The sequence below is a fragment of the Virgisporangium aliadipatigenens genome (genome assembly GCF_016863615.1).
Classification (GTDB): domain Bacteria; phylum Actinomycetota; class Actinomycetes; order Mycobacteriales; family Micromonosporaceae; genus Virgisporangium; species Virgisporangium aliadipatigenens.
The window spans coordinates 1-57,671 of record NZ_BOPF01000035.1; the positions used below are offsets into that span (position 1 = coordinate 1).

Annotated in this window: 28 protein-coding genes and 1 CRISPR repeat array (1 of these 29 running past the window's edge); of the genes, 17 read left to right on the forward strand and 11 right to left on the reverse strand. The window is 72.8% G+C overall.

The genetic code is table 11. The annotated features are described in order from the left end of the window. Nucleotides 1-60: 60 nt before the first annotated feature. Nucleotides 61-2,099: direct repeats of the CRISPR family, unit length 28 nt; unit sequence GGACCACCCCCGCATGCGCGGGGAGCGC. Nucleotides 2,100-2,827: 728 nt separating this feature from the next. From Val02_RS35945 to Val02_RS35970, 6 genes are all read right to left on the reverse strand, one after another. Next, nucleotides 2,828-3,922, reverse strand: coding sequence for a hypothetical protein (locus tag Val02_RS35945; protein ID WP_203903770.1), 1,095 nt, complete (start codon nt 3,920-3,922; stop codon nt 2,828-2,830). Then, nucleotides 3,909-4,448 (reverse strand): SigE family RNA polymerase sigma factor, encoded by a 540-nt coding sequence (locus Val02_RS35950; RefSeq protein ID WP_203903771.1) that lies wholly within the window; start codon nt 4,446-4,448, stop codon nt 3,909-3,911. The genes Val02_RS35945 and Val02_RS35950 overlap by 14 nt, the downstream gene beginning before the upstream one ends. Nucleotides 4,449-4,621: 173 nt before the next feature. Then, a complete protein-coding gene (locus tag Val02_RS35955) occupies nt 4,622-5,641 on the reverse strand; it encodes a hypothetical protein (protein ID WP_203903772.1) in 1,020 nt (339 codons plus the stop codon). A gap of 30 nt (nt 5,642-5,671) precedes the next feature. After that, on the reverse strand, nt 5,672-24,829 hold the full coding sequence (locus tag Val02_RS35960; protein ID WP_203903773.1) for a type VII secretion system-associated protein: 19,158 nt from the start codon (nt 24,827-24,829) through the stop codon (nt 5,672-5,674). A gap of 15 nt (nt 24,830-24,844) precedes the next feature. Beyond that, nucleotides 24,845-25,621, reverse strand: coding sequence for a hypothetical protein (locus Val02_RS35965; protein ID WP_203903774.1), 777 nt, complete (start codon nt 25,619-25,621; stop codon nt 24,845-24,847). Nucleotides 25,622-25,625: 4 nt separating this feature from the next. Then, complete coding sequence (locus tag Val02_RS35970) at nt 25,626-26,030, reverse strand: YbaB/EbfC family nucleoid-associated protein (RefSeq protein ID WP_203903775.1); 405 nt, start codon at nt 26,028-26,030, stop codon at nt 25,626-25,628. A 246-nt stretch (nt 26,031-26,276) separates the two neighbouring features. On the opposite strand from Val02_RS35970, the gene Val02_RS35975 reads away from it, so the two are divergent. The 12 genes from Val02_RS35975 to Val02_RS36030 all read left to right on the forward strand — a co-directional run bounded on the left by Val02_RS35975 (nt 26,277) and on the right by Val02_RS36030 (nt 44,095). Then, entirely contained in the window at nt 26,277-26,597 is a 321-nt protein-coding gene (locus Val02_RS35975; protein ID WP_239153598.1) for a WXG100 family type VII secretion target, read from the forward strand. 24 nt (nt 26,598-26,621) lie between these two features. Then, the gene (locus tag Val02_RS35980; protein WP_203903776.1) at nt 26,622-26,924 is read left to right on the forward strand and encodes a WXG100 family type VII secretion target; all 303 of its coding nucleotides are present in this window, start codon (nt 26,622-26,624) and stop codon (nt 26,922-26,924) included. Between the two features lie 78 nt (nt 26,925-27,002). Continuing rightward, nucleotides 27,003-27,839, forward strand: a complete 837-nt coding sequence (locus tag Val02_RS35985) for a hypothetical protein (RefSeq protein ID WP_203903777.1) — start codon at nt 27,003-27,005, stop codon at nt 27,837-27,839. Between the two features lie 54 nt (nt 27,840-27,893). Beyond that, nucleotides 27,894-29,975: a hypothetical protein gene (locus Val02_RS35990; protein WP_203903778.1), complete on the forward strand. Its 2,082-nt coding sequence runs from the start codon at nt 27,894-27,896 to the stop codon at nt 29,973-29,975. Continuing rightward, nucleotides 29,972-30,304 (forward strand): hypothetical protein, encoded by a 333-nt coding sequence (locus Val02_RS35995; protein ID WP_203903779.1) that lies wholly within the window; start codon nt 29,972-29,974, stop codon nt 30,302-30,304. Before Val02_RS35990 ends, Val02_RS35995 begins: the two co-directional genes overlap by 4 nt. Continuing rightward, nucleotides 30,301-34,269 carry a type VII secretion protein EccCa gene (eccCa, locus tag Val02_RS36000; RefSeq protein ID WP_203903780.1) on the forward strand — a complete coding sequence of 1,323 codons (3,969 nt, stop codon included), beginning with the start codon at nt 30,301-30,303 and terminating at the stop codon, nt 34,267-34,269. The genes Val02_RS35995 and eccCa overlap by 4 nt, the downstream gene beginning before the upstream one ends. Beyond that, the gene (gene eccD / locus Val02_RS36005) at nt 34,266-35,678 is read left to right on the forward strand and encodes a type VII secretion integral membrane protein EccD (RefSeq protein WP_203903781.1); all 1,413 of its coding nucleotides are present in this window, start codon (nt 34,266-34,268) and stop codon (nt 35,676-35,678) included. Before eccCa ends, eccD begins: the two co-directional genes overlap by 4 nt. Before the next feature lie 7 nt (nt 35,679-35,685). After that, on the forward strand, nt 35,686-37,029 hold the full coding sequence (gene eccB, locus Val02_RS36010; protein WP_203903782.1) for a type VII secretion protein EccB: 1,344 nt from the start codon (nt 35,686-35,688) through the stop codon (nt 37,027-37,029). Nucleotides 37,030-37,035: 6 nt separating this feature from the next. After that, entirely contained in the window at nt 37,036-39,774 is a 2,739-nt protein-coding gene (locus Val02_RS36015) for a hypothetical protein (protein WP_203903783.1), read from the forward strand. A 37-nt stretch (nt 39,775-39,811) separates the two neighbouring features. Beyond that, nucleotides 39,812-43,066 carry a right-handed parallel beta-helix repeat-containing protein gene (locus Val02_RS36020; protein WP_203903784.1) on the forward strand — a complete coding sequence of 1,085 codons (3,255 nt, stop codon included), beginning with the start codon at nt 39,812-39,814 and terminating at the stop codon, nt 43,064-43,066. A 13-nt stretch (nt 43,067-43,079) separates the two neighbouring features. Then, entirely contained in the window at nt 43,080-43,385 is a 306-nt protein-coding gene (locus Val02_RS36025) for a YbaB/EbfC family nucleoid-associated protein (protein WP_239153599.1), read from the forward strand. An 86-nt stretch (nt 43,386-43,471) separates the two neighbouring features. Then, a complete protein-coding gene (locus Val02_RS36030) occupies nt 43,472-44,095 on the forward strand; it encodes a helix-turn-helix transcriptional regulator (RefSeq protein ID WP_203903785.1) in 624 nt (207 codons plus the stop codon). Between the two features lie 13 nt (nt 44,096-44,108). On the opposite strand, the gene Val02_RS36035 is transcribed toward Val02_RS36030, so the two are convergent. Together Val02_RS36035 and Val02_RS36040 are read right to left on the reverse strand one after the other, a co-directional pair. Continuing rightward, a complete protein-coding gene (locus tag Val02_RS36035; RefSeq protein ID WP_203903786.1) occupies nt 44,109-45,860 on the reverse strand; it encodes an ATP-binding protein in 1,752 nt (583 codons plus the stop codon). After that, nucleotides 45,857-47,899 carry an ATP-binding protein gene (locus tag Val02_RS36040; protein ID WP_203903787.1) on the reverse strand — a complete coding sequence of 681 codons (2,043 nt, stop codon included), beginning with the start codon at nt 47,897-47,899 and terminating at the stop codon, nt 45,857-45,859. The genes Val02_RS36035 and Val02_RS36040 overlap by 4 nt, the downstream gene beginning before the upstream one ends. 166 nt (nt 47,900-48,065) lie before the next feature. Between Val02_RS36040 and Val02_RS36045 the strand changes: the two genes are divergently transcribed. From Val02_RS36045 to Val02_RS36055, 3 genes are all read left to right on the forward strand, one after another. Continuing rightward, complete coding sequence (locus Val02_RS36045) at nt 48,066-48,404, forward strand: hypothetical protein (protein WP_203903788.1); 339 nt, start codon at nt 48,066-48,068, stop codon at nt 48,402-48,404. Nucleotides 48,405-48,515: 111 nt separating this feature from the next. After that, a complete protein-coding gene (locus tag Val02_RS36050; RefSeq protein ID WP_203903789.1) occupies nt 48,516-50,012 on the forward strand; it encodes a discoidin domain-containing protein in 1,497 nt (498 codons plus the stop codon). A 41-nt stretch (nt 50,013-50,053) separates the two neighbouring features. Then, a complete protein-coding gene (locus Val02_RS36055) occupies nt 50,054-50,602 on the forward strand; it encodes a sigma-70 family RNA polymerase sigma factor (protein WP_239153600.1) in 549 nt (182 codons plus the stop codon). A 107-nt stretch (nt 50,603-50,709) separates the two neighbouring features. On the opposite strand, the gene Val02_RS36060 is transcribed toward Val02_RS36055, so the two are convergent. After that, nucleotides 50,710-51,579, reverse strand: a complete 870-nt coding sequence (locus Val02_RS36060) for a hypothetical protein (RefSeq protein ID WP_203903790.1) — start codon at nt 51,577-51,579, stop codon at nt 50,710-50,712. A gap of 81 nt (nt 51,580-51,660) precedes the next feature. Between Val02_RS36060 and Val02_RS36065 the strand changes: the two genes are divergently transcribed. Further along, a complete protein-coding gene (locus Val02_RS36065; RefSeq protein ID WP_203903791.1) occupies nt 51,661-53,628 on the forward strand; it encodes a DUF4272 domain-containing protein in 1,968 nt (655 codons plus the stop codon). A 212-nt stretch (nt 53,629-53,840) separates the two neighbouring features. Here Val02_RS36065 and Val02_RS36070 read toward each other — a convergent pair whose 3' ends face one another. Together Val02_RS36070 and Val02_RS36075 are read right to left on the reverse strand one after the other, a co-directional pair. Further along, the gene (locus Val02_RS36070; RefSeq protein WP_203903792.1) at nt 53,841-55,538 is read right to left on the reverse strand and encodes an ankyrin repeat domain-containing protein; all 1,698 of its coding nucleotides are present in this window, start codon (nt 55,536-55,538) and stop codon (nt 53,841-53,843) included. A gap of 899 nt (nt 55,539-56,437) precedes the next feature. Further along, nucleotides 56,438-57,298, reverse strand: coding sequence for an alpha/beta fold hydrolase (locus Val02_RS36075; protein ID WP_239153607.1), 861 nt, complete (start codon nt 57,296-57,298; stop codon nt 56,438-56,440). A gap of 284 nt (nt 57,299-57,582) precedes the next feature. Here Val02_RS36075 and Val02_RS36080 point away from each other — a divergent pair, with 284 nt between their 5' ends. Beyond that, nucleotides 57,583-57,671 carry the start of a hypothetical protein gene (locus Val02_RS36080; protein WP_203903794.1) on the forward strand. 553 nt of this gene lie beyond the right edge of the window, so 89 of the gene's 642 nt are visible here — the first part of the coding sequence; the start codon lies at nt 57,583-57,585; its stop codon lies beyond the right edge, outside the window.

Here is a 57,671-nt window from a genome sequence, read left to right on the forward strand (position 1 = left end):
GACCACCCCCGCATGCGCGGGGAGCGCGGCCTCGCGCCGGACGAGCGCTTCCTGGAACGCGGACCATCCCCGCATGCGCGGGGAGCGCCCGGTGGCGACGATCTCGTAGGCCGCCGACTTCGGACCACCCCCGCATGCGCGGGGAGCGCGTCTTCACCTTGAACGGGGTGCTGGAGGACTTGGGACCACCCCCGCATGCGCGGGGAGCGCCGCCAGCACCGGCCACGCCTCGCTGCCGACGACGGACCACCCCCGCATGCGCGGGGAGCGCCACGGCGTCCTCCTAGATGACCCGGATCGTGAGGGACCACCCCCGCATGCGCGGGGAGCACCCGTTCGCGAGCGCGCCCAGCGCCGTCTCGTTCGGACCACCCCCGCATGCGCGGGGAGCACGCGTACGTCCACAGCGACGAGCGGGCGTCGTGCGGACCACCCCCGCATGCGCGGGGAGCACATCCACCGGCAACACCGAACAACGAATTGATGAGGACCACCCCCGCATGCGCGGGGAGCACGCTGACGACTATCGGACCGCTGTGCCGACTGGGGGACCACCCCCGCATGCGCGGGGAGCACAACGCGAACTGGCCGCCGGACTACGCAAGGCGGGGAGCACCCCCGCATGCGCGGGGAGCACGTGCCCGGCACCCTCGACGGCGTCGCGGTCGCCGGACCACCCCCGCATGCGCGGGGAGCACATCCGCATGACGCTCCTGGACAACAGCGCCACGGGACCACCCCCGCATGCGCGGGGAGCACGTGGGGGGGGGTGCTGTCACTGACGGCCTGGGGACCACCCCCGCATGCGCCGGGAGCGCCTGCTCCGTCACTGCGTCGACGGCTTCGGCGACGGACCACCCCCGCATGCGCGGGGAGCGCCTTTGGTGGCGCTACTGGACCCCGGCCCCCGCGGACCACCCCCGCATGCGCGGGGAGCGCACGGCGTTTCAGGCGGACGGCCCGTGGTCGGTGGGACCACCCCCGCATGCGCGGGGAGCGCTCCCCCGTCGGTCGCCTGCTCGCCACCGCCAGCGGGACCACCCCCGCATGCGCGGGGAGCGCCCGGTCGCTGATCAGGGCATTTGTTACAACTACGGACCACCCCCGCATGCGCGGGGAGCGCGGGCCGGACGAGGATCCGAGCCTCGGTGTCGAGGGACCACCCCCGCATGCGCGGGGAGCGCCGTGTGCGGCCTGGCTGGGTTGGGCGTAGTGGAGGACCACCCCCGCATGCGCGGGGAGCGCCTGGGGCAGTGGGCGGCCGCCGAGGGCGCGATCGGACCACCCCCGCATGCGCGGGGAGCGCTCGGTCAGGCGCTGCTCCGCCTCATTGGTCCACGGACCACCCCCGCATGCGCGCGGAGCGCACGATCCCGAACGGAGCCGTCGTCGTCGGCGGCGGACCACCCCCGCATGCGCGGGGAGCGCCACAAGATGCAGGCCAAGGCGCAGGCGCAGGTGGGACCACCCCCGCATGCGCGGGGAGCGCAGGGTCGCCGCCTGGCCGAGAGCCGCGAGCGCCGGACCACCCCCGCATGCGCGGGGAGCGCATTGCCTCGCCGGTGATGGCCATGGTGGATCCCGGATCACCCCCGCATGCGCGGGGAGCGCACGGGGTGCTTGCCCATCATGCGGGGATCACAGGGACCACCCCCGCATGCGCGGGGAGCGCGGCCGCGCCAGGCGGTACTTGCGGCCCCGCCCTGGACCACCCCCGCATGCGCGGGGAGCGCGATGCGACGGGCCTTGTCCATAGTGGACTGTCCGGACCACCCCCGCATGCGCGGGGAGCGCGCCCACACCGAGGCCCTGGAGGCTCACCGGGCCGGACCACCCCCGCATGCGCGGGGAGCGCGACAGGGTCAGCGCCGGGTGCCCGGACGGCAGGGGACCACCCCCGCATGCGCGGGGAGCGCAGGGGCAGCGTTGCCTGCCCGAGGTCGAGCGGAGGACCACCCCCGCATGCGCGGGGAGCGCCCGCTGAGCCAGGACGCGCGGGCGAGGGTCTCGGGACCACCCCCGCATGCGCGGGGAGCGCGTGGGGCGCTCGATCCGGGTACCCACCGCGCAGGGACCACCCCCGCATGCGCGGGGAGCGCACTTCTTGACCTGCAGTGTCGTAGATCAACATCCGCATTTCTGATCGGATGCTGTCTTCGGTCCCGGAGCTTACCCGTCGACGGTCGCCTCGCGGCCCCAGCATTTCCGCGCTAATGCTGCATTCGATGCCCGACGCCTCCAGGGTGAGGGCCCGACTTGGTTGGGCACAAGCGAGTGTTGGGCCCCCGTTTACCCCCCGAAAACCCCTGGCGATAGCTAACAATCAGTGACAATCGATGGCTATCGACGGACCGCGTTCGTGCAGCTCACTGCTAACTTGTGACGACCGTTGGCGAGGTCGAAACGGCCACTTTTGGTAACAAGGGGTCGTCGGTTCAAATCCGGCCGTCCCGACAAGCGGAGGGTTTTCGCAGGTCACAAGCCTGTGGAGGCCCTCTTTTCGGGTCTGCGCAGTTTGTCGAGGTCGAGCACGCCGCTCGCGTCGACGAGTTGGCGCTCACGGTGCGCTGGGAGCCGTCCGGCGCGGATGCCGCCGACGTCTACACCCAGGTCGGCGCTCTTGGCGCGCCCGCCGCGGGCACATACGGCATCACCTGCACGACCGGCGACGCGCCGGGCACGGCGTTCGCGGTGACGCGTGCCCCGGGTGCCGGCGTGTCGCTCGCCGCCCTGGTCGGGAAAGTGTCGCGGTGGTGCTCGGGGCGGCGATCCTGGTCGTCGCGTTGCTGCGCCGGCCCGCCTGTCAGGCGGGCCGGCGGTCGTTGAGTTAGTTCGGGATCGCCGCGTCGGCGTTGAACCAGGTGTAGGTATCGGTCACGGTGCCCAATCGGAGGCCCTCGAGGATCTTCGTCAGGGCGGATCGGTATGCCGTCAGGTCGGTGCTCACCTCGATGGTCGCCTTTCCGTCCGGGGTCAGGATGCTGCACGTGAGCCCGTCCTCGGAGCAGGTGGGCGACGTCCCGTTGGTATGCGTGGGAGGATTCGGCGCGGGAAGGACCGCCAGCCCGATCGCCTGGTGGCTGAGTGGATTGCCGCCACTCTGTCCCCACGGTTCGATGAGTCGGCCGGTCGGCATCGACCGGCCGAAAGTGATGCCACCGTATTCTCCCTGGTACTCGATGGTGGTGCTGGACACCCCTGGCGTGGCCGCGAGGGGCTGCGAAAAGACCATGAGCGGTGTGAAGCCGTCGGGGAGATAGCTCATCGTGAACGGCACCCGCGCCGGGCTGGCCGCGCCGAGCCGGAAGCCTTCGGCGACCGCCGTCAGGTCCTCTGTCGTCGGCGTTTCCGGTGACCCTTTTCGTACCTCGATCACGGCCCAGGCGTTCGCCACGTACTCCCACGCCAACGTCCGCTCCGTCCGCTTGGCACGGCTTCCGGAGACGGTCATTTCGGCCCCGTCGACAGCGTCGATGTCGTAGACACCCGGTCGATACGCGGTCAGGTATGCGTTGACGACAGGTCCTCCGTAACCGAATGTTTTGATCACCTTCGCGGTCTGGTAGAGCGGCGTGACGACGGTCGGGTTCCGCACCGTCAGCCGACCGGCCGGGTAGCCCTCGAACGTGAAGACGAAGTCGTGGTGCTTCTCGCGCTCCGACGATGCCGAGGGCACCGGCTCGGCCACCTCGGCCTGCCGGGAGGCGATCACGTTCGGTCCGGTGGCCGGCCAGAGCTTCCAGCCGGGCGAGCCGGCGACGCCGATCAGCCCGAGCAGCGTCACGACGCTCATCACGCCCGCGGACCAGCGGATCCGCCGGTTTCGTTGGTGCCGCTGGGCGGCGGCGACGATGTCCTCGACGCTGCGGCGCAGCGGCGGCGCTTCGGACGTGGCCGCCTCGACGACGTCAGACACCCGCATCGGTCCACGCTCCTCTGCCGCTCAGTTCCCCGGATTCCAGGCGTTCGTCGCCCAGTAGCCGTCGTAGGGCCTTCAGTCCGTGATACGTCTGGCTCTTGATGTTGCCTTCCGAGCAACCGAGCACCTCGGCCGTCTCCTGGACGTTCAGCCCCTGGTAGTACCGCAGGACGAGGACCGCCCGTTGCCGCGTCGGTACGGCGAGTAGGGCCGCGCGCATGCGTAACCGTTCGTCCGTCACGTCGGCCTGGTCCAGCTGGATCGGGTCGGGCAGCGTGTCCGAGGCCGACCGTTCGCGACGCCACCAGGGGCGGCGGGTCTCGTCGATGGCGGCGCGGAACACCATGGTCTGCACGTACAGGTCGGGCCTTTCCAGCCGGTTGAAGCGGGGGTACAGCTTCACCAGAGCGTTGGAGACCGCGTCTTCGGCCGTGTGCCAATCGCCGCAGGCGAGGAACGCGAGCACCCGCAGCGAGGACATCCGCGCCGCAACGAAGGCGCGGAAATTGTCCTGATTATCGGATTTCACGACCGGCGGCTCCCTTCGACGCGGGTACAACGGGTCCCGGCGCGCTGCGGGTTGTACGGGCCTACTGACTTTTTTCCGACTCGGGCGGCGTGCTCGCTCGCGACCGTGGGCGGCCGCGACGCGTGGGCGGCTTCGGGGCGGCTGGCGCGGCTCCGGGCCGGTGCGCCGGCCGACTATACGGCGACGGGTCGGAACAGTTCGACCAACGCCCGGTGGCGGGACACTGCGTCGACGGCGATCGGCAGGCGGTCGCGGCCCTCGATGTGTCGCAGGAGGCCGGGTTCGGGACTCAGGCCGTGATGTTCCAGGTAGTAGGTCACGGTGTCGGTCCAGATCCACGCGCCGTCGGTGCGGAAGTTCTGCGGAACGACCCGACCCCGCCCGCGCTCGAGCACGTCGGTCTCGTGCGCCGTGGTGGCCAGGAGCAGGTCTCCCGCCCGTAGCCGGTCGAGGATCCCGACCTTCCGTGGACCGGCCGGCAGCACCGGGTGATCGGCGGCGAACCCGGGGCCCCGCTCCGGATCCACGACATCGAAGTCGCGCGCGATGGTGACCGGCGACGGCGGCGTGGCGGCCCACAGCAGAGCCGACCGGCTGCGCGCGGACGACCGGTAGGGGGACGGGTGGGTGTCGGGCCGGAAGACCTCCACCTGCGGGTGGTTGATCCCGGCACACCGTAGGGCTTCCTGCACCGTGCCGGTGATCGCGGGCAGCGCGTCACCCGGGGCGTCGGTCGAGACCAGGAAGACCGGGACGACGAACGGGTTCAGGTCGTCCGGTGCACGCCAGGCCCGCCACAGCGCCACGGCACCCGCGATGCGCGACGTCGCCGCCACGGCCGCCGCGTCTCCTCCGTCGAGGTGTCCGGTGCTGCTGAGGTCGAGGACCACCGGCGTGCGGATGCCGGGCTGCGGGACCGCCGGCGCGAACGTCCAGCCCCGCTCGGTCGTCGTGGTGCGTCCGGTCGGGTTGGCCGGGTGCGCGCCGGAGCCGGCGATCAGCCGTCGTTCCGCGTCGGTGGGGGTGAACCACCCCTGCCGTACCGCCGCCGCCGCGATCTGCGCCGCGGGCCGCGGTCTCCCGAGGGCGAGCAGGTCGCGCGCCTCGGTGAGCAGTTCGTCCGGGATCCGGCCGCCGAGGCGCAGCAGCAGGTGGTGCAGTTGCGCCGGGCGAGCGGTCGCGGCGTCGGTCATGACTCCTCCAGTCCGGTCGGCGTGAGCCGTTCAACCGGCTATCTCCATCGCCAGGAACGCGTTTCGCACGAGATCTCCACCGAGCCGCGCGACCGCGGGACTCCCTGGGTTGACCAGGAGATCGACGCCGTCCGGCAGCGCGGTCACCAGGTCGGTGAGGTCCGCCCGCCGCCAGCGGGCCGCACCGGAGTCCAGCCGTCGATGGCCGCTCGTCGCGAGCACGATGCAGGACCGGCCGTCCGGCGCCGGCCGCAGGAGCGGGCGCCCCCGGGCGTCCGTCGCGAGGTCGAACGGGCCCTCCCGGAGGGCAAGGAGCAGGCATTCGGGGCCGACGCGGCCGTCCGCCGCCATGCGGATCACGGCGTCCAGCGGATCGGTCGGGGCAAATGCGTTCGTGGCCAGGTAATCGGGATTGGCGACAAAGCGTCCGATGCTTCCGCCGGAATCCACGGGCCATCGGCCGACGACGGCGCGGAGTGGGACGGCACCGTCCCGATCGGCCGACACCGCCGGATCGACGACCAGGACGGCGCCCTGCCGCGGCGCGGCCACGGCGCGGGTGCGCGCGGGCGGGACATCGCCGCCGGTTCCCGTCGGCGATGTCCAGATGGAGTACTCGGGTGACTCGTGAGCCGTGGCGGGCCGGCGGAGGTATGCCGTCCGGAGTTCGACGATCGTGCGGTAGGCATCCTCGCTGTCCGAGACGAGCGAACGCCGCACCGATCCGATCTCGGCTGCCACGCCGGCCAGTCGCCGGAGGTCCCGTTCGGCCTCCTCGGCCTTGTCCGTCGCCGCGGCCAGGAGCCGCTTGGCGTCCGACAGCCGCCGTCGCGCCTGTTCTTCGAGTCGGGTTGCCGCGCGGACCAGGTCGGTGTCGCCGAGGAACAACTCGATCGACCGCGTCTCGCCGGCCAGCGCGGCCGTGTGCGACTCCGGATTCCACGGTGTGCCCTGGCGTCGGGCGGTGCGCTGCCGCGCGAGTTGCGCGGCTTGGTCCAGCTCGGCGGCGTGCCGTCGCAGCGTGGTGGTGTATCCGTTCATCGTCGCCGCGTCCGCGAGGTACTCGTCGCCGTGCGGCGGGGCGCCCGCGGCGATCTCCGTGATGACCTCGGCGATCTCGTCGACGAGCGTCACCACCTCGCCGACCGGTGCGTCGACGTCGTCCCGAAGGCGGGTCAGCAGCGCAGGAAATTTGTGGTGGGACAGGTGGCGGAGGCTGGTCACCGGAGCTTCCAGCCGGGCCAGGGCCTGCCGTCCCGGCGCCGCGTCGGGCAGCCGCCCCAGGTGCGAGCCGAGTGCCAGACCTGCCCCGAGGAACTCCTCTGCGGTGCGCTCCGCGGCCTTCAGCGACGCGGCGAGGCCCGCCGCCCTGCGGCCGAGTGCCCGGGCGGCTTCCCGCAGGGCTGCGGCGTCGGCGGCGGGCGTTTCGGTCCGCGGCACGTCCGATGTGTCGTGGAGCCGCGCGGCGAGGTCGGCCAGACGTTCCCGGAGCGCGGCGTGGGCCATGGCCAGCGACTGGATCTCCCGCTCGGCCTCGGTGAGCCGCTGGTGCAGGACGGCCAGTGCGACACCTGTGGGCAGTTCCTCGTCCGAGCGGACGAGCGCGTAGTCGCCGCTGCCGTGCTGCTCCAGGCCACGCGAGCGCACCCGGAACGACGCGCCCGCGAGCAGGGTCGTCTCGAACTCGTCGTACTCCGCCAGGCCGGACACGTCGCGTCCGGAGTAGCCCTTGCTGTGCAGCTCGTCCAGCCTCCGGTGGGTCGTCAGGGTGTTGGCGTGATTGTTCACGAACTCCAGGCCGATCGAGCGTTCGCGGCTCGTCGAGGTGAGCGTCGGGAAGGTGATGCGCTCTCCGCCGACGGCCCGCAACGGGAGGCCGGCGCTCCCGACCGGTCCGAAGCCCCACGTTCCGCGGTAGACGGTCACCGCCGCCGTCGGCGGAAGGATCTGCAGAGTGTCGGTCACCATGTCGAGATGCATTTTCATCTCGACGGCCAGCCGGGGTAACAGCGCTTCCGCGCGGGCGCGCAGTCTCGCGTGGAGGGCCCTGAGTGCCGTCGGATCCTTTTTTCCGACGTCCCGCATCGCGTCGAGCAGTTGCCTGCACTCTCCGTCCGCCTCGATGGGTGGCAGCGGATGCAGCTTCGGTTGCCGGGATGTGCCGAGCCACTTCTGGAGCTGGGCGTCGACGTACTTCAGGACGTGGTGGCGCAGGGCCGCCGGGCCGGTCAACGTCGAGGCGAGGTTCGTCGGCCACATCGCGTTGACAAGGACGTACGAATTGCTCAGGAAGACCTGCATGGCCAGAAGATGTGCGTCGGTGAGTTGTGATCCGATCACCCGCGCGTTCAGGTTGTTCTCCCGTAGCCACCGGCGCATGTTGGCCAGCGCCGCGGGCCCGTCACTCAGCCATCGGGGATCCTGGATCAGTTCCTCGGCAGCGCTGTCGGACTCCGCGAACGCCTTGAGCAGTTCACGCTGCAGGCGGGCCATCGTCCGAGCTGCCGGGGTGACGGCCAGGAGACCGGCCGACGAGGTCGACGTGGCCTTCTCCGCGTAAGCGGCCTCATGGGGCAGCATCCGCGAGGCGCTGCTGGCGTCGCGGAGCAGTTGCAGCGGGAGGCCGAGCGTGGTGAGTGCCCGGTACATGTCCTCGGCGGCGGTGAACGTGGAAACCGCGATGGGCGAGCCGACGATTTCCGCGCCACGGAGAATCTCGAAGAGGGAGTGTTCGTCGGTGTGCAGGTTCCACGCGATGAGCGCGAGCAGAAAGTCCTCACGGGAGACGTCCGGGACCCGCAGCCAGTCGAACGCCATGAGCAGGCGGGCGGTCGTGCCGGAGATCCCGGAATTGGTGGGCATCCCGGCGGATTCCTGCGCCCGGCGCCAGAGCCCGTTGCGCATGGTGAACCGCGCGTGGCCGCTGCGCCAGGTCAGCTCGGTGCCGTCGGCGAGGTCGCCGGCGATTCCGGGATTGCTGGCCCGTTGGAACGCCTCCTCCCGGGCACTCAGCGGTACGCCGACCCGTCGCATGCCGCCCGGGGTCGACCGGTTTCCCGGCAGTTCGGCGCCCGGCGTCGACCTGGTCCGGTTCTGTCGACTGGCCATGACGGCAGCGAGGTCGGTCCACGGCCGCGCGGAGCCGGCGACCAGATTGCCGATGCTGAAGACGTCGGTGTAGTCGTCCCGCCCGACGAGGGTTGTCGATGCGTTGGCGACGGTTCTCGCCCGGCTGTGAAACTGTGCGGCCCGGGCCTTGAGCGCGTCGACATCGAGGCCCAGTGCGGCCGCCCGATCCCAGTCGCCCGTGCGGAAGATGTCGTGGACGACGGATTTGAGCGTCGGCCCGTCCGCCCGGCGGTTGTAGAACGCCGCGTTGTAGATCGCGGTCAGGATCTCCCGCGGGTTGCCCTGCCGCAGGAGGTCGCGGATCTGCGCGTCGTCGACGGCGGTGCCGACCTGGCCGGCACTGGTCGGATCGTCCATGACGAACGAGCGCAGGGCCCGTTCGTCGCCGCCGGCCTCGAGCACCTCGAGCAGCCGCTGCGCGGTGGCGCGGAGGGCGCGCGAGACCCCCGGCCGGGCGAAGATCAGCCGGGGAAGGTCCGTCGATTCGAACCGTTCGGCGTGGACGGTGTACTCGGCGGTGTCCACGATCGGCCGGCGGCCGTACGGGCGTTCCGGGCTCCAGAAGGGCAGGGCGTTCTCGCGCAGCCGCTGCGGAGCCGTGGTACCGGGTAGGTGCGACTGGCGGACCGGCCGCGGGCGGGGCCTCGTGCGTGCCGCGAGCTGACGCGGGGTCGACCTGGTGATCTGCGCGGCGCGGTCGGTGGTGAGGCCGGATGCGGCGTCGAACCGACTGCGGGTGGCCCGCGCGGTGTCCCACTGTTCGGCCCCGGATTCCGGTGCCGGGCGGGGAACGCCTGTGCTCCGGTCGATTCCGGCGATGTAGACGTCGCCGTCGGGTGTGGCCCAGACCGTTCCCTCGTGGGCGCCGGTGACGGTGAGGCCGGGGAAGTGTGTGGCGAGTTCGGCGATGAACTGCGGGCCGAGGTCGCAGTTGACGAGGTCGATGTCGCGCGGATTCGCCGCCCAGTGCGGGTCGCTCTTGATGAGGCCCGCGATCTCCGCGGGGGAACGGCCGGCGAGCACCCCTCGGCCGCCGTGGCCGTAGACGCGGAAGGTGGGTCCGGGGCCGTTGCGGGTGTGCGCCGCCACGAGTTCGCGATGGGCCGCGTCATCGGTGGCGAGCAGCGACAGCCCGGCACCGTCGGGCAGGTGGACAGCGGGTGGTGGCGCAGTGGTGCCGATGGGGACGGTGAGACTGTCCACAGTGGAACGCCACAACTGCCCGATCCGATGCCGGACGGAGGAGCGGTACGTGGTGAGTGCTTCGGTGGCGTTGCGCAGCGCGGTGGCGAACCGTTCGGGATCCGCGGCCACGTCGGGTGTGACGCGCAGCGTGGTACCGCCGCGATGCCGGCCGACGGCCGCGTGGACCGCATCGTCGGCGGGCAGCGTGAGAGTGCTCCGCTCGGCGGCGTTCTGCGTCACGGTCAGCGTGAACGCTCCCCGCGGCGTGGCGACGTGCAGCGTGGCGCCGTTGTCGCGGACGTCGTACCACGTGGTGTCGCCCGGACGGGCCGCGTGCAGATGATCGACGGCGGCCCAGAGACGTTCCCGGGAAGGATGCCCGGCACGCGAAACCCGGACGGCCGCGGCGACGGCGAGGACCTCGGCGTCGGCGTCGTCCGGTGGTCGGAGCGGAACCTGCCGCAGCTGCTCCACCTCCGCGATCGCGGTGTCGCCGAGGTGGTGGGTGCGGCGCAGCTCGCGGCGGACGGCCGCCCAACGGCCCGCACTGTCCGGCTGCTCGGCGCGCAGCCCGAGATCGTCCAGCACGATCGCCAGTTCGTGGCGCAGCGCGACGACGTCGAGGTCGGTGCGGGCCGTGGCCCGCGGGTCGCGCGCGGTCGCCAGGTCGTCGAGGATCTCCCGTAGGTGGGCCACCTCGCCGCGGTCCAGGTGAGTCAGCCGAAGGCCGGTCGACGGCCGGCCGGGCGTCCGGGAGAGCACGGGCCCGTGGTGATGGAGGAGGTCACCGGCCCGGTGCCGGAGCCTTCGTTCCAGATGGTGGGCACGATATGCCTTGCGGGTCAACGTGTCGACGGTCCAGGAGTAGACGCGCCGGTGTGCCCCGCGCCAGGGGCGGGTCTGTACCGGCACGATCGCGCGGTGCGCGGTGTCGGCGAGGGTCGTGAACGCGTCCACGGCCGCCACGAAGCCGCCGTTGTCCAGCGGCAACCCGGCGACCTCGGCGCGGGCGGCCCGGTCGCGGGCGACCTGCGCGTAGACCGGTTCGTTGGTCCGCAGGAGGGTCTCGCCCACGGCGGTACCGACCTGAACGGCGACGCCGGCACCCAGCACGATCGGGATGAGCGGGCCCGTGGCGAGCCAGCCGACCCCGGCGGCGATCCCGTAGCCGATGCTCTGCCCGACGAGTCCGGGCACGTGCTTGAAGAGAAGCTGATGGATCCACGGCACCACGGCCGGCCGGTACGCCGTCGTGCCGTCGTCGAGAGTCGTCCGGGCCCGCCTGTTGACGGCGTTCTGGTCCACGGCGAGTGCCGCGCGTTCGGACAGCTTGCGCAGCCACGGATGCCTGACGGTGCTCGCCGCCCGGTCGCGCTCGGCCGGCGCCCGCGTGGGATCGATGAGCGCGTCCATCAGTTCGATCGCCTGGTCGACCTGGCGCAGGGCGTCGAACGCGGCGACGGCCACCGAGTCGGCGAGCGCGACCGCTCGCTCCGGGTTCCCTCCGGCGCCGTACCCCAATCCGCGCGGGACGGACGCCACGAGCATCGCTTTCGCCAGATCCCAGCCGTTGCCCGTCCATGCGGCCACGGTGAACATGGGCAGTTGCATCCCGAAGTGTTGGAACGCCTCCCGCGCCGCGTTGTGCCAGATCCGTGCGCGACCCTGCGGGACACCCCGATCGACCGGGTCGTACGTGATGCGCGGACGGTCTTTCGGCGCGACGACGGCCTCGCGGACGCGCCGGAGGTAGTCGCGCCGCCGGTTCAGCTCCCGCAGCCGGTTGCCCACCTCGGCGCGCATGCCCCGGCGCATCGCCTCCAGGCGGTCCTTCGCCAGCCGCAGCTTCGCCACGTCGGCTTCGGGAAGGCCGGCGCCGGTGGCGCGCAGGCGGTCCTGCAGTTCGAAGCCGAAGTAGTGCAGCGCCTCGACGTAGGCGTTGCGCCGGTGGTCCGGCGAAGCCGCGTAGTAATGCCCGAACCGTCCCTTGGCAACGTCCTCCGCCCGGTCGGCCAGGTAGTCGGTCGCGGCGAACAGCGCGACGCTCTGGGCGGCGCCCGAGGCGAGCACGGTCGATCCGAGCGCCCAGTTGCCGGTTGCCGGGCCGGCGATCAACAGGCCGTAGATCGCGCTGAGGGCGCCGGCCGGCATCTGCTTGACCAGCGCCGTCGACGGACCGCCGCGGGCCGGCTTCCGGTAGCGGGCGACCGGTTCCGCGGCCTCGCGGTCGGCCAGCACGGGTCCCGACGCCCCGGCGCTGTTCAGAGCGGCGGCGGCCGTGTCCGCCACCCCTTGGGTCACGGCGAAGACGGTGGTGTTGGCGGCACTGTTGCCGATGATCGTGGGTGACCGCCCGACGACGGTACCGCTCGCCGCCGCCAACGCGGCGGACGGAAGGGCACCGCCGAGCCGCCGGATGACGTGTATTAGCGGCGGTGCCTTGCCGCTGAGTTCCGGTGCCACGTAGGCGCCGTCGACCCGGCCACGCAGTCCCTGAAGGTCGGTGCGGCGCTCCGGACTCAGGTTCCGCTGCTGCGCCGCGAGGTGGTCGCGGGCGCGGCGTTCGATGCGATCGAGCGGGGCGCGGATGATCCGTTCGGCGTAGCGGCCGGTGGTGTGCGCGCGGACGGCCCGTGCGACGGCGGACCCGGACCGTTTGTCGGGGCTCGGACGCAACCCGAGTTCGGCCCGTGCCCGCCGACGCACCGCGAAGTGCTGGCGGCGGACCGCCTCGTGCTCGGCGACGAGCCCGACGGCGATCAGGTCCACCTCGGACGCGTCGGGATGTGATTGCCGCCAGGCCCGCCGGGCGAGGTGTCCCGCGAGTTCGGTGGCGATCGCCGCATCGCTGGCGTCGGAACGCACCCACAGCCGGCCGTCCCGCGACACGACCGCGTCGTCGCGGGAGTGGACCAGGCCGCGCCACTCGTCGACCGAAAGAACCCGCACCGGCAGGGCACGGATCGCCGCGGGGGTCACCGGGCCGTCGGTTCCGGCGGCCACCCGCAGGGTGACCGACCCGCCGTCGCGGGTGATCCCGAAGGCGCCGACCAGGTGCGGGGAGTGTGCGAGGAGGGAACGCCCGGCCCGGTCGAGCGCCTCCACCACCTGTTCGGTGCCGGCCTCCGTGCGGGTGTCCCACAGGCGGCGCAACACCTGCTCGGCCGTGCCCCCGCGGAGCACCCCGGCGGCGGCCATCCGTCGCAGCACCGTTTCCGCCCGGCGGGCGCCGCCGGTGCGGTCGCGAAACGCGCCGAGGCCCCGCAGCTCGTCGAGAACCCGGTCCTCCGCCGGCCCGCGCTCGTCCTCCGGCGCGGCGGCCAGCTCGGTCAACCGGTCGGCGAGGGAGCGGATCCGGCCGCGGTCGGCCGGGCTCAGACCGCGCAACCACCGTGGCCGGGAGCCCGGGGTCAGCCGGTCGGTCCGGGCACCCCGCACCAGCGCGCGGATCCGGGTGGCCGTCGCCGCCTCATGGGCGAGCTGGGTGCCGAAGCGCACGAGCTGCCGCGTGGTCTCCTCGACGGTGAGCCCGGGCGGGAGGGTGAGAACCGCGGGGCGTCTCCGGCCGGTCACGACGTCGTGCGCGGAGTCGGGTGCGAGCGCCAGGTGCGGGGCGTCGGCGTGCGGATCGATCACGACCCGTAGGCGTGAGTCGTGCCGGCCGTGGGTCACCGTGACCGTGTCGGTCGAACTGTCCACCATGGACAATCGTGTCCTGCCGCCGGATCGGGCGGCGGCAGTCACGGCGTCGTGGAGCGACGCGGCGGCGGCCGGCCCCGGCTCGGCCGTCTCGGGCTCGGCGGTCTCCGGTCCGTGGGTTTCCGGTCCGGGTTGTTCCGGCTCGGGCGTTTCGGGTGCGGGCGCTTCCGGCGCTGTCGGCCCGGCGCCGCCGTTGTCCGATGTGGACGGTCCGGGATCGCCGCTCGCCGCCCGGGAAGCGGTGCCGGTGAGCAGGAACCGGATCCGCTGCGGATGACGCGGTGCGCGGGCGTGTGCCGCGCCGCCGGCGCCGGAGTCCGTCGCGTCGCGTCCGGCGGCCTGGCCGTCGAGGAAGTACACGCCGTCGGCGCGGCGCACGACGTTGAAGACGTGCGAGTGGGACTCCGCGGTGGCGTCGACGACGAGGATGCCCCGGGCTCCGACCGGTTGCGCCGCCATCCGTGCCGTCACGACGTCGTAGCCCGACACGTCCTCGATCGGATGGTCGGCGTACCGCGACAGGTCGGAGACGTTCAGGGTGGTGGCGTCGGAGGCGCGGTGCCCGGTGCCCTCCGCGAGCGACAGGTCCGTGGCGATCGACGCGATGACGCAGTTCGTGTCGAAACCGAGCGGGTTCACCTCGGCAAGCCACGGGTAGTCGCGCCGGAGCACCTCGTCGGGCAGGCGCGGGCCGAGCGCCGGCCAACTCGGATCCGCCAGGCCGGCGACGTCGGGATTCAGCACGCGGTCGGCCACCCCGAACGACCGCAGCGCAGCGTTGCGGTCCGTGAGAGGCTCGGTCAGCGCCTTCTTCTTTTTCTTCCGCCCGGTGCGTGCCGGCACCGCCGTCGCCGCGAACGCCCGGTGGTAGTCGCGCAGCGCCACGCCCAGCGGGTTGTCCACCGGCGTCGGCGGCGGCACGTCGGGCACGGGGGTGCCGCCCCGTTCGGGCACGCGCCGGACGGACGAGGTCAGGGCGGCATCCCCGTGAACGTTGTTCAGCGGCGCGGGGCCGCTGGTGTAGCGGCCGCCGTTGCCACGCCAGCGGTACTGGTTGCGGTCGTTGCGGCCCTCGCTGCGTGAGTAGACGAGCAGGTCGACCGTCCACTCCTCGTTCACGACGAACGCGAACGTGACGCCCTGGTCGCCGCCGCGCAGGTGTGCGTGGCGGGCCGCGTTGAGGGCGAGCGTCTTTTCGCGTACGCCGACGCCGCCCTCGGCGAGCCGGCGCAGGACGTCGAGTTCCGCGGCGTCGAAGCCCTGTTGCGACTCCTGGCCGGCGTAGCGGACCACGCCGCTGTAGTGCCATGTGGACGGGTCGGCCGGGTCGAGCGCGACGCGACGGTTGGCGGTCTCGGCCCGGCCGCGGGCCTCGGCGGCCCGGCGTTCGGCAACGACGGCGTCCCAGACGGCGCGCGCCTGCCGCGTCAGGTCGTCGTCGGCAACGATGTCGAGAGCCGCCGCCCAGCGGGCGATGTCGCGTTCCGGGTCGCGGTCAATCCCCGGGTTTTCCGCCAGGAAAGCGCGGAGGGTGTACTCGCCCGCGTGATGCGGGTGTTCGGCGATCGACGCGGCGATGTCGTCGTGGGTGCGCATGAGTTGGAGCAGTTCGGGGGAGTCCGCCAGCACGCCGGCGAGCGTCGTACCGGATGCGTCCCGCAGGTGTTCGAAGAGGCGGGGGACGCGGTTGAGCCAGGCGCCCTCGCCGTCGCCGACCGGGTCCCGCGGCGCCGGCATGTCCACTGTGGACGCGGTCGCGGGTTCCGGGTCGGCGGTTTCGGGCTGCGGGCCCTGATCGGCCGGCTCGGGTCGCTCGGGTGGCGGCGACGGGGCGTCCGGGGCGGGCGCTGCGGGCCGGGGATGGACCGGTAGGGAGACGCCCACCGGCGCGCGGTGTGCCTGCGCCAGCGGTTCGCCCCCGACACTGTCGCGCGCGAGGGCGTCGAGCCGGTCGAGCGCCGGTTCGTCGTCGAGCACCTGCTGCCACTCGGTCCCGGTGAACCCCGTCGGCCCGGCGGCGAGCGCGGCGACCAGAGCGGGTCGCTGTTCCAACCGGCGCAGGCTCCGCGCGGTGAGCGTCTCGGCGAGGTTCTGGTCGTGGATGAGTGCCTGCCACGGGGACCTGTGGTCGAGTCCGTCCTTCCCCGGCCGGTATTCCCGCGCCGTGTCGATCAGCGTCCGGTCGCGCCGCAACGCCTGCACGAGCCACGGCCGGTCCGGCAGCGACTTCACGAGGTGCTCGTTGGACGCGAGCGCCTCGGCCGTCCCCGGCAACGTGACGAGGCGCCGCAGGTCGGCGCTGCGCTGGAGTTCCCACACGATGGCGACGTGCTTCTTGAGCAGCGCTCGTACCGGCTTGCGGGTGAGCAGCGGCGCCATGTCGGGCTGCTCCGCGACGGCGTGCACGATCTCGGGGCGGAGCAGCAGGAACGCGAGCACGCCGTCGTTGGCGAAGAGGGCTTCGTGCACCGTGGGATCGCGCCGTTCGATCAGGTCGAGCAGCGAGTCGGCCCGCAGGAGTTCGTGCACGTGCCGCGCATCGGGGAGCAGGCCGCGCCGGGAGCAGAGACCCTCCAGCAGCACGGGACGCGACGCCAGTTCGTGGAGCGTCTCCTGGGGGCTCGCCGTGAGCGCGTCCAACACCGGCCGGCTCGACACGACGACCCGACGCACGTGCGGTGGCGCGTACATGAGATGGAAGGTCAGGTCCGCGTGTACCCGGAGTGTCCTGCGCAGGTGCTCGTCGTCCACGATGGCCGTGGCGAGCACCGCGTCGCGCACCATGAGCTGGCCGACCAGCCGCCTCTGCTGCACGTCCAGGTACAGCACATCGATCGCGAACGCGCGCGCGAGCCCGTCGTTCTCCAGGAGCGCCGCACGCAGGTCATGGTCGTCGGCAAGCAGTTGCCGGGTCGCGGACCGGTCGGCCACCATCGCGTGCAGCCGCGGGTCGGTGGCGAGCGCCGCGACGAATCGCGCGTCCTCCAACAGGATCCGCATGGCCCGCTCGGCGACGGCGAGTTCCCGCAGGAGCGGACTGTCGCGCAGGAGAGTCGCCACGGCCGGGTTGCGCACGACGGTGACCGCGAGCGACAGGCTCCCCGCGACCGCCGCTCGCACGTCGGTTTCGTCGGCGAGCAGCGCGTGCGGCTCACCCGACGTTTCGCTGCCGTCGGCGATGGCCCGGGCGGCGGCGAGATCGGCAGCGGTGACGGACTGCCCGTCGGGCGTCATGCGCACCGGGAAGGTGTCCGACAGGTGACCGTCGCTGGCGAGCACCGCGTCCAGGCGGGGATCGGTCAGGACCGTGGTGGGATCCCGCAGCTCGAGGAACGGCGCGATCACGTCCGCGGCCAGCACCTTTCGGGCGAGCTTCGCGGTGTCACCACCCGCGGCGAGCATCGTGTCCAATGTGGACATCAGCGTCGGGTCGTTCAGGAGCGCCGCCCAGTGCCGCGGTCCGACGTCGGCGAGCCCGGGCAGGTCGCCGAGCACGGCGAGGAGATGCGGGTGGTTCACCACGTCGAGCGTCGACGCGCCGATCGCACCGTTGGCCTGCGGGTTGTGCGCGGTCAGCGCGACCAGGTCGGGTGAGTCGAAGTACCGTTCCAGCCGCTCGGTGTCGAACGCGTCCAGCAGCCAGGTGACCTCGTCCGCCGCAAAGATCTTCGCGTAGTCCGCGTTTTCGCCGGCGCGGGAGACCATCGCGGGATCGGTGCGGTACCGGTCCGCCTGGCGCAGGCGGAACACCGTCGTCTCCACGAGGGTCAGGCTTGTGCGCAGCGATCGCGCGAACGTCGCGAATTGCTCGGGGTACCTTTCCTGGAAATATCTCAGCGACGCCGCCGGCCCGACCGGAGTCTTCATCGCCGACGCGAGCAACGGCGAGTTGATCATCGCGCGCAACACGTCGGTACCCAACGTGGGTAACGGCGGCACGATAATGCCGTACGCCAACGACCGCAGCAGCCGGTGGTACTCGTGCGGCATCAGGCCGAGCGGCGCGGAGAGCGCCTCCTGCACGGACCTCACCCCGAACAGCAATAGGCTCGGGTCCTGCGGGCCGCGGGGCGTGCGCACCGTGCGATTCTCCGACAGCACCGGGCCGAGACCGGGGTTCAGTGCGAGAGCCCGCTGCACCGCGTTCCCCTGTGCCGACGTGACCGTGGCGGTCGTCCACGCGGGGGCGGTCTCCCCCTCGAACACCCCCGCCAGTTCCTTCGTGGGAACGTCGTCGTAGGCGCTCGGGTTCGCCGACAGCCGGTGCGCGACGGCCGGGTTCGCGATGGCCGCGCGCAGCGCGTTGCGCCCCGTGCCGGTGACGAGGCGTTGCACGAGCTTCGGCGCGTCGGCAAGCACATCCGCCAGTTCGGGCGCGGTGGCAAGCAGTCGCAACGGCTCGCGGTCGACCCGCAGTGCCACGTCGAGCACCTTGGGGGCGGCGAGGGCGGGGAGGGCGGACTGATACCGGTCGAGGTCCCGCAGCAGCGCCGGGTCGCGCACGATCCGGCCCCACTTCGTGTCGTCCAGGTTCATCTGCGATCCCCGGTGGTACACCAGCACGCCGAGGCCGGTGTGTTGGCGCAGCCGCACCGCGATCGAGTGTCGGTCCTCGGCGCGGCGCAGGAACTCGCGGAAACCGGGCTGGCCGGCGGCGATGAATCCCCAGACACACCCGGCCAACGCGTGGAACACCTCCGCATCGCCGCCGAGGTCGGCGTACAGCCGCGGGTATTGCTGCAACAGTGTGACGTCCGACGAGCCGGGCAGCGTGACGTAGGACTCCAGCACGGGATCGGCGAGCATGGCGTCGAGCGCCGAGGGATCGGCTCGCAACGCCAGGTGCACCGCCGGAGAGTTGAGGACCCTTTGCCATCCGACCTGTGTCAGTTGCGCGACGCGCGTGGGATCGTGCCGCAGGAGGAGAACGATCGCCGGCGAGGCGACTGCCTCCACGGCGACCACCGGGTTGTCGGTCAGCGCGCGGGTGACCTCCTTGGCGAGGACAGGAGGGCCGCTGTTGCCCTCCTCCACGAAGTACGTGGTGTACGCGGCCGTCGGCCACGTGTCGGTCCAGCCGCCGTCGCGGTGTGCCTGGGTGCGCAGAAAAGTGGCCAACCGGCGGCGGAACTGCGCGTTGTCGGGCACCTGACGGTAGCCGCGCACCCTGGCGACGGCCTCCTCGATCTGCACATCGGTCGGGCCGGTGCCCGACGGATACGGCTGCGTCGACGCCGTGGCGGTGCGCGGCATCCCGGGGGAGCCGACCGGGGGGTCCAGCAGCGCGGCCGCCAGCGGGTGTCCGGTGTGGACGGTGTGCGAGGCAACCGGTCCGGTGTGGTCCACCTGTGCGAGGGTGTCGTCCGGTCGGAACGGCAACGCGATCGGCCGCCGCAGGTCTTCAGGCAGGTCCATGGCTTCGACCAGGGCGTCGAAGGGAGTCAGGTCGTCGGAGTCGGCCAGGTCGGCGGAGTCGGCGAGGTCGGTGAGGTCGGCGAGATCGAATGAGGTGAAAGTCCCCGGCGCGAAGCCGTCCCAGGTGGCCGTCGACGCCTCGAGTTCGACCATCGTGAACGTGCCGTCGTGCTGCCGTTCGACGATGACGAGGTGGGGTCGGGCGCCGGCGGGATCGATCCGCACGACAGTGTGCGCACCCTGGCGGAGTTCCCGCAGGACGTCGAGACCGGCGGGACGGAACCTGCCGCCGAGGCGGCGACCCACATCGTCGATCGGGCGGCTGCCGTCGGTGTCCGATGTGGACACCACGCGGTAGCCGCCCAACACCGAGGCGACCCGGATCGCGCACTCCGGCCCACCGGTCCACGGCGGAAGAGCGCGCACCGCGGCGGCGAGCCTGCCGGAGACCGGTACGGGCGCACCCGCCGGGTCCCACGTCGCCGCGGCCACCGTCGGAGCGGACAGGAGTCTCGTTGCGACGTCGGTGGACAGCCGGCGGCCCTGGGCCAGCCACTCGATCGTGACCTCGTCCGTCATCGGGTCGGACCGGGAGACGCCGACGATGAAGCGTTCTGTGCCCGGCCGCCGCACGATCGTCATGGAGCCGGGTGCGGCAGCCAGCCCACGCGTCACGTCCTCGGCCGACACGACGGCGCCGAAGTGCGCTTCCGGCTCGTCCGACCGGTTGAAGAACGCCTGGTACCGCTCCTCCCAGGAGATGTCCTGCGACTGATTCACCAGTCCCGCGAACGACGGACCCACGAATTCGCTCGTCGTCATCACCCGCCCGTCGGGGTCGAGGAACAGCATCCGGGTGCCGAGGTCGTTCAGCAGCGCCATGCGCCGCGTGTCGGCCACGGCCGGCTGGTCGAACAGCCCCGGCTCGGTGGTGTCCACCCAGCGCGGCACCACGACCCCGGAGCGGTCGTCGGCCAACAGCCACGCCGCGGCACCGGTGCGCGGATCGTGCACGAGCACCATCGCTCCGGGGCGGCGGCGCAACGCCTGCCACAGGTCGGCGCGCGGCACGCCGTCCGTGGACCGCCACGCCGTGTGCAGCGCCTGCGGCACGACATCCACACGCACGTCGGGGTTCTGCTCGAACGTCGTCGCCGGCGGCACGGCCACGTCCGGGTGTGCGGCGACGAACGCCCCGAGGGTCCGCGCGGCGAGTTCGGCCGGGCCGGCCGGCAGCGGCGATTCGACGGTCCGGATCCATCCGGCGAGCCGCTCGGCGACGTGCCGGTTCCGCTGCCGCGGCGAGCTTCTCCTCTCCTCGGCGACCAGCAGTGCGGAACGCTGCTCCTCGCACTCGACCACGAACCCGCCGCCGTCATGCTGGACCGACCGCACCGCCTTGAACCGTCTACCGGCGGGGACCACGGCCTGCCGTCCGGTGCCGAGGGTCGGCCGTGCGGCGAGGACGAGTCGCACGTTTTCCGGACCCGGCGAGGCGAACGCGTCGAGCGTGCGCACCGTCGGCATACCGACGAACGGTGCCGGCAGTTCCAGGTGGCCCTGACGATCGATCGCGTCGAACACACTCTTCGGCAGCACCGTCGTGAGCTTCACGCCGCTGACCGGTATCAGGCTCGCCGCAAACGGTGTCACGACCGCGACCACGGCCGATGCGGTCTCCTTGAGTTCGCGGTCCGGGTGGTACATCGCGGCGAGAACCTCGGTGCTGCCGCGTTTCAGGTAGGTCGTCCAGACCGCCGGCCCCCGGTCGAGGGCCTCCGTGCCGGACAGCCCGCCCGGTCCGTAGAACGTCGCCGCGAGCGCCAGCGTCTCGGCCGTACGGTCCGGCGGTACGGCACCGACGGCGGCCGGCTGACCGGGCTGCAGCCCCAACGCACGCGCGGTCGTGCCGGCGTGGCGCCTGACGTCCTCGACGGTGTGGTTCGGCGAACGCAGCATCGTCGTCACGAACGCGTGCAGCGCGGCCCGTCGCGGTGCGGGGCCGACGTACTCGCTGACGAACACGTTCGCCTGGTTGCGCACCCGGTTGGGGTCGGGTGTGCCGCTGCCGAACGATGACGGCTCCGGTAGAACCCGGATGTTCAGGGTGCGGCCGATCAGGCGTGCCGTGTTGGCGAGCCAGAACTGTGCGTCGCGGGCGACGACCGGTCGTACCCGCGCCGACATGTAGCGGCCGGAGCGGTCGCTGATCCACCACGCATCGGTGACGTGGTCGAACCGGAGCTCGCCGGAGACACGCGCGGGACGCACCACGGTGTTGCCCCGTTCGTCGAAACCGACCGCGATCGTCGGGTGTCCCGTGAGGCCCAGCAACTCGCGGAACCGCTCGCGCGTGATTCCGGTCTTGGCGTGCATCCGCGTGAAGAGCTCGTCGCGTTCGGCGTCGGTCAACGTCTGCCCCGGCACGTCCGGCGCGAGGTGTACGACGCCGTCGGGGTCGACCGAGAAGTTCCAGCGCACGTCTTTGGCGTTGGCCAGCGCGGCAACCACCCCGGGATCGTCGAGCCGCCGCCAGGCAGGGCTGAGGCGCACCGCACCGTCGGGGTGCCGTTCCTGGGGCGGGATGTGACTCGGGCCCGCGATCTCCCCGTACATCGCGGTGAGCACGTCGGCGGCGCTGACGGTGGTCGGCGGTGGGGTTCCGTCGAGTGTCGAGGTGGCGGTCGCGGCGTCCGTGAAGCTCAGGCGGATCCCGTCGTCCCAGGTGACGCCCTGCAGGCGGAACCGGTGCCAGAGCGGGACGACGACATGCGGGCCGACCGCGACGGCCCGCTCCAGGTTCACTACGACGGTCACGCCGTCCGTGGGCGACGTGTGGTGCCCGTCGTGCACCACGAGCGGCGCGGGGAAGCCGATCCCGTCGTCGTCCCCGCGCAGCCCGGTCAGCTGCTCCGGCGTGAGCGTCAGTTTCAGCTGGGCCCGCACCGGCGGCAGGTCGTCGCGTCCGGTCAGCCGGCCGGTGACGAAGCGCGCCGTCTCCGACGCCCCCGGTTCGCCGGCCAGCACGTCGCCGACGAAGCGGGACGGATCGACCTGCGTGTAGCTTTCCCACAGCGCGTTCGGGGCGGTCGGGGCGACACTGTCCGGCGGGCCGTCCGGCCGGCGTTCGTCGAGATAGCGGCGCACCGTCCGGGTGTCGATCGGCATGCTCGCGGCCGGAGGCGCCGTGGCGGTGTGCACCGAGGCGAGGGTGCCGTCGTCCCGGTACGCCAGACGGACGGCGCCGAGCCGTATGCCGTCCGGCATCGGTGCGTCGCCGCGCAGCGCGTCGAGCCCGAACCCGCGGAACGTGCCGCCCGGCGGCGCGGTGACGGCCCCCGTCCCGGACGCCCGCACCTGGGTCTCCGCGTACACGAACGCGTCCGCGGCGACGCGTTCGACCACGACCACGTGCGGGCGTCGGTCCGGTTCCTCCAGACGGACGGCGGTGGAGTGGCCGACGGGCAGCGCGGCCAACGCGCTCCTGTCGGCGCGGCCGAACCTGCCGCCCAACCGGCCCTCGAGCAGATCCTCCGGGCGCGCCAGATCGTCGCGGGCGGTGACGGGAGCTCCGAACGGCGCGAGCACCTGCTCCACGCGTTCGAGGCAGTCGTCGGCGCCGGTCCATGGCGGCAGCGCCGCGAACGCGGTGTGCAGATGGACGGACGGGATGCCCGGACGCACGCCGCTGTCCCGCGAACTCCCCGGGTTCAGGCCGGCACGGCGGCCCAGGGGCGGGTCGACGACGGCCTCGGCGGTGGAGATCGGCGCCTCCCGGTGTCGGCCCTTCGACCGCGCGCCGTCGGATCGAGGCGATGGTTCGCCCGGGTCCGACGTGGATTCGTCGACCGCCGGAACGGTGTCGTCCACCGCCGCCTGGGTGTTCTCCACCGGGGACGCGGCACTCACCGGGGTGGAGCGGCCTGCCGGCATCCGGCCGCTGTGCCCATCATCCACAGTGGATGGTCGTGTGCCGGATCCGCTCGGCGGTGCGGCGAGGTCGGCGGGCGCGGTGCGAGTGACGGCGGCCGGCCCGTCCACATTGGAGGGTGCTGCGGTGGGCGTGACGGCGGGCATCACCGGCCCGTCCACGGTCGAGGACGCCGGGGCGGACTCGGCGGCGGGCGTCACCGGCCTGTCCACAATGGAGGCTGCAGCGACCGTCGCGGCCGAGCCCGCCGCAGGCTGTGTGGCGGACGGAGGCGTCGGGGCGGACGCCCGGGCGGCGGGTGGCGGCGCCGACGAGCCGACCGGTGTCTGTACCGGCGGGGCGGGCGACGGCGCGGTCCGTCCACCGCTGGACGGCGGCTGCCCGGTCTGTGCGCCGCTGGTCGGCGTGTTCCCGGCGTTCGGTGCGCCGGGCGTCGCTGGCCCGGCGGCCACACCGTCGGATGGCGTGCCCCCGCCACCGTGCACATCGCCCGAGGAAGCCTGTGCCGGGAACGACGCCCCGGGCAGCGGCGAGAACGGCGCGCCGCCCCGCGCCGACCCGTCGTTCGACGGTGCCGGCCCGACAGCTGCCGACGGCGGCCCGTCCGGGGACGGTGACCTGTCCGGCCCGGACCCGCCACCCGGTCCGGGCGGCTCGGGAGGCGCCTCCGGCGCCGACGGCGCGTCGTACGCCGGCGGCGGTTCGTACGGGGCCGGCGGCGGATCGACGGAGTCCGGCGGGAACCCGTGGGGACCGTCGATGTACGGCGGTGGCTCCGCCGTTGCCTGGTCGTATGCCGGCGGCGGTCCGTCGGGGTCGACCGGCCCCGGTGACGACGAGCCGTTCGGTGCGGCGCCACCGCCGGCGGAGCCGGCCTTGTCCGGCGGAACGCCCGAGGCGCCGGAGGGAAACGTCGGGGTGTCCGGGCTGCCCGCGCGACCGTGCGGTGGATCTTCGAGCGCGGCCAGTTGGGCGTTCTCGTACTCGTCCGCGTAGTGCTGCGCGATGCCGCCGACCAGCGCGGAGGTGAAGGTGGCGCCGGGATTGAAGCCGGCGCCGAGCATCGCCGAGAAGAGCCCTTCGAACAGCGTTTCGGCGAGCGCGGATCCGACCTCGCGATTGGCCCAGTTGCCCATGAACTTCGGGAACAGCTTGCCGCCGACGACGGCGACGCCGCTGACCCCGAGTCCGATGAAAAGCCCGCCGGCGAACGACAGTGCGATCTCGCCCATGTCGAGCGTCTTGCGATTGCCCTCGGCGATCTGTATCCCCTGCGCGGCGGCGCTTTGCCATGCTTCCTCGAGGCCCTCCTGGAGGGTCTCGTAGGCGATGGTTTCCAGGCTGTTCAGCCGCCGGAACTTGAACGCCTGGACGAGCCCGCGAACCACCTCCTGGCCCGCCTTGATGAGACCGGGAACGGCGGCTGCGCCGAACCCGCTCGCCAGCGACATGGCGATCTGCCAGACCTGGGTGAAGGCGGCGATGACGATGCCGTACTGGGTGGATTCGGAGTCGGTCGCGAAGTCCGAGGCGGCGAGACCGTACACGACGGCGGTACGGGCGGCCTTGGGCGCGCCCGAGGCGAACTGACCCTGGACGCCGAAGAACGCTTCGGCGGCGGGTCCCTGAAGGCTGTCGTGCAGGCCGAATCCGATGGTGCCCGTGGTGTGGGCCGCACCCAGCAACTTGGCCGCGAAGGTGTTGAGTTCGCCGGCCATCTCCCGTAACTCGGTGGGATTGGCCTCCGGGAACTCCTCACCGACGCCGTAGAGGATGAGGGTGTAGACCCACTGCCACTCGGGGTCGTTGGGGATGTGGAAGTCGGGCATACCGGGACGGGGGCGTCAGGTCGCGACGGTGGGTTGGCGGTCGCCCGTTCCCGCCTCGTACGTCATGGGCAGCGGCTCGTAGCCCGGTACGGTCGGGTCGACACCCGCCGCCGGGTTCACGACGAAGAGGACCAAGCCGTCAGTGTCGATCGGATTCCCGGTCGCCGTGGTGATCGCCGTGGCCGGCGCGACCGGTGCGACGACGTCGAACCGGTTGACGTCCAGGGTGACGGTTCCGTCGGGGAACGGCTTCAGCGCGAGCAGGCGGTACCCGTCGCCCACCGGCACACCGTTGAGACGGGCCTCGTCGAGCCCGAACTCCACGCTGAACGACATGAGCGGCGACGTCGGCGCGCGAACCTCCTCGGGCACCCGTTCGAACGGGATCGGTGCCACCGTGGCCGGCGCCATGCGTTCGGCGATGCGGAACATCCGTGCCTCGGCGGCCTGTCCCGACCCCGCCGGTAGACCGTTCAGCGCGCGGGTGAACTCGACCGCGTCGTCCTCGACCTGCAGGTAGCATCGGCCGCTCTCGCGCAGGCCCGTCGCGGCGTAGCCGACCCGTCCCTGCACACCCCGGACGAGTCCGTTGATCTGTTCGGTGCCCTGGAGGAACCGCTCGGAGAACTGCGTGCCCGTCTCGTCGGTGCCCCAACTCCTGCCGTGGCGGGAGACGATGAGGTCCAGCTCGTCGGCGTATCCGGCGTAGCGTTCGCTGTCCAGGGCGTAGGCGTTGCCGACGGCGATGACACCCTCGGGTTCGACCTGGAGACGGCCGAGGTACGGGTGCATCGGCCTATGCGGTTCTTCCGAGCAGTTCCCGCACGCTGGTGGGGATCCGTGGCTCCTTCGGCATGAATGCGTCGGCCCCCGCGGTCCCGCGCACCAGCGCGTGGACGTCCACCCCCGTGGGCACCACGGGTGCCAGGATCGACGCCGCCTGTTCGAACACGTCCTCCTTGGCCGTGTTGTAGGTCTCCAGGACCAGCCTGGCGAGGTCGGCCGGAGGCAGGCGCCGGTGCGCCCCGGTGGGGAATTGGACGTCCGTCAGGACGCCGTTCTGGCCCACGGTCACGCTGACCTCCCGCCGGGCCGACGTCGCGGTGGCCGACAGCGCGCGCATCCTCGTGTGCAGTTCGGTGAAGCCGGTGCGCTGGCGCTGGTACTCCTCGAAGAGTTGTTCGATATGGCTCACGTCCATGCCTCGCCGCTCCTCCCGTCGTACGCCGAGTCAAGAACCGTGGTGCTCCGGCGCAAAGAGCGAAAGGCCTTCTCGGGTGCGCACGTGCAGCCGGTCTGCCCGGACGTGCGTGCGACGGGCGGGCGAGGGCGAACGCGTGCATTTCTGGGCCGATGTTCGGGCAGTCACGGCGCGGAGGGTCTCCCTCGGACGGCCACCTCACCCCGAGACTCTGTTGGTCATCGCCGACCAACGTGAGGAACGACTGTGACACTTGCGAACATCTCCACCGTCGAAGTCGGCATGCAGCAGGCCGCCAGACACTTCGACGACACGGTTACCGAGTTCACCGGTTCCCTGCGGGCGGTCAACACCCAGATGGCGATGCTCCAGGCGTCCTGGACCGGCCGGGCCTCGAAGGGCTTCAACCAGGCGATGGACAACTGGGAGGCGTCGTTCCTGGGCGTCATCAACGAACTGGTGCACATGCTGGCGGTCATGGGCGCGACCACCCAGGGCTACATCGCGGCCGAGGACGAGGCCGCCAACACCGCGCAGTCCTTCGCCCAGGCCCTGCCGGGCATCTGAGCCGACAGCCGAGAGGGTTCTGGCATGTCCGACTTTACCTTCGACTTCAATCAGGCCGACGCGACGCTCTACGACATGAACAAGATCAACGGTGACATCAAGTCGACGTTGCATCGCATGGAGATCGCCGTCGAGAAGAGCCTCGAGCAGTGGACCGGCGAGGCCCGTGAACAGTACAAGATCTCCAAGAAGGTGTGGAACGCCAAGGCGACCGAGATGACCGCTCATCTCGAGGCGGCGCGTGTGGCGTTGCTGCAGATCTCGGACAACTACGGCAGCAACGAGCAGTTGGCCGCGAAGATCTGGAACGACATCCGGGGTGGTTGATTCCCTCCGGCGGTCGCCGCGTCGACCCCGGCGCGGTGGCCGTTCCCTCCTGTCGACCTACCCGAGTAGGACTCCCGGATGAGCACCACTCCGCAACGCGAGGTCCCGTCGCTGGAATCCGCCGGGCTGCTGGGCATTCTCGCCCAGCACGACGCGGCGATCGGAAAGGCGGGAAGCGACTGGACGAGCACGACGCTGCACATGATGTTCCAGACCGGTTTCCGGCACGTCGGCGGCGGAACCACCGCATTGGACCGCGGCAGGTTCAACGCGGAGGAACTCGCCGTCTACGACTGGTGGGCCACCGATGTGCAGCCCAAAGCGAAGTGGCATGCGCTGTTCGACCGGTACTTCCCCTCGTACAAGGCGATCGAATACTCCGCGTACAGGTTCGGCGCGGACTACGTCACGTTCGACGGCACCGGCGTCCCGAAACCGGATGTCGTCGATCTGAACCTCGCCGTGTACCCCGGTGGCGACAACAGCGGGCGCGACCTGGCCGTCAGCACGGCCGCGCTGAAGTATTTCGCGTCCCACCTGGAGGCGATCGTCCCACCCAACGGAGAGGGAGTCATCGGTGCGGCGATTAGACGACTCGGCGGGATCAATCCACGCCCAGGTGGTTTCGCGGTGGCGGAGGAATTTCGTCGCAAGCTAGTCGGCACGAAGGGCGAGGCCGCCGACGTGAACGCCGGCATGAGCAAGGACGTGGCCGCACTGCTGGAGACGGTGCGCCACACGCTCCTGTCGATGCACGCGGGCCTGTACGAGGTGATCAGGTTGTACGACACCGCCGAGGAGTTCAACGCGATGACGACCGCGGACCTCGACGGGGTGATGAACGAGACCTGGTCACAGATCAAGGCTCTCGACACCCACGGCCGCTACGACCGGCTGGACAAGGGCCCGGCCTGAGCCCGACATGCGGTGCGGTGACGACGGTTGTGACACTCGCGGAAGGTTCCCGGCATGGTTGAGTGGAAGAATTGGCAGAACGCGACCGAGCCCGGCGCCACTTTCTGTCCGCTGATCCCGGACGTCCAACCACGCGACGACTACGTCCAGTGGGCCGCGGAGTCCCGCGGTTGGCGTCTGATCCTCGCATCCGTGAACGGCGGGGCGGCCGTCGCGACCAAGCCGGGGCACGACCTCGCCCACGCGCGGGTCAACGCGGCGTCGTTGCTGGAGGCGTCGGCGGCCTTCCAGGAGGCGTTCAACGTGCTGACCTGGATCGGGAACTTCCTGCGCGTGCACTCGGCGGCCATCGCCGGTGAGGGCAGGGCGTGGCAGGGAGACGCGGCGAACGCCTTCCTCGATCACGTGACCCATTTCGGCAAGTATCTCGAGCGGCAGGCGGAGGCGATCTCCGACGGGTCGGGGGGAACGCACGGACCCCACTCGGTGCCGAACCGGTTGTACGGCGCGGCGCAGGTCCTGCACTGGGCGCAGACCGCGATGTACACGATCGACACCGGCTGGGCCGCGATCGCCAGCCAGAACCACGTCGGTGGCGAGAACGGCATGGTGTCGATCAGCGGCACCGAGTACGAGAAGCCGATGGCGAATCAGATGATGGACGTCGTCTCGACACTCGCACCGAGGTATGCGATCGACCTGAACGACGTGCTGCCACCGCCGCCCCCGGGCACGACCACGCCGCAGCCCGCACCGCCGCCGCCCCCACCGACAGCGCCACCACCCGTCCCGTCGCCGCCACCGGTTCCACCGCCGGGCGCCGGTCCCGGGCCGGTTCCGGCGCCGGACCTCGACCTCGGGTCGGTGCCACCGCCGGGCCTCGACACCGACGTCCCGACGCCGGGGGACCTCCCGCCCGGTTTCGGTTCTGCCGGCGGTGCCGACGTCGTGCCGCCGGTGATCCCGCCGCCCACGGGCGCGGGGGGCGGGACGGGGTCGGGTGGGTTCGTGCCGCCGGTGGTCCCGCCGCTTCCGGGCAGTGCCGGAGGCAGCGGGACCGGTCTCGGCAGCGGGGTCAACCGGCCCGTCGTGCCGAAGCCGGAGGCTCCCGGTGCCGGCGTCGGAAGCGGCCCGGGCCTCGGGCTCGGCCTGCCCGGTTCCGGCCTGCCCGGCGCGGGGACTCCGGGTGCCGGAACTCCGGGCTCGGGAACTCCGGGCTCGGCAACTCCGGGCGCGGGCGTTGCGCCGCCGATGATGCCGGGTATGCCGGGCAGCCCCGGTGCGCCCGGCGTCGGAAGCGGCTCGGGGCTGCCGGACGCGCCCGATGCCAACGGACTGCTCGACGGCGACGAGGACAACTGGGTCACCGGCGCGGGCGGCGGCTTCGGCGCGCCCGACGCACCCGGCGGCGCGCTCGCCGGCGGCAGCGGCCTGGACGGGCTGCGACCGCCCGTCGTCGATTCTCCGGTCGCATCGGAGCTGCGCGGCGGCGTGCCGGCGGTCGGTGGGCCGATGATGCCGGGTATGCCGGGCAGCCCTGGCGCGCCCGGCGGCGGCAACGCCGCGGCCCCGCCGGAGGCGCCGGACGCCAACGGACTGCTCGACGGCGACGGGTCGGACTGGTTCTCCGGAGCGGACGAGGCATACCTGCCGGAGGCGCCCACCGGTGCGTTCGCGGGTGGTGGCGGCCTTGCGGGGTTGCGGCCGGTCGAGGCCCCGTCGGAGCCGCCCGCCCCGGCCACCGGCGACGTGGCGTTCCTCCCCGGGCCGCCGCCCGCTCCGGCCGTCGGCGGCAGTCCCGGACCGCGCCGGGTACCGGCGTCCGCGGCCGGCGATGACGTCCCGGCGCCGGGCACGTTCACCGTCGCGGGGGCGGCCGTCATCGGCACGGCCGCGGTGCGGCCCGCGGTCGAGGATCGGGATCCGGTCGAACGCCCCGACGCGGCCGAACCGCTGCACGAGGAGGCGGCCGCGTGGCGGTACCCGCCGGCCGTGGTGCAGCCGCCGCCCGGTGACGTACGCGTGCCGGTGCTGCGGCCGGACGAGCGCGTCGACACCTCCGCCTGGGACGACGTGACCGATGCGGAACGGCTGACCGCTGACGCCGGTCCGGCCGCGGCGGAGGCTGAGCGATGACCGTCGACGACGTGCCGGCCCGCCGCGTGTGGCGCCGCCAGGAGGGCCCGGCCACGCCCGACGAACCGGCCGCACCCAAGCGCTGTGGCGGCGACCTCGACGAGACACCCGAGCAGGAGCGGCAGCGGGAGTTGCGGCGCCGGCGGGAACGGGAGCGCCTGTTCGCGGGCGAGCCGCCGCAGAAGGCCGCCGGCGGCCAACGGCGACCCGCCGCGCGCCGGCCGGAGCCCGACGACGAGGACGACGTCGAGGCCGCCGACCGCGCGCGCAACGACCGCTACGCCGTCCGGTTGCTCCGGCAGGAACAGTCGGCGTGGGGCGCCCCGTGAGCACCGTCGTCGTGAAGCGACCCGCACGCGCCTCCGGTCCACCGGCCCCGGAGGGCACCGTCGAACTGCAGGAGCCTCCGCTGATGGCGGAGGAGGCGCCGCTCGACTTCCGTTCCTTCGCGATGGTCGTGCCGATGGGCCTCGGCATGGGGTCCATGCTGGCGATGTTCGGCCTCTACAGCCGTGCGCCGATCATGTACGTGATGGGTGGCGCGATGGCCGTCGGCATGCTGCTCATGGGTGTGATGCAGATCGGTCGGGCGGCCGCCGAACGCAAGCGGAAGATGCGCGGCGAACGCCGGGACTTCCTGCGCTACATCGCGCAGCTGCGCAAGCAGGCCCGCGCCGCGGCGGACGAGCAGCGGGAGTTCGTGCTGTGGAACAACCCCCAGCCGGACTGGTTGTGGTCGGTGGCGATGAGCGGCCGGCTGTGGGAACGCCGGCCGAGCCACGACGACTTCGGGCGGGCGCGCATCGGCCTTGGCCGGCAGGACGCGATGCTGCGGTTCATCCCTCCGTCGACGAAACCGATCGAGGATCTGGAGCCGCTGGCGTCCATATCGTTGCGGCGTTTCTCGGAGGCGTACCGCACGGTGGCGGCCGTGCCGACGTCGGTGGGGCTGAGCGCCTTCACCAGCGTCGAGTTCGAGGGCGCCGCCGGGCCGGCCGTCGACCTGGCGCGGGCCGTGGTGGCGCACCTGGTGACGTTCCACGCGCCGGATGAACTGCGGGTCGCGGTGCTGTCCCCACCCCGGCACCGCGACCCGTGGGAGTGGGTCAAGTGGTTACCGCACAACGCCCACCCGACGGCGTGCGACGGCGCGGGTGCGGTCCGCCTCTTCGCCGACACGCACGACGCGCTGATGGACCTGCTCGGGCCGGAGATCACCGACCGCGGGGACCATGACCGGAACGCCCGCGCCTCCGCGACCGAGCCGTTCGTCGTGATCGTGGCGTACGCGGCCGTCGTGCCGGACGGTTCGCGACTGCTCGGGGCCGGGATCCGCAATGTGGTGCTGATCGACCTGACCGGCGAGATGCCGGGTGGCCCGAAGGTGCTGCGGTTGACGGTCGGTGCCGACTCGGTGGAGTTCCCCGCGGGAGAAGGGGTGGGATCGGTGCGGCGCGACGGTCTCGACGCGACGGGGTGCGCGGCGTTGGCCAGAATCATCGCGCCGAAGCGCACCAGCGGGATCCTGGAGGTCGTCGAGGAGCCGCTGTCGACGAGCTTCGAACTGACGACGTTGCTGGGTATCCGCGACGCGCACACCTTCGACGTGGCCGCCCTGTGGCGGGTGCGCCAGCCACAGCGCAACCGGCTCGCGGTGCCGATCGGGGTGACCGAGGACGGCGAGGTCATCGAGATCGACCTCAAGGAGTCGGCGCAGGGCGGCATGGGACCGCACGGGCTGCTGATCGGGGCGACCGGCTCCGGCAAGTCCGAACTCCTGCGCACGCTCGTCTGCGCGCTCGCGGCCACGCACAGCTCGGAGATCCTCAACCTGGTGCTGGTCGACTTCAAGGGCGGAGCGAGCTTTCTGGGCATGGAGCGCCTCCCGCACACCTCGGCGGTCATCACCAACCTCGCCGACGAACTGCCGTTGGTCGACCGCATGCAGGACGCGCTCAACGGCGAGATGATCCGGCGGCAGGAGATGCTGCGGGCGAGCGGGTACGCGTCGCTGTTCGACTACGAGAAGGCGCGCGCGGGCGGTGCCCGGCTGGTGCCGTTCCCGGTGCTCGTGATCATCGTCGACGAGTTCAGCGAACTGCTGTCGAGCAAGCCCGAGTTCATGGACCTGTTCGTGTCGATCGGGCGGCTCGGCCGTTCGCTCGGCGTGCACCTGCTGCTCGCCTCGCAACGCCTGGACGAGGGCCGGATCAACCGGGTCGAGGGGCACCTGTCGTACCGGTTGGCGCTGCGGACGTTCTCGTCGATGGAGTCGCGGGCGGTGATCGGGGTCGGCCACGCGTACGAGCTGCCCGCCGAGCCCGGCAACGGGTACCTGAAGCTCGACACCACGAATCTGGTGCGCTTCCGGGGTGCCTACGTCTCGGGGCCGTACGCCGGCGTGCGCGCCCCCGGTGACGCGCCCGCGGCGCAGGTGGGGCAGCCGGCCGAGGTGGTGCCGTTCACGACGGGGCGGGTCGGCGCTGTCCGGGACGCCGGGCGGGCCGGGCCGGTCGACACCGATGCGGACGACGCGCCGGAGGCCGTCGAGACGGACGGGCCGACGCTCGTCGAGGTGCTGATCGACCGGCTGGCCGGATCCGGGCCGCCGGCGCGTCAGGTCTGGTTGCCGCCGCTGTCGACGCCGCCGAGTCTCGACTCGCTGTTGCCGAGCGTGGTGCCGGACCCGGCGCGCGGCATGACCGTGGTCGATCCCGGCGTCCGCGGCGGGTTGCGGGTCCCGGTGGGCATAGTCGACCGTCCCCAGGACCAGTCGCGGGAACTGCTCGTCGTCGACCTGTCCGGTGCCGACGGCCATGTGGGGATCGCCGGGGGGCCGCAGAGCGGGAAGTCGACGCTGCTGCGTTGCCTGGTGCTGGCGCTGGCGTTGACGCACACGCCGCGCGAGGTCCAGTTCTACGGACTGGATTTCGGTGGCGGCGGCCTCGCCTCGATCGCGGGCCTGCCGCACGTCGGCTCGGTCGCGACCCGGATGGAACGCGACCGCGTGGTGCGCACCATCGAGGAGATCCGCCAGGTTATGGAACACCGGGAGGCGCAGTTCGCGGCGCACGGACTGGAGTCGATGGCGAGCTATTTCCAGGCGGTCGCCGACGGCCGCGTCGAGGACCGGCACGGACACGTCTTCCTGGTCGCCGACGGCTGGTACACGATGAAGCAGGACTTCGCCGACCTCGAACCGAGGATCCAGGAACTCGTCTCGCGCGGACTCTCCTTCGGCATCCACGTGATCGTCACGGCGACCCGGTGGTCGGAGCTGCGCACCTGGCTGCGCGACCTGTTGGGCACCCGGTTGGAGCTGCGCCTCGGCGACGCGATGGAGTCCGAGCACGGCTCGCGCAAGGCGGCCACGGTGCCGCACCAGCCCGGTCGCGGCCTCGTGGACGGATTGCATTTTCTCGGCGCACTGCCCCGGATGGACGGTGACTCGCGGGTGGAGGACCTGGCCGAGGCGACGAAGTCGATGGTGGAAGAGGTCGGGACGTTCTGGCCGGGGCCCGTGGCGCCGCCGGTGCGGCTGCTGCCCGCTCTCCTGCCGGTCGAGCAGCTGCCCGACCCGGCGCCGGAGTTCCGGGTGGCGATCGGTCTCGACGAGCAGCGGCTCGCGCCGGTGTGGCACGACTTCGCGGTGCACCCGCACCTGCTGGTCTTCGGCGACAACGAGACCGGCAAGACGAACCTGCTGCGGCTGGTGCTGCGGGCGATCCAGCGCCGTTACGGCCCCGACGGCGCCAAGGTGGTGCTCGGCGACACGCGGCGCGATCTCGACACCGCCATCGGGGCCGGGTATCAGGCCGGTTTCGCGTTCACCGCCGACAAGCTGCACGAACTGGCCGGGCAGACGTCGGTGTCGATGAACAGGCGGGTGCCGGACGCGAGCATCTCCTCGGAACGCATGCGCCGCCGGGACTGGTGGGAGGGGCCGGAACTGTTCGTGGTGGTCGACGACTACGACCTCATGACCCGCTCCGGCGGTCTCGGCTCGACGCTGGATCCGTTGCTGCCGTTGCTGGCCCAGGGCGTCTCCATCGGACTGCACGTCATCGTCGCGCGCAGCACGTCCGGCGCGATGCGGGCCATGATGGATCCGGTCATCCGCCGGATGTGGGAACTCGGTTCGCCGGCCGCGCTGCTGTCGTATCCGAAGGAGGAGGGCCGGTTCCTGGGCGAGGCGCCGCCGCGCATGCTGCCGCCAGGGCGGGCACAGTTGGTGACGCGACGCGGCGTGCGGCTCATGCAGACCGGGTTCGTCACGGCCGGGGCACACCGATGAGCGCCGCGCTGAACGACCGGCTGTGCCGGGTCACGGTCATCGGACCGGATCGCCGGGCCGACCTGGTGGTGCCGGTGACCGTTCCGGTGGCCGAACTGCTGCCGGCGCTGCTGCGCCACACGAGCGATCCGGCGCGCCGGCCCGAGGCGAACGCCACCGAACAACGGTCCTGGGTACTGCAGCGGCTGGGACAGGAGCCGTTCGCGCCGACAGGCACCCCGGAGAGCCTGGACTGGCTGGAGGGCGAGCAACTGCACCTGCGCCCCGCCGAGAACCCGTTGCCCGAACTGGACTTCGACGACCTCGCCGAGGGCATCGCCACGCACGTCAACCGGCGCGCGGACCGGTGGCGGCCGGAGTACCGCCGGGTGCTGTTCCTGGCGCTGTCGGCGGTGTGCGTCGGGGCGATCGCCGGGGTGCTGGTCGATCGCCAGACCGTGCCGGCGCAGGTCCTCGGCTGCGGTGTGCTGACCGTCGGATTCCTGGTCGCGACGCTGGTGAGCGCACGCCGGCACCCGGACGGGGCACTGGCGCTGCTGTTCGCCACGGCGGCGGCGTTCTTCGCCGCGGTCGGCGCGTGGAGTGCCGTCGACGGCGATCCGGGTGCCACGGCGGTCACCAGGCCCGCCGTGATCGCCGCGGCCGTCGCGGTCGTGGCGGTCTGTGCGGTGCTGTTGCTGGCCCAGCGCACCGTCGCGCGGGTGCTTCCGGCGCTGCCGCTGTCGACGCTGCTGCTGGGCGCGGCCGTGGTCGGCGTGGTGTCGTCGGTGCCGCCGGTGTCGGGGATGTCGCAGCCGGAGGTCGCCGCCGTCACGGTGGCGGTGATCTACCTGGGGGCGGTGCTCGCCCCGCGCATGGCGGTGAAGCTGTCCGGGCTGCGCGGGCCGCAGCTGCCACGCACCGGCGCGGAGATGTCCTACGACATCGAACCGACCGAATCGGAGTCGGTACGCGCGCGCACGGACGACGCCGACACCTACGTCACGGCGACCCTGGCGGCGGCGGCGTTCGTGCTGCCGGTGCTGTTCGTGCACACCCTCCGGGTGCCGAACTGGTCGGGCCCGGCCCTCGTGTCCGTCGTCTGCTGCGGGTTGCTGTTGAGCGCGCGCACGTTCCTCGGCCTGTGGCAGCGCACGGCACTCGTCGCGGCCGGGACAGCCGGCGTGCTGATGCTGGTCGGACGCCTCTCCGGAACGCTGTCGACCGGCTGGTACTACCTGCTGCTGCTGACGCTCGTGGCGTCGATCGTGCCGCTGGTGCTCGCCGCGTTGCGGCCCTGGCCGCGGCGGATGCTGCCGATCTGGGAGTACACCGCGACGTTCTTCGACGTGGCGTGCGGGGCGGCGGTTCTGCCGATCCTGGCGCAGGCGCTCGGGCTCTACGCGTGGGCCCGCGGGCTGTTCGGGTAGGTGACCGGTGCAGACCCAACGTGACCATGTGCACGCCCACCAGTTCATGGTGGGACGGCTCAGCTCGGCGTTGATCGAGGGGGACGCCACGCGGGCGGAGATCCCCGGACGGCGTGCGCTCACCGGCCTCTGGTCCGGGCTGCTCGTCGCGGTGCTGGTGCTGGCCGGCTTCGCCGTCTACGGCTGGATCGTTCCGGGCGGCAGCCGCGCCTTCGCGCAGCGGGGCGTGATCCTGGTGGAAAAGGAGACCGGCGTGCGTTACGTGTACCTCTCCGGCCTGCTGCACCCGACCCCGAACCTGACGTCGGCGCTGCTGATCCAGGGCACCGGCGCCACGGTGAAACCGATCTCGCGGGCCTCGCTCAAGGGCGTGCCGCGCGGCGTGGAACTCGGCATCGCGGGAGCGCCGCAGTCGGTGCAGACCGACCGGCTCTCCGCAGGGCCGTGGCTGGTGTGCCTGCCGGGTGCGGTCGCCGACAACCCGGGCGAGGCGCTCGGGATCAACCTCGACCCGCGGGCGCCGGCGGTGCCGCTGGCCGCCGACCGGTTCACCGTGGTGCGCGGGCCGGCCGGTGAGGACCACGTGCTCGCGACGGGGCGGCGCTTCCGGGTCGATTCCCCCGCCGTTCTGGTGGCGCTCGGTGTCGACACGGCGCGGCCGATCGCCGCTCCCCGGCGGTGGCTGGACCTGCTGCCCGAGGGGCCACCGCTGGCGCCGGCGGACATCCCGCGCGCCGGTTCCGGCGGGCCGTCCGTGGCGGGGCGTTCCTATCCGGTGGGAACGCTGTTCCGACGGGGCGATGAGCAGTTCTTCGTGCTGCGCGCCGACGGTCTGGCGCCGATGAGTCCCACCGAGTTCCTCTTCGCGTCGGCGGTGGCGGCGGGGCAACCGGTCGACCTGGACCTGTCCGCTCTCGTGTCGGCGCCGAGGTCGGCCGATCGTTCGCTGACCGAACGCCTGCCGGAGCTGGCGGCGCTGCGGTGGCAGCCCGCCGGGGAGCTGGTGCCGTGCCTGCGCCAGGGGCCCCGGTCGGCGCGGGAACTGTCGGGTGCGGTGGCCTTCACACCACGCGAACTGTCCGGTGTGGACGGTGCCGGCAAGGCGTCGGTGCTCGCCGCACCGGGCACCGCGATGGTGGTGGTGCCGGTGCCGCACGAGGGCGCCGGCGCACCGGTGATCTCGTACGTCTCCGACGCCGGGGTCGCGTACACCGTCGCGGACGGCGGGTCCGCCGCGGCGCTCAAGCTCGACGGGGTCGCGCCGGTGCCGTTCCCGAAAAGTCTGCTGGCGACGCTGCCGGCGGGCGCGGTGCTCAGCCGTGGGGCCGCGCTCGCCCCGCAGAGGGGTTAGGTCAACGTGGCGACGGGCATCCGGAACCTCTTCCGCGTGGGCGAGCGCCCGACCGGCATCGCGCGGCGCACGGTGGGCAACGCCGTCGTCCTGCACGCCGACGACGGCATCAGCGCCCGGGCGCAGGCGCTCGCCCTGGACGTGAACGAGGACCCCGACAACGACGTGGTGGTGCTCGATTTCGGTGACGCGGTGCCGCACGGCGCCTGGGACGCGATGGCGTGGCACCTGCCGCGCCGCCGGCGGCGCGGGCTGCGGCTGGTGGTCGTCGGCACGGCCGGCGGCTCGGCACCCCTGGCGGCGCGGTGGTTGTCCGAACGCCTGAACCGCACGGTCATCGCTCCGGACGGTGATCTGGTGCGCGGCCACACGGGTCAGCTGTTCGTGCGATCCGCGCCCGGCGGCGGGTGGCTGCGGTTCCGGCCGGGGCAGCCGGCGGTGTGGGACGCCAAACGCTACCCGGCACCGGTGTGGGACCACGTGGCCGTGGACCCGAGGCCGTCCAGCGCGACCGCGGAGATCGAGCCGCTGCCGGCCGGCGTGTGGATCCACGACACCCGCAGGCCCGACGTGGTGGACGCGCACCGCGAGCGGGTGACCGCTCGGCTGCATCCGCAACGCGACGTGCTGACCGTGCTGCTGGGCTGTCCCGGCACCGTGGCGCTGTCGCTCGACGACGTGGTGCGCTTCTGGCGCGGGCTGGAACCGGAGGTGCGGCACCGGGTGCGCTTCGTGTGCTACGGCGACGTCCGGGTGCCCGAGGGCGATGCCGTGGGGCAGGCGCTCGCCGACCTGCTCGGCGCGAACGTCGCCTGCTACACCGGCGTGCCGGTCGGCGGGACGCGTGATCCGGTGATCCGCACCGTGCTCCCGGACGGCATGTTGGGCTGGTCGCCCTTCGCCCGCGAACTCGGCTACGCGCCGCGCCAGCATCCGACGGCACGGCCCCTGCGCCCCGTGGTGCTGAGCTACCGCGTGCCGTTGCGGGCGCTGGACGAGACGGCCGAGCGGGTCTTCTGGTTCGCGCCGGACGCGGTCGTCGAGGTGGTGCAGGCCGGCCTCTGGGTGCGCACGCCGGCGGAGCCGCGCGACGCCGAACGGATCCGCGGCGCGGCCGCCGACCCGCGACACGGCACGATCGTCTACGACGACTCCGGGCGGGCCGGGCCCGAGCGCATGCGTGAACTCGCGGCCGACCTGGCGGCCCGGGTGAGCGGGTTCGAGACGGGCGCCGTGCTGGTGCCGGCGTCGGTGCTGGCGCCGCCGCTGCGCGGGACCGGGCGTGCGGAGGCGGTCGCGGACGTGGCCGAACCGACGGTGCGGTCCGCGGCCGTGGCGCCGGTCGACGGCGACATCCCGCCGGACGCCGCGGAACCGGCGTCGTCCCCGGTGGTGCCGGCACCGGTGATCGGTCCGTCGCTCGGCTACGACCCGGGCGGCCCGGCGGACGTACCGTGGCCGGCGGCGCTGCTGCCGCCCGCCGGACACCACGGCGCGGTGGGGCCGCGGGCCGATTCCGACGGGGACGTCGGGGGCGGCTCCGGTCCGACGGCCGGTGGCGCGCCCACTCCGGCGGCGGCTCCGGCCACGACGCCGGCCTGGGCCGAGGCCCCCACGGTGGCCGTCCCGGTTCTCGCGGCGCCGGCATCGGAACCCGACGGCGAGCCGCCTGCCGCCCTGCCGCCCGACCCGCCGGGTGCCCTGCCGCCCGCGCCGTCGGCCGACCCGCCGCCCGTGCCAGCCCCGGCGGCGGAGGTGGTCCGGCCGGTCGACGTCGTCGTCGCGGCGCCGGTCGCCCCGTCCGCGCCCCGGGTGGGCCCGTGGTCCACCCCCGCCCGGACCTCCGGGGAGAACGGCCCGGATCCGGCACCGGCCGGTTCCACCCCGTCGGCCGACGGGGACGGACCCGCGTCGCGTGCCGAGGCGGAGGCGGCGGTGCAGCCGGTTCCGCGCGGCGGCGCGGCCGCGATCCTGCCCGGCCGCGCCCTGACGGAGGAACGCGCGTGGTTGCGTCGCCGGTTGAGTCGGGAGTTCGACGTGCTGGCCAGCTCGGTCTCGCGTCTCATGTCGGAGCACCCGGGCCTGCAGGCCCCCGGGCTTTCCGCCGACGACGTGCTCACCGACGCCGTCGCCCTGCGGCTGTACCTCACCGACCGTGGACCGGGAGTCGACGGCGGCCTGCGCGCGGGGCGGATCGGCCCGCACGTGCCGCTCGCCCGGTGCGCGGTGTCCGGGCTGTCGCGGTTGCCGTCGTTCCGGGGCGCCGGTGTGTACCGCACGTCTCCGTCGGGCGCCCAATGGCGGCTCTTCCGGGGGCGCCGCGTGGTGACCGACTGGGGTTTCATCAACGCCCTGACGCGACCGTGCGCGGCCCTGGAGGGCGACACCGACGTGCTGATCTGGTCGATGACCGCGCGTCGCACCGCGTTGCTCGAGCCGGACGACGCGGCGGGTGTGCGGGACCGGGTGCTGTTCCTGCCCGGGACCAACTTCAAGATCTTGGAGCTGCGGGAACCGGCCGGTGCGGCGCGCGGCACCGTTCTGATGCGCGAGATCGGCACGAACGAGATCGACGACAGCGGCCGGGTCGATCCCGACCGGGTCGCCCTCGACGAGCTGGCGGTGACGTCGATGCGGCGCGGCATCGCGCGGTGGGACGCCGAGGAGGCGGTCGAACGCACCGGGCCCGCGGCCCGCGGCCGGTTCCGCCTCCTGCCGGGCCTCATCGACAGGACACCGTCGTGATCGCGGCGGGGTGCGCGACAGCGCGGAGGGCGACGGCATGAGTCCGCAACTGCTCGTGGTCGGTGACGGCCGGCAGGGTTCGTTCCCGACCATCGGTGCCGCGCTGGCCCACGCCGAGGACGGCGCGACGATCACCGTCCACCCCGGCCGCTATTGCGAACAGCTGGTGCTGGGCAACCGGGTGACGGTGAGCGCGGCGCCCGACGGTCCGGTCGAGGTGCACACCGAGGAGGGGAGCGTCCTCGTGGTGCGGGGCGAGGGCGCGCAGGTGCGCGGCATCGCCCTGTCGAGCGCGGACCCGGACGTCGCGGCGGTCGACGTGTACGCGGGCGAGGCGGCGCTGGACGACTGCCGCGTGACGGGCGCGGCGTGGGTGGCGCTGCTGGCGCGGCTGCGCGGCTCGCTGGCGTTGCGCGGCTGCGCGGTCGCCAATCCGGTGGGTGCCGGCATCGTCGTGCTGTCGGAGGCGTCGAGCACGGTGGAGGACACCGTGGTCCGCGACGTGGGCACCTCCGGCATCGTGGTGGGCGAACGCGGCGTGCTCACCGTGCGCCGGTGCGAGGTCTCCGGTTCGGGCGCCAACAGCGTGTGCGCCGGCGGCGACGCCCGCCTGGTGCTGGAGCGCTGCGCGATCACCGGTGCGGCGAAACCGGCCCTGGTCGTCGAGCAGCGCGCGTACGCCCGGCTGAGCGGCCTGTCCGTGCGCGACAGCGCGAACGTCGACGTGTTCGTGCGCGGCGGGGCGGACGTGCGGTTCAGCGACTCGACCTTCATCGGGGCCGCTCTCCAGTCGGTGCACGTGGCCGACGGGGCCGTTCCCGAGTTCACCCGCTGCGTCTTCCTCGGCGCCGGCCACACGGCTGCCCAGGTGACCGGCGGGTCGGCCCCGGTCTTCACCGACTGCGAGTTCACCGACGTTCCGATCGGACTGGTGGTGGACGGCGAGAGCCGGCCCGCGCTCGTCGGCGTGACGGTGCGCGGGACCGGTGGCCACGTGGCGGTGGTCGGGGGTGCGGCGGCCATGACGTTCCGGAAGCTGCGGGCGGAGGTCACCCGGGGTGCGGGCGTGCTGGTGACCGGCGGTGCCTCGGTGGAGGGCTCGGACCTGGTCGTGGAAGGCGGCGTCGGGCTGGCGATCGAAGGCGGGCGGGGTGCCGTCCGGGACGCGCGGCTCGGTGCGGTGCGGCTCACCGAAGGGTCCGACCTGGACCTGCGCTCGGCCGTGCTACGGGACGGGCTGGTGGCGGTCGGTGCCGACGTGCGGCTGCGGGACAGCGAGATCGTGTCGGCGTCCGTCGACGGCCTGTCGGTGAGCGGGGGCTCGGTCACCGCGACCCATTTGCGGGTGCGTGGCTGCGGCCGGCATGGCGTCTCGTTGGAACGGGGCGCCCGCGGCGCGTTCGTCGACTGCGAGGTCCTCGACAGCGGCGCGGCCGGCGTCAACGTGGACACCGACGAGCCCGTGTCGCTGGTGCGGTGCCGGGTGCGCGGCAGCGGCACCGAGGACGTGCGGCGCGGTGCCGCGGTGCGGCTGACCGTGGAGGCGCTCGACGCGGGCGGGGGGCAGCCGTCCGTTCCGGCCGAGCGGGCGCGACGCGTGGAGACGGTGGAGGAGCCGCCGGGGGACGACTTGAGCGCGCCGCTGCGCGAACTGCACGGCCTCATCGGTCTGCGGAGCGTGAAACGGGAGGTGACCGCGCTGGTGAACCTGATCAAGATGTCCCAGGTGCGGTCCCGGATGGGCCTGCCGATGCCGCCGCTGAGCCGGCACCTTGTCTTCGCGGGTCCGCCGGGTACCGGCAAGACGACGGTGGCGCGGTTGTACGGGTCGGTGCTGAAGGAACTGGGTGTGCTCGCCAGCGGGCACATGATCGAGGCGGCGCGGGCCGACCTGGTCGGCCAGTACATCGGTTCGACGGCGATCAAGACCACCGAACTGGTCACCAAGGCGCTCGGCGGCGTGCTGTTCATCGACGAGGCGTACACGCTGGCGGCCGGCACGGGCGGCGCCGGCCCGGACTTCGGCCAGGAGGCCATCGACGCGCTGATGAAGGTGATGGAGGACCACCGTGACGAACTGGTGGTCATCGTGGCCGGCTACTCGGAGCTGATGGAGCGCTTCCTCGCCTCCAACCCGGGTCTCGCCTCCCGCTTCACGCGGACGGTGGAGTTCCCCAACTACTCCGTCGAGGAACTGGTCACCATCACCTCGAACCTCTGCCACAAGCACTACTACGAGCTCACCGACGACGCGTGGCACGCGTTGCACACCTACTTCGAACGGGTGCCGCGCAACGCCACGTTCGGCAACGGCCGGGTGGCCCGCACGCTGTTCGAGGCGATGGTCAACAACCAGGCGTCGCGGTTGGCGGCCGCACCACCGAGCAAGGACACCGAGCTCAACCGGCTCGACGCGGCCGACCTGGCGCCGGAGCTTGCGCTGCTGGAGGAACTGCCGTTGCCGCCGCGGGACCGCCCTGACGCCGCGTCGGATCCGACCGGGGCGGTCCACGCGTCGCGCAGCTGGCAGCGGCTCTGCTCGCTGGTCGGCGTCGCGTCGGCGCGGGACGACGTCGGCGGGACGCTGGTGCGGCTGTGCGAACTGTGGGCCCGGCGGCGGTCGTTCGGCACGCACGCCCACGCGTGGATCGGCGGGCCGGCCGGCAGCGGTCGCGCCGAGTTCGCCCGGCACTACGCGGCGGCCCTGTCCGAACTGGGACTCGTTCCGATCGGTCAGGTGGTGCGGGTCGACACGCGGCGGGATCTCGCGCCGCAGTGGCCGGGCCAGGCGCGCAGTCTCGTCGCCGCCGCAATGCGCGACGCGGAGGGCGGCGTATTGCTGGTCGACTACGCCGACGGCGGCGCCGGCGCCGAACACGAGGCCATGGAGGCGCTGGCCGAGGCGGTCCGCGCGGCCGCCGGTGATCCCGTGGTCGTGTTGATCGCCGAGGAGACGGCACTGGCCCGGCTGCGAACGGCGGTGCCGAAGGCCGCCGAGGTGTTCGGCCGGTGTTGGACGATGCCGTCGTACACCGACGGGGAACTGGCCGAGATCGCGGTGCGGCACCTGCGGCGCCGGGGCCACGACGTGCCCGACGAGGTGCACGAGGCGATCGCCGCGCTGATCGGCCGCCTGCCCGCGCGGACCGTGCGGGCGGCGCACCAGTTCGCCCGGGAACTGGCCCGGGCGGCCGCGTCGCGCACGCTCGCGCCGGCCGACGTCGACGGGCTCGCGGAACGGACGGACCGGGCCGCGGAGTCGCGCTTCGGCGGCCTTGCGGCTGTCGGCTGACGGGAGGGTGTCGATGGCGCGGATGCCGACCTTCGACGAGTTCATGGCGCACGGCCGGGCGGTCGAGGATCGCCTGCGAAGCGCCCAGCGCGACCTGTCGGCCGCGGTGGTGGTGGGCCGCTCGGCCGACGGCGCGGTCACGGTCGTGGCCAACGGGATGGGCCGGGTCCACGCCGTCCGGGTCGATCCCCGGATCCTCGCGGAGCCGGACGTGACGCGTCTGCAGGCCGCGATCGTGGAGGCGATTCACGCCGCCGGCACCAATGCGGCGCGGCTGGCCCGGGAGCACATGGGTGCGATCGAGGTAAATCCACATTGATGTACATGGATGTAGATCGTCACAAGATTCGGTGAAGGGCGGCCGCCGATACTGTCCGGGCACGTACCGATCGGCCGGAGGTGACGGTGGAACAGATTCGGATCGCCCTGCACGCACCGGATCCGTTGACCCACGCGGGGCTTGCGGGCCATCTGCGGCAGCGGCCCGACGTCGTGCTGTTGCCGGAGGCCGACCGGGCCCGCGCCACCGTGTTCGTCTGCGCGGTCGAGCGGCTCTCGGTCGACGTGGTGGCGGTGCTGCGGCGGTGCGCGGTCGAAATCGGCGCGCCGGTCGTGCTCATCACCACCGAGATCACCGAACAGGAACTGCTCACCGCCGTGGAGTGCCGGGTCGTCGCCGTCCTGCCGCGCCAGCTCGCGACAGCCGAACGTCTCGCGCACAGCGTGCTCGCCGCCGCGTCGGGCGGGGGCGTCATGCCGCCCAACCTCGTCGGCGAACTACTCAAGCACATCGAACGGCTCCAACGGGACGTGCTCGCGCCGAACAATCTCACCTCCTCCGGCCTGACCGCCCGGGAGATCGACGTGCTGCGCCTGATGGCGGAGGGCCTCGACACCAACGAGATCGCCGGCGAACTGTGCTACTCCGAACGCACCGTGAAGAACATCTTCTACGGCCTCACCGGGCGCTTGAAGCTGCGCAACCGTTCGCACGCGGTGGCGTACGCGCTGCGCGCGGGCATGATCTGAGGCACTCGGCCGGTCAGCCGGGGAGCGCGAGCCCGACCGCGGAACGATTCGACCGTTCGGCGTAGCGCCGCAGCATCGGCTGCAACGCCGCCGGCACCCCGCAGCGCAACGCCTGACGCAGGAACGGGTGCCGGAACGTGTACTGCGGCCCGCGGTCGACGACGACGTTCGCGGCCATGGCCTCGTGCAGGTGAGCCAGAACGGTCACCGCCGGCAGTCCGGCGACGGCACCCACCGCACCGGCCGTGAAGCGCGCGTCCAGCAGGGCCGCGAAGCGCAGCACGCCGAGCGTGTCCTCGCCGAGCACGTCCAGCCCGGCCCGCACGGCGGTGAGCAGCGCGGGCGGTGCCGCGTCGTACCGACCCGCACCGGCGCGCCCGTCGACCACCGGCACGGCACCACGCCGCAGCGCGTCGGCGGCCAGTTCCCGCGCGTAGAGCGGATTGCCCCCGGCGCGCACCGCCAGCACCCGCACCGCGGCGGCGGGCAGCGCGCCGAGCGGCGCGCCGATGATGCGTTCGATGTCGCGGGTGGGCAGCGGCGAGAGCGCGAGCAGGTGACCGTCGTTGCGCTGCACCGCGTGCCGCAACCGGGCCAGGTGGTGGTGGTTCGGGTCGGGACGGGTGGCGGCGACGAGCAGCAGCGGCAGATGCCCGGCCTGTCGCACGAGACGTTCCCAGCCCAGGAGTGTCTCCTCGGCGGCCCACTGGAGACCGTCGAGCAGCACCACCTGCGGCTCGTCCGCGCGGGGATCGGCCGGGGGCGCGGGGTGCCACCTGACGCCGTTCCACCGACTGAACTCGTCGGCGGTGCCCAGGGTGACCCGGCAGCGGGTCGCGGCGTCGCGCCCGGCGACGGCGAGCAGCTCGGACTTGCCGATGCCCGGATCACCCTCGATCCACACAGCCGCCCCCCGCCCGGCGACCGCGTCGTCGACGAGCCGGCGCAGCAGCGCGACCTCGGCGACGCGGCCCACGAAGACCGGTCGCGCGGGGTGCCCGGCCACCGGCGGACCCGGCCGGGCTCGCGGGCCGTTCAGGACCGACCGGTACAACCGGCGCAGGGCGGGTCCGGGCTCGACGCCGAGTTCCTCGCGCAGGGTGGAACGCGCGGCGTGGAACGCCGCCAGGGCCTCGACGCCGCGCCCGGCCCGGTGCAGCGCGCGCACCAGCAGCTCGCGCAGCGGTTCGTGCAGTGGATGGGCCTGCACCAGCGCCGTGAGGTCGGCGACCAGCCCGTCCGCGCCACCGGCGTCGAGGATCAGGTCGGCCCGCCGCACGAGCATCGCCAGCCGCAGCTGGCCGAGCCGTTCGCGGTCCAGGTCCACGTAGGGGCCGGTGAGGTTGGCGTACGGGCTTCCGCGCCAGAGCGCCAGCGCCTCGTCCAGCCACCGCACCGCCCCGGCACCGTCTCCCGCGTCGGCCGACTGCGTCGCCCACTCGTACAGCCGCTCGAAGCGCGTCAGGTCGAGCGCGTCGGCGTCGAGCCGTAGGCGGTAGCCGGTCGGGCCGGAGATGAGCGCCGCGCCGCACCGGCCGAGGGCGCGCCGCAGGCCGGAGACGTACGTGTAGATGTTGCCGGCCGCGGATTCCGGCGGCGTCCCGTCCCAGAGCCCGTGCAGCAGTTCGTCGCGGCTGACGAACCGGTCGGAGTTGACCGCCAGGAGAGCGAACAGGGCGCGTCGGCGAGCCGGTCCGAGGGCGACCTCGCGCGCACCGACGCTGGCCCGGACCGGCCCCAGTACGTCCACCCGCAGCCCGGTCACGTATCCGCTCCCGCGCACGCGGCGGTGACCCGCGGTGCGGGCCGCAGGCCGGCGGCCAGCGTGCCGATGCGGTCCCGGGCCCGCGCGGACAGCAGCGGCGACGCCAGCGCCTGGCGGAACACCGCCTCGGCCAGATCCGGCGCGGCCGCGCTCAGTGCCTCGCCGTGCCGGAGCAGCCATCGTTCGATCCAGGCGTCGACCGAGACCGGACCGGCCGCGAGATGGCCGGCGACCCGGACCGCGCTGCCGCCGCTCTCGGCGATCCGCTGGGCGAAGTCGCGGTGCATCATGACCCGGAGCGCGGTCGGCGTCGAGCGGTACAGCACCCGCCGCATCACGGGGTAGCGAAACCGCAGCCGCCCGCCGTCCTCGACCAGCAGCCCCGCGGCGAGCGCCTCCTCGGCCGCGGGCACCAGCGCCGGTACCGGCGTGCCGGTGACGACCGGAAGTTCCGCGACGGGGCAGTCGGCGCCGAGGAAGGCGGCCACCCGCAACAGGTGGCGGGTTTCGTCGCGGAGCGGGTGCAGGTGCCGCAGGACCGCGGCGGTCAGCGCGTCGTCTCCGCCGGGCGTCGCGAGGTGTCGCAGCAGCTGCGCATTGCCGGCGGCCGAGTCGACCACCTCCGCCACGGTGCGCGCGTCCGCCGCGGGCGCCACGTGGCGCACGAGCCGGCCGGCGACCTCGTCGGAGAGCGGCGGCACGTCGACGAACCGGGTGCCGCCGCGCATCAGCGCCTGACGGAGCAGTCGCAGTTCGCGGCTCGTCGGCAACGGGCGGCTGGCGGCGACGAGCAGCAGCGGCAGCGTCGCGGTGAGGCGGTGCAGGGCGTGCCACACCACCAGCGACGCGTCGTCGGCCCACTGCAGGTCGTCGGCGACCAGGACGAGCGGTGCCGCGGCGCACCGCGCGTCCACCAGCGCGCGGACCTCGTCGACCACGGTCATCGCGGCGTTGGGATCCCGGGCGGCGACCCGGAGCGGACCGGGCCCGTCCGGCCCCCCGTTCCCGTCGTCCAGGCACTCGATGATCAGCCCGTACGGGACCCGCCGGGCCAGTTCGTCGCCGACCGCCCAGCCGACCCGGCAGCCGTGCGCGGTGGCCCCCCGCAGGCCCTCGGCGAGCAGGGCCGACTTGCCGCTGCCCGACGGACCGTCGATCCAGATGCTTGCGCCGCGTCCGTGGGCCACGTCGTCGAGCGCCCGTTCGAGCAGGGCGGTCTCGGCGGTGTGCCCGACGAACCCGGGATGGCGGGGCGGCAGCGCCGGGTCGCGTCCGTGTCCGGCGACGAGACCGGCGTGCAGGTCACGCAGGGGCGCCGCGGGTAGGGCGCCGGTGTGCGCGGCGAGGTGGTTGCGCAACCGCCGGTAGAGCAGCACCGCCTCGTCCCGCCGGCCCACCCGGACGAGGGCGTGCATGGCCAGGTCGTGCAGGCTCTCCCGCGCGGGGTACGCGGCAACGAGGCGACCCAGCGGCTCGACGAGTTCTTCCGCCCGGCCGCGGTCGAGCGTCAACTGCGCGTGCCGCTCGACGGTGGCCAGGTACAGCTCGCGCAGGTGTTCCCGGCGGTTCGCCGCATCCGGTCCCGGGACGCCGTCCAGCGCTTCCGGGCCGTGCCACAGTTCGAGCGCGCGGGTCAGGGCGGCGCGTTCGCCGTCGGCGTCGCGGTCCGCGCGTAGCCGGAGCCCTTCCTCGCGGAACGTCTCGAAGCACCACGCGTCGACGTCCACGGCCGCCGCCCGCAGCCGGTACGTGCCGTTCTCCGAGGAGAGAACGGGGCCGGGCGCACCATCCGGGGTGAGGCTGCGACGCAACGTCGAGATGTAGGTGTAGAGGTTGCCCGCGGCGCTCGGCGGCGGCTCGTCCCCCCAGACGGCCGCGATGAGTTCGGCCCGGGGCATCGCCCGATCCGGCCATGCGGCGAGCGCGGCCAGGACGGCCTGCTGGCGTGCGGGACCGAGGGCCGGGTTCGCGCCGGCGCGCGTGACGCGCAGGGGCCCGAGAAGGCGGATGCGTAGGCGCCGGTCGTCCGTCGTACTCACGCGCATGGAACTGGTTCCGCGGGGCCTTCGGTTCACGAATCGGCAAGAAGGGCACGATGCCGCCGGCGAACGGGCACCTTCGGGCCGTGGACGGTGCCCTTCGGGCCGCCGGGTGATGTGCTCGGAACTGATCCTGGCGGAGGCCCGGAAGAGGCGGAGACGGCCGATGGGCGACGGGTTCGCGGGTGACACTCTGCTGCGGCTCGCCCGCGAGGGCCGCTTCGTGGTGGACTCGGTGCGCGCCGACCGGCTCATCGCCGACATCGAGCGAACTCTCGCCGTGGTCCGCGGGCGGCTGCTCCTGATCGACGCGTGGCGCCACAGCCCGACGGCGAGCGTCGAACTGCTGCCGCCCGGCATCGCGGACGGGGTGGTCGACATTCTCTTCGCGGACCAGATCGCCCCGAGCCGGCTCGAAAGCGCCCTGCGCGAGCTGCCCAAGTATGTCGTCGCCCTGCGCCTGGCCAGCCGCGACGAGCCCGCCGGCCACGGGCCGGGCAGGTAACCGGTCCGGTCGAAAAATCGATCGCCGCCGTACAACCGCCGCGACAGCCGCCGCCGTTTAGGTGGAGACGCGGTCACGACCCCTGCCCGGGTGGACGGTGAGGAGAACAAGGTGAGCAGACAAGGCCTGCCGATTCGGGCGACCTCCGATCTCGTCCTCGTGGGCGAGGTGAGCGGGCCGCCCGCGTGGTGGCGGGCGGGCTTCCGATTTCTCACCGTGGTGCTGCGACCCGACCGGGTGGATCCGGCCGAACTGGGCGAACGCCTGGTCGGCACCGGGCAGGTGCAGGGCCGGCCGGTGCTGCTGGTCTGCGCCGGTGAGCCCGTTTCCGACGACTTCCGCCGCCGCCTCGCCGATCAGGTGCAGACGCCGGTGTTCAGCCGTGGGCCGCGTGCCGCGGTGTGGACGGGGGTTTGGCCGAGACGCGCCGGCCGGCAGGAACGCGGGCCGGTGCCGCTGTCCGGCGGGTCGTTCGACACGATCGGGCTCGACGACCTGCTCGACGAACCCGCGCCCGCCACCGCCGCGTTGCCGCCGTTGGGCGAACAGCCCTGGTTGGACCTGCGTTCCGCTCCGGCCGACGCGGGCGGCCGGCCGGAGCTGCTGCTCGACCGCGGCCCCGGTGGCGAACATCCGTTCGCGCTCTTCGGCACGGCCTCGTCCGTGTGGTCCGTGGCCGTTGCGGTCGCCGCGCGCCGCCCCGACTGGGTGCACCGCGATCGCCTGATCCGCCTCGACGTGCCCGAGGTCGGTTCGGCCGACCTCCAACTCCTGGCGAACTACCTCGGCGCCCGCCTGATGATTCCCGGCGACCGGGTCACCGACGTCCCGCCGGAACGCGGCGGCTCCGGGTGGCTGCTCGTCCGGCCCCGGATCGCCGGGCACACGTCGTCCACGGCGGCCGCCGGGCCCGGTTCCGCTGCCGGGGACGTCGACGCGGTGCGCCACGGGGTGACCATGGTGTCCGGCACCGGATCCGCGTCACCGCGCCGGCGCGGACTCCGGGCGGCGCGGCCGGCGTCGCGGGCGGCCGTCGCCGCGGTGCTGGTCTCGGTGCTCGCGGCCGTCCTGGGCACCGCCGCGGTCCTCCTCGGCAGGACCGGCTCGGTGGCCATCGGGTGCACCTCGGTCGCCCCGGAGCGGACCCCGTCGCCACCGGCGCCCGCCGCCGCGGCACCGTCCTTTCCGGTCAAGGCACCGACCGCCACCGGCCGTGCCAACCCGGAGCGGCGCAACCTCGCGCTGAGCGGCACGGCGAGCGCATCCAGCACGGAAGGGCCCCGGGCGCCACGCAACGCGATCGACGGTGATCCCGCGACCCGCTGGACGAGCGGAGCACCCGATCCGCAGTGGATAACGATCGATCTCCATGAGGCGTGGGCCCTCTCGGAGATCCGCCTCACCTGGGAACGCGATTACGCGAGCCGGTACCGCGTCGAGATTTCCGACGACGGCGACAACTGGTTGACCGTCTGGTCGACCGGCAACGGCTCCGGCGGGACGGCCGTCGTGAACCTACCTCTGCTCACCGGCCGGTTCGTGCGGATGACGGCGAGCACCCGGCTTTCCGGCCCCGGGTACTCGCTGGTGGAGTTCGACGTCCGTTGAGGGCCTGGCCCGACACCACGGATCGCGGGGGGAACGGGGACATGAGGGATGCCATCGGCAACAGTTGCGGGGCCGCACACGGGTTGCTGCGACCGGTGGGCGCGGACGACGCGTTGCGCGAGATGTACCGCGACCACACGACCCCGCTGCTGCGATACCTCCTGCGCCTGACGCACGGCGACCAGCACCGCGCCGAGGACATCGTCCAGGAGACGCTGCTGCGCGCGTGGCGGCACCCGGAGGCACGGGCGCCGGACGGCCGGTGGCGCCGGTCGTGGCTGTTCGCGGTGGCGCGGAACCTCGCGATCGACCACATGCGGGCCGTCCGGCCGACCGAACCGGTGCGTGAGTTCGTCGATCCGGACAACGCGCTCGACCGTGCGATCGACGTGGCCGAGGTGCGGGCGGCCCTGGCGACCCTGCCCGACCGGTTGCGTGGCGTGCTGGTCGAGGTGTACCTGCGGGATCGCTCCGGGCCGGAGGCGGCGCGCGTGCTCGGAATTCCCGAGGGCACCGTGAAGTCGCGGATGTTCCACGCGCTGCGCGCGCTCCGGCAGACGTTGGAGGCCCGAGGGTACCGGTTCGGATGACTCCGCGCCGCGCCGCGAACCAGTGGCCGCCGGGTGAACGGACCGTCGTTCGGCCGTGCCTCGCGACCTGACGGCGTTGCCGCACACATCCTGGCGGAGCCGCCGGCTCACAGCTGCGACAGTTCCCACAGCAGGTCGTCGGCGGACTCGGCGCCGCGCTCGCGGATCAAGGCCTCGAGGGCGGCGCGGTCGGCGGGCGGGCGGTCCGTGACCAGGTTTAGCAGGCCGTCGAACGCGAGCCCACCACCCGGCTCGGCCGCCAGGGCCATCAGCGTCTCCCAGGCACCGGGCAACTCACGGGCGTAGCGGCGCACGGCGGCCACGGCATCGCCGTACGGGTCGATCCGCGGCGCCGCCCGCACGATGGCCGCCAGCGTCTGCGGGCTCTTGCGCTCGGTACGCGACAGGTACCACGCGTCGTCGGCGGACATGCGCGCCACCATGGCCGCCTCGACGTCCGGGTCGGGACGCAGCCGCGGGCAGAGCGGGCAGGCGCACAGGGCGCGGGCGGCTTCATACGCCGCGAGCTCCGGTGCGTCGAGGTCCGTCAGCGGCAGGTGCCGGTCGTCGCCCCACAGGCCGCTCGCCCCGGCCGACCACACGTCGCCGCGCAGCAGCACGAACGGGGGGTTCGCCGCCGGGCGCGGCGGGCGGTCGGCGGTGACCGTCACACCGTGCCGCGCCGCGACCGCTACCACCCGGTTCCACTCCACGGCGATCGCCAACCGGACCCAGTGCAGCCACAGGTTCGCCGACCGACCGCAGCATCCGGCGAGGTCCTTGAACCACCAGTCGAGGGCGGTGTCGGGACCGGCGCACGGGTCGTTGTTGTCGAGGTACTCGAACGTTTCCCGGGCGGCCGGCAGCCGGTACGCGTATGAGGCGGCGAAGTCGTACGCCAGCTTCCACACCGCCCGCCTGGCCGCTGCGAGGTCGCCGTCACCGGTGGTTGCGATGCTGGCACCGATGGATCCCATGACCGGAGAGTCTCGCAGAGCGGCCGGCCGCGTCAGGTCCGGGGCCGGTCGAGTGGCGGCGGTGACCTACGATCCCCGCTCGTGACGATCAGGGACGCTCGCGCGGTGCTCCGACGGATGCTGGTTCTGTCGAGGGTGGTGCTCGACGGCTTCAGCGCCGACAACGGCAACCGGCTGGACCCCGACCGGAACCGGGCCCGGCTGCGCACGTTCGGGCTGGAGGTCGACCTGCTGCCGGCCGAGCGGGCGTTCCTCCTCGGCACCGACCCGACGTACCGGCAGATCACCGACGCCACCTGGCGTAGCGAGGCGCTCCTGGCGCTGCGTTGGGCGGTCGGTGACCGCACGGAACTGCCGGTCGGCGGCCAGGTGTCGTTGATGCAGGCGGTTCCCGACTTCCCCGCGGACGCGAAGATCCGCGCCCAGCTCGACGGCGAGGCCGACGCACCGGTGCGGCTACGGCCTGAGGCCGAGGTGGTTCGGGAGCGGGAGCGGTGGTTTGCCGTCTACTGGCGGATGCGCCTGCGCTCGATCGGCGTGGAACGGCTGAACCTGGCCCGCTGGGTTCAGGACAACCCGTACCTGACCGTGCTGACGCCCGCCGATCTGCCGCTGATCGACGGGGACCTGTCGCTGGATGCGTCCGTCATGGAGATCGCCCGCGACGACGAGTCGGCGCAGCCCGGCGGGTGGCGGCTGGTGCTGCCCGACGGTGTCGACGCCGAACCGGCGGAGGACGACTGGCCGGTCCGGGACGGCCGGGTGCCGATCCGGGCGTGCGAGCCGTGGATGCTGGAGGCCGGCGAGAACGTGCTGCGCGTGGCGTCCGAGCGGTTGCAGGCGCTGCGGTGGCTGCTCGGCGACACCGAACCGTTCGGCGAGCAGCCGACCGGCCATTACGAACCCGACTCGTCGGCCGCGTTCGACAAGGCCTTCCTCTACCGCGACGGACAGTTCTCCGTGCGCGGCGGGCTGCCCTGGTGCCACGCGGCCTGGCTGGGCCACCTCGACCGGCTGCGCTCCCTGCTCGACTCCAACGTCCCCACGATGCTCGCCGACGTCGACGGTGACCTCGCACTGCACTGCGCGGTTCTCGGCGGCCACCGCGAGGCGCTCGCCCTGCTGCTGGAGGCGGACAAGCCGATCGGGCAGCACCTGGAGGACGGCGCCGGCCGCACCGTCCTGGACCTTGCCGCGGCGCGCGGTGACCTCGAACTCATCGACACCGTCGTCGCCGCCGGCCCGGACTGGCGCCGCGACACCGCGCTGCTGGCCGCCGTCCGGGCCGGGCACGCCGACGCCGCCTCCCACCTGATCGGCCTGGGCGCCCCGATCGACGGCGCCCTCGACGCCGCCGTCGACGCCGACCTGCCGGAGCTGGTGCGGTGCCTGGCCGCACACGGGTCCACAGTGGACGGTCCAGCGTTGTACCGGGCCGTCGGCCGTCGCCGTTTCGCCGCCGCAACCGCGCTCGTCGACCTGGGCGCCGACGTCGACCACGCCGACGACACCGGCACCGCGGTGCTGCTGCTGGCCGCCGACCGCGGCGCCACCGACCTGTGCCTGCGCCTGCTCGACGCCGGCGCCGACCCGACCGTCCGCCTACAAACCTTCGGCCCGGTCCACTTCGCCATGCTCGGTGGCCACACCGACACCGCACTGGCCCTGATCGACCGCGGCGCCGACGTCTCCGGCGCCGACCAGCCGCTCGTGTCCGTCGCCCTGTCCGGCGGCTCGGCCACGCTGGTGCGGTGGTGCCTCGACCACGGACATGTCCCGCCACCCGAGGCCGTAGAGCGGGCCGTGCTGGGCAACCACGCAGAGATCCTGCGTGCCCTGATCGCCGCCGGCCAACCCGTAGACGTCGCCAACGCCTCTGGCATCACGCCCCTGCACCTGGCCGCCGACCGCGGCCACGCCGACCTCGTCGAGATCTTGCTGGCCGCCGGCGCCCCGACCGACCCCCTGGTTCCCGGCCAGAACCGCACCGCCCTCGACCTGGCCGAGATGCACGGCCACGACGCCTGTATCCGCCTCCTGACCTCCTGATCCCTTTACGTCCGTCTCCTCGGCGGCGGGCTCCAGGCGTTGCTGGATCATCCGGATCAGCTCCAGCTGCCGCGGGAGGAACCGGACATGGTCCCGGCGGCGATCCAGTAACTGCTGCGATTCGATGGTCCGATCCAGCTGGCGGCACCCGTGGTCCGGTGTCCCACGCAGATCGCCGGCATCCAGCTGATGCGGCGACAGCCTGGGCAGCTTCAATCGGCTCTCCGGGGAACCCGCCGGCGGCTCGCCGGGTGGGACACCGGACTTATCGGGACCGGCCCGGCCGGGATTGAGCCGGTCGCAAGCGACACGCCCTGCCGGGCGGCATACGCGGAGAGCCGGTAGCCCCACCGCGTCGACGCTTCGGGGTCGGCGCCGTGCGCGAGCAGCATGTCGACGATGGCCTGATCGCCGTGTCCCACAGCCTGCCACAAAGGCGTCATGTCGCTGGCCCCGGTGGCATCTACGAGGCCGGGCGCGGCGGCCAGCAACAGTTCGACCACCTCGATGTTCCCACCGTGGCAGGCGCCGGCCAGCGCCACCCCGCAGCCGCTGGCAGCAGCCGCGGGGTCGGCGCCGGCGTCGAGGAGAAGCGCGACGGTGTCACGGAAGCCGCCGCACGCGGCCTGGTACAGTGCCGTGCCCTGCAGGCTCTGGGAGTTCGGGTCGCCGCCGTGGTCGAGGAGAGTGCGGAGGACCACGATCCTGCCCTCCCGCGCCGCGTGTGTGACCGACTCCGACGTGACGACAGCGCCCGCGGCGAGCAACCGGTCCACGATCGACACTTGACCCGCCCCTGCGGCGGCCGCGAGGGCGGAGCCCTGCCAGCCGTCGGTCGCGTCGATGTCGACACCCTCCGCGAGCGCGCGGTCGACCAGCCAACCGACGCCGCCAGCGGCGGCAGCGAACCAGAGACGGTGGCCACCGGCACGGAAGTCCACAGCGGAGCCACGAGCGACGAGGTATCGGGCGGTCGCGCCGAATCCGTGCCCGGCGACGCGCGCCAGCGCACCGTCGAGGCCGGCGCCGGCCTCGAGCAACTCCGCCGCGCAGTCAGGATTCGCGGCATACCCCACCGGCTCCGGCACATCGACGGGTGCGCCGTGCGCGAGCAGCAGCCCGACCGCTTCGACACTCCCGCTCGCTGCCGCGGCCGCGAGCACTTCGGCGGTGTGCCGCGCGTCAAGGACGCGGTGGGCCAGCAGGTTGCGAACGGCGAGGCCGTCGCCGACGAGCGCGGCGACGTGAATGCTCCGGCGCCGGAGCACGTCCACCGGCACACGCAGCGCATTGTCGAACGGACGCTCGTGCGGCGGGAACACCCAGCCGTCCGGCCGCGCCCAGAGCGCCCGGAGCATGGTCTGCAACGGATCGCGCCTTGCCCGCTCCCAATGGCCGTCGCGCCACTGCCTGAAGCGCCGCGGACCGCGCACGGTCAGCGTAATCCCGTCGGCGTCGCAGACGAGGGCGGTCTCGACGTCGATGCCACCGCTCATCTCGCACTGGTACAACGCGATCGGCAGCCCGGTGTCCCGGGTGAACTCCATCATCCAGCCGACGAGCGCCGACGGTGGGCGGTGGAAGGCGTACAGGTCCGCCGGCAGGCAGGGCGGTTCACGTGGCGGATCACGCGGCGCGAACGCGTCCCATGGAACCTCGTTGCGATAGAGCGACGGGCCGAACCCGTGCACCACCAGAAGGCCGACCCGCGGCAGGAGAGCGTCGGGGGCGTCGGCCGGTGCGATGTGCGCCCACGTGCCACGCACGAGATCGTCGCGGGTGAACCACTGTCGCGCCACCCGCGCACCGACGGTGTAGACGCCCTTGAAGTGCCAGCCCACCGTCAGCCCGAGGCGGTGCCCGCAGTGCGTGCCGCCCCAGCGTAGGCGACCTCCGGCACCACCTCGCATGCGGAAACACCCGCTGCGCTCACCCGCGGCACCACCATGGTCAGCACACCGGCGATCCTAGCCGACCTGGAAGTGGATCAACGATGGTTCCGGCGCGACGGTGGCGGCGTCGGCTACCGCTGTCCGGCCGAGCAGGTCGACGAGTAGGTCCGCAGGGGCGGTGCGATCGAGGACACCGTCGGCAGCCGCTGCCTGTGCAACGGGCTGGTCGCCTCGGCCGGTGCGGGCCAGCGCCGGCCCGACGGTACGGTGGAACCGCCGCTGCTCACCCTCGGCCAGGACCTGAACTGCCTGCCGCAGCTGGCCGCGGCCGGCGCCGACTACTCCGCGGCCGACGTGGTGGCCTACCTGCTCAGGACCACCGGCTGAGTGATCGGCGCGGCCGAGTCGGAGTCGCCGACCTCGTCTTCGATGCTTTGGATCGAGCCGGACGGACCGCAGATCCCGCACGCCGAACAGGCCGTGCGGTCACCAGAACCCGCACTATCGATTGGCAGACCAGCCGCGAGACCCGCCTACCTGGTCATCTCGTCGCCCGCCGAGCACGCCCGGCCCGACCAGCCCGGCCCGACCAACTCCAGGACCGGGCACGGCTGGAGTGGCACATCGAGAACCGGCCGCACCGGGTACGCGACGTGACTCCCGGACAAGGCGCGCACCGGGCCCGTGCCGGCAACGGACCCGCCGTCGCCGCCGTCCTACGAAAACACCGCCATCGGCTTCCGAGGCAACGGCGAACCCGACATCGTCCGAGCCGCCAGACGCGACTACGCAATAGCGCTGCCTTACACAGTGCGGCGCTGCGTACCATGGCGGGTCGGTTGCGTACTCGGTGCTCGGGCCGCTCGCTACTGCACAGCGGGTCTGCGGCCGGCCGCTTCAGCTGTTCTGCTTGGGTGTCAGGCGGTGGCGGCGTTGGTGGTGATGGCGTCGATGATCCGACCCCAGGCGCCCTCAGGCAGGTCGTGGCCCATGCCCGGAATCAGTATCAGTTCGGCGCCGGGGACCGCCGTGGCCGTTGCCCGTCCGCCGCTCACGTCAACCAGGCGGTCGGCCTCGCCGTGGATGACCACGGTGGGCACCTTCAGAGTGCGCAGGCTCGGGGTCCGGTCCGCAGCCGCGACGATCGCGGCGAACTGCCGGGCCGTGCCGGCCGGATGGTAGGCGCGGTCGACCTTCGCGGTAGCGAAGCTGACCAGGTACTCGTCGCTGATCTCGAAGCCGGGCGAGCCGATCAGGCGGTACAGGGAGGCGTCCGCGGCGATCGCGGCGTCGCGGTCGGCGTCGGGCCTGGGCATCAGTAGGGAAACGTCGTCGAGCGTGCTCTGCCCGACCGAACGATCGCCGGTGGTCGACATGATCGAGGCGAGGCTGGCCACGAGGTCGGGCCGCTCGACGGCCACCAACTGGGCGATCATGCCGCCCATCGAGACACCGGCCAGGTGCGCTCGGCGCACGCCGAGCGCACCAAGCAGACCGGCAGTATCGGCGGCCATGTCGGACAGCCCGTACCGCACGGATGACAGGTCACCGGCGAACAACGCGGGTACGTCCACCTGGCCAAGGTCGTCCAGCCAGGTCGAGAGGCCGATGTCGCGGTTGTCGAACCGGATTACGTGGAAGCCGCGGGCGGCGAGGCCAGCACAGAATCCGTCGGGCCAAGCGATCATCTGCTCGCCCAGGCCCATGATGAGCAGCATGGCCGGGTCTGCTGGATCACCGAACGTCTCGTAACAAAGATCGATATCGTTCGAACGCACGAAAGGCAAGCCGTACTCCGTCCTCAAGTCTCGGAGAAGATCAAGGTCGGTAGGGCGTCAGCGCGACCGACCGGCTTAGTGAAAGACGCCGCGCGGGTCCGATGCGGCGTGGCCTGCTGAAGTTTCCGATAGTTTCCCTTGTGGTAAAGGTGTGCCACGGGACTCCGGACCGGTTCCACTTCGGATCGGCCGCCGCCGCCGCTGCCGCAGTTGCAGCCGGTACCGTGCTGGTTCCAGGTGCGGGCGCGAAGATCGCAGTCTTACTCCAGGTAGCGTGCTCGGGCGTGCGCATGGTTTACACCCACGCACCGGAGGAGGTTTTCTATCCGGCGCGGGATCGGTTGGTTGAGTCGTTCACCCGGTGGGCTCGCAT

Coding starts and splice junctions, on each gene's coding strand:
- Val02_RS36045 (WP_203903788.1), top strand. CDS start 48,066: ATGGGCGACGGGTTCGCGGGTGACACTCTGCTGCGGCTCGCCCGCGAG.
- Val02_RS36055 (WP_239153600.1), top strand. CDS start 50,054: ATGAGGGATGCCATCGGCAACAGTTGCGGGGCCGCACACGGGTTGCTG.
- Val02_RS35960 (WP_203903773.1), bottom strand. CDS start 24,829: ATGCCCGACTTCCACATCCCCAACGACCCCGAGTGGCAGTGGGTCTAC.
- Val02_RS36060 (WP_203903790.1), bottom strand. CDS start 51,579: ATGGGATCCATCGGTGCCAGCATCGCAACCACCGGTGACGGCGACCTC.
- Val02_RS36025 (WP_239153599.1), top strand. CDS start 43,080: ATGGCGCGGATGCCGACCTTCGACGAGTTCATGGCGCACGGCCGGGCG.
- Val02_RS35955 (WP_203903772.1), bottom strand. CDS start 5,641: ATGACCGACGCCGCGACCGCTCGCCCGGCGCAACTGCACCACCTGCTG.
- Val02_RS36070 (WP_203903792.1), bottom strand. CDS start 55,538: ATGCGAGGTGGTGCCGGAGGTCGCCTACGCTGGGGCGGCACGCACTGC.
- Val02_RS35995 (WP_203903779.1), top strand. CDS start 29,972: ATGACCGTCGACGACGTGCCGGCCCGCCGCGTGTGGCGCCGCCAGGAG.
- Val02_RS36020 (WP_203903784.1), top strand. CDS start 39,812: ATGAGTCCGCAACTGCTCGTGGTCGGTGACGGCCGGCAGGGTTCGTTC.
- Val02_RS35985 (WP_203903777.1), top strand. CDS start 27,003: ATGAGCACCACTCCGCAACGCGAGGTCCCGTCGCTGGAATCCGCCGGG.
- Val02_RS35990 (WP_203903778.1), top strand. CDS start 27,894: ATGGTTGAGTGGAAGAATTGGCAGAACGCGACCGAGCCCGGCGCCACT.
- eccD (WP_203903781.1), top strand. CDS start 34,266: ATGAGCGCCGCGCTGAACGACCGGCTGTGCCGGGTCACGGTCATCGGA.
- Val02_RS35980 (WP_203903776.1), top strand. CDS start 26,622: ATGTCCGACTTTACCTTCGACTTCAATCAGGCCGACGCGACGCTCTAC.
- Val02_RS35945 (WP_203903770.1), bottom strand. CDS start 3,922: ATGCGGGTGTCTGACGTCGTCGAGGCGGCCACGTCCGAAGCGCCGCCG.
- Val02_RS35970 (WP_203903775.1), bottom strand. CDS start 26,030: ATGGACGTGAGCCATATCGAACAACTCTTCGAGGAGTACCAGCGCCAG.
- Val02_RS35965 (WP_203903774.1), bottom strand. CDS start 25,621: ATGCACCCGTACCTCGGCCGTCTCCAGGTCGAACCCGAGGGTGTCATC.